This window comes from Paenibacillus sp. JSM ZJ436 (genome assembly GCF_044383795.1).
Classification (GTDB): Bacteria; Bacillota; Bacilli; order Paenibacillales; family Paenibacillaceae; genus Paenibacillus_AQ; species Paenibacillus_AQ algicola.
Window position 1 is genome coordinate 115344 of sequence record NZ_JBISEO010000009.1, and the last position, 49868, is coordinate 165211.

A 49868-nucleotide genomic window follows, 5' to 3' on the forward strand; every position below is an offset into this window, starting at 1 on the left:
CGACCAGGCATACATAGAAGAAATTCAGGAGCCCGGCCCATGCCAGAATCGGAATGCTCATGAGCAGTGCAGCCCGGCTGAAATCCGCAGCAATCAGCAGCGGCCGCTTCGGAAGCCGATCCACCCACACCCCGGCCACCAATCCGAACAGCAGAAAGGGCGCATATTCAACAGCATGTAAAATTCCCATTTGCAGCGGTGATGACTTCAGCGACAGTGCCGCAATCAGCGGAAGAGCCATCGCCGTAATCTGGGAGCCAAACATGGAGAGGGACTGCCCCGTCCACAGCTTCAAAAAATTACGATCTCCCCAAACCGTACGCGCCGGATGGATGCTGCTGTTTCCCTGCTGGATTTCTACTTCCATCCTCTCACCTTCTTTTTTTGTGAAATGCCTTGCTCTATACAGGAACCTGCAGCTTCGCCGGAGTAAACCAGGACCTCAACTCATTCAAATGCTCCAGTCCCTCCATCACCTGCTGAAATTCCAGCCCGAAGTCCAGCAGGCAGGCCACCTCATCGACTCCGATGCGGTGCAGCTTCTCGATCATGGCGGCACATTTCTCCTTGGAGCCCATTAATGAGCTGATCTGAAAATATTTCTCGAAGGCGAAGGTAATCAGCGCGTCCCGGCTGCTGCTCAGCATACTGCCGACCTCGGACTGCTCGTCCTTCAGTGGATTCAGCGTCTCATATTGATCTAAAAAGGTGTCTAAATAATCCCGGAGCGGGCCTCTGACCTGCTCCTTCACCTCCTGATCCTTTTCGCCGACACAGGTGTGGACCATCACCGAGACGATGCCGGCTTCGGGATCATGTCCATGCTTGGCGCGCTGCTCCCGGTACAGCTGAATCCGCTCCTTCAGCGCATCCAGTGTATGTGTTGCCATGGAGCAGAGCACATGAAAGCCCTGCTCTCCAGCCTTACTCCAGGTCGCCGGATTCCCCGAAGCCGTCAGGAAGACGGGAAGCTCTGGCTGCACCGGCTTCGGCAGCACCGCCACCTCTACCTGCTGGCCCGAAATATCCTTGCATTCCACCGACTCGCCTCTCCACAGCCGCCGGATAAGCTCCAGATGCTCATACATCACTTCCTTGCGGTTCTCGTAATATTCCGGCTTCAATATAAAGTCGGCGGGGTGCCAGCCCGTGGCTACCGATATGGCCGCCCGGCCCCGGGATAAATTGTCCACCAGCGACCACTCCTCCGCGACCCGCAGCGGATGGTGCAGAGGCAGCACGACGCTGCCTGCCCGCAGCTGGATGTTGTCTGTAATGGTAGCCAAGGCGGCACTCAGCACCGACGGATTGGGATACAGTCCGCCGACAGCCTGGAAGTGACGCTCCGGGGTCCAGATCGCCTGAAACCCGTTCTGATCCGCGAATTTGGCGCTTTCCAGTACCAGGCGATATTTGTCAGGACCGTCTGTCGAGCCGTCGCCGGAGAAGAAGATGAGCGAGAAGCCCATTCCCTTTTGGCGCAGGCTGTCACTGATAGAAATCCCCTTCTCCCCGGCGGCACCGGCGGCACCGGCCGCACCGGCTGTGTCCGGCGCAGCCGAGCGCTGCTTCAGGCGCGCCTCCAGCATGCTGCGCTGCTCGGGAGAAAGCGAGGAGAGCTTTTTTTCCAGATCGTTCATGAAATCAACCGCCTTTTCCACAGATTATGATCACGAGCCTTGCTTGTACACGGTCTCCTGGCTGCGTCTCCGCTGCTTCAGCTTCTTTTTGACGTGGCTGTCGTTGGTGCGGAACAGATAGTCCCATAAGGAAATGAAAAAGGAATAGTTGCATTTGTACAGCTTGTGGTGCTTCAGGTGAAACACGCCGACGGGAATAATGTTCGTGAATTTGCCGGTCAGATTCGGGTTATGGTCCAGGACGTTCCGGGACAGAAAAATTTCATAAATATAATGAAAGGCGAATAGGATGATGCCATACACCGGATCAAAGAACATCAGCACGACAATCGGCAGGGTAAAGGTCAGCCACACATCCAGACTTTCCTTCCACCCGCCAAACCAGAAAAAGAAATCATGCCATGGCGGCCACTTGGAATCTCCATAGTCGTATTTGTGGTGGGCCATGTGAATGTGATGCAGGAAGTTTTTTTTGTGCGGAATGTGGGCCAGAACGTGCATCGTGTAGGAGTACAGTGTCCACAGCAGGAAATACAGCACCAGCTTGCCTACGAATATCATCACGCTTCCCTCCTATCCCAGGGGTAACAGATTTTTTGGAATATCAATCCATCGGCCAAGATCCTCGTGATGAACAATAGAGAAATGATCGGCTTGCACCTGGTGTAATGTGAGATGGCTGACCAGGCGGCTCCATACGCCCTCCTGCTCTTGCGAATCCGCAGCGCGGAACAGCTGCACCTGCTCCACGTCAAGCTTCGGAGTAAGTCCGGGCTGATACGCCTGAAAGGCATGCACTGTGCCCAGATAGACGGCGAACAGACGGTTCAGCTCCTCCACGGGTGTTCCCGGCGGCAGCAGGTCCAGAGCCTGCAGCTCCGCGCATAATTCTTCCCGGTCCAGGCTCTGGGCCTGCCAGGAACGCAGCATATCATCAGAAATATGATGGCCCGGAACGGCAGCCAGCTGTTTGATGAAGTGATACATCACCATTTCCTCGGTGGCATCGCTTCTCTTGGACAGATCGCTGTCAATCAGGGCGAGCTGTACGACCTCCTCTCCGGCTGCCTTCAGCCTGCGTGCTGCCTCGTAGGCGATAAAGCCGCCCATGGACCATCCGCCGAGGCGGTAAGGACCTTTCGGCTGCACCGAGAGGATCTCGCTGACATAAGCCTCCGCCATCTCCTCAATGGTCTGTGGCACGTCTGATGACCCAATCATGCCATGGCTTTGGAAGGCATAGAAGGGCTGGGCCTTTCCCAGCTGACGCGAAAGTGTGAAGTAGCAGCTGATGCTGCCGCCGACCGGATGAAAGAAAAACAGCGGCGTTTTCTCGCCTTTTTGCTGGATTTTGACCAGACAGCCTTCCTCTTCCCTGCTCCCTGTCCCCTCCGAGGCCATATACCGGTCCAGCTGCTCTGCCCAATCGGCAAGCACCGGATATTCGAACAGAAGCCTTAGCGGAACCGAGCCGCCCCACTGTCCTTTCACCTGGGACATCACCTGGGTGGCCAGCAGTGAATTGCCCCCGATTTCAAAAAAGCTGTCGGTGATGCTCACTGCGGACATGCCCAGCACCCCGGCCCAGATGTCGGCTGCCCGCGCCTCGGCCGGCGTCCTCGGTGCCACGTAGTCCCGTTCCTCTCTGGCATGCCGCTCCGGCTTGGGCAGGGCTGCTGTGTCCACCTTGCCATGAACGGTCAGCGGAATCTCGCTCAGCACCACATAATAGGAGGGCACCATGTACTCCGGCAGCCTGTTCTGCAGAAAACGACGCAGCTCTCCGACGGTCACCGTCGGCTCGTTCAGCACAATGTAGGCTGCCAGGCTGTACTCCCCACCCGGTCCCATACGAGGCACGACCACATATTGCGACAGCTTGCCATACTGTGACAGCTGCGCCTCAATCTCTCCCGGCTCCACGCGGAATCCCCGTATCTTGATCTGATGGTCCCGGCGGCCCATAAATTCCACAAGTCCATCCGGCAGGAAGCGGGCGAGGTCCCCCGTCCGGAACAGGATCTCTCCGCTGCTTGCAGGGAATGGACTCGGGATGAACCGCTCCTTGCTCAGCTCCTCCTGATCCCAGTAGCCTTTTGCAATGCCGTCTCCGCCAATATAAAGCTCCCCGTACACGCCCGGCGGCACCGGCTCCATGCTGTCATTCAGGATATACATCGTCGTATTGCCCAGCGGCCGCCCTACTGGCATCAGCTCCGTGTCACTCGTCCAGCCCGCCGGCGGCTCAAACATCGCGGCCGTGATCGTCGTTTCCGTTAGGCCATAATCGTTAATCCAGCGCACCTTCCCCGCAGTGATCCGGCTCCACACCTGATAGGTGTCATAAGCCACCTTCTCCCCCCCGACGATGACCAGCTTCAGGCTGCCGGGAATGGTCGCCGCTCCGTTCTTGAGATCTGTCACGAGATTGCCCCAGTGGGCCGTTGTCACATTCAGAACACTGACTTTCTCCTTCTCCAGCCACGCCAGGAATTCTCCGCCCTCGGCAATATGCTTGTCCTTCCACAGCACGAGCGCAGCTCCTGACAGCAGCGCCGGGAATATTTCCTGCACCGCCACATCGAAGCCGACCGAAGTGAACTGGAGGACACGGTCTCCAGCCTGCAGCTGAAATTTCAACATAGCCTGGACGCAGTGGCTGGCCACATTCCGGTGGGTAACCATGACGCCCTTCGGCTTCCCGGTGGATCCCGAGGTGTACATGATGTACATCAGGTCCGAATTCGACGCAGGGCTGACAGGAGTCACGGGCTGCAGGCTCAGCTCATCCCATAGAGCGGAGAGCGGAATGACCCGGCAGCCCTGATCCGTAAGCCTCTCGGAGGCGGCAAGCAGTCCTTGATCTGCAATAAGAGCATCGGCCCTGGCATGCCGGAGCATATATTCCAGGCGTTCCGACGGATAGGAGGGATCCAGCGGAATATACGCACAGCCCGCCTTCATCACCCCGAGCAGCGTCACAATCCATTCGATGGACCGTTCCAGGCAGACGGCAACGCGTTCCAGGGGAGCTTCACCTCCGCCTGCTCTGTTCAGCAAAGCATGGGCCAGCTGGTTTGACCGCTCCTCCAGCTCGCGGTACGTTAGGGACTGATCCCGGTAGATCAGAGCTGTGGCGTCCGGCGTCAGCATAGCCTGGCGGGTAAACAGCTCCTGCACGGTACCCTCCGGAGGGGCCGTTCTGGCACTCGCCCCGCTCCATTTCTGAAGAATAGTGTGCCTTTCACGGTCTGACAGCATTGGCAGCTCGTTGATGCCCCGGCCGGGGTCCTCCACCGCAGCTTCCAGCAGCTGACGGAAATGCTCCAGCATCCGGCCGATGGTGTCTGCACGGAACAGATCACTGTTATAGTCCATGACCGCTTCCAGCACTCCATCATTCTCTGTAATGGTGAAGGAAAGCTCCAGCGCACTGGGCTTCTTCGTAAAATCAAACCGCCGGATGGTCAACCCGGGAAGTGCATGAACATCCAGAGGCGGCGCATGCAGAAAGGTAAGCATCGTCTGGAAAAATGGATTGCGGCTCCGGTCCCGCTCGCTCTGCAGCTCGTCGATCAGCTTTTCGTACGGAACATCCTGATGGGCAAAGGCAGCGAAGCACGTCTTGCGGGACAGCTTCAGGACGTCTGTGAAGGAAGGATTCCCGGATACATCCATCCGCAGCACCAGATTGTTCACCAGCATTCCGATCATATCCTGCAGCTCCGGCTGACTTCGGGTGCTGATCGATGTCCCGATGCACAAATCCTCCTGTCCGCTATAGCGGTACAGCAGCACATGATATGCAGCCAGCAGCGTATTGAAGAGCGTTACCCCGGAGCTGCGGCTCAGCTGTTTGACGCCTTCGGTCAGCTCCCGGGACAGCGTGATGCGCCTGCGTTCTCCATCGTGAGTCATGACTGGAGGACGGGGACGGTCCAGCGGCATATTGAGCACCGGAAGCTCTCCGCCCAGCTTGTCCCGCCAGTAGCTCAGCTGCCGGTCATAAGCGTTCTCCTTGACCCGCGCAGCCTGCCAGTAGGCGTAATCTGCAAAATGCAGCGGAAGCGGAGCCAGCTCCGGTGCCCGCCCTTCGATATAGGCGGTGTAAAACTGACACAGCTCCTGCACGATTTTGCCTAAAGAGCCAAAGTCGGCGACGATATGATGAATCGTAAACAACAGGATTCGTTCCTGCTCCGACAAACGGAACAGGGCAGCCCGCAGAAGCGGGCCGGTCTCCAGTGAGAAGGGCTTCTGAATCTCTTCATTCATAAGCTCCACCGCACGAGCCTCCTGCTCCTCCTTGGGCAGCATGGACAGATCAACCAAGTCTATCGGAATAAACACCCGTTCCCGAATGACTTGCTCCGGCACACTTTCCCGGACCTCGAAAACCGTGCGGAGCGATTCATGGCGGGCAACAATGCCGTTCAGGCTTTGCTCAAACAGCTCCTCAGCCAGCTCTCCCTGCATGCGGAAAGCCGCATTAATATTGAAATGAATGCTGGACGGTTCCAGCTGGCTGAGAAACCATAGTCTGTACTGCTCCACCGAGAGCGGCAGCGGCTGTTTCCGGGAGACGCGCTCTAGCACGATATCAGTTTTCAATGTTTCCACCCTTTCATAGGAGCTCCAGCGCCTAATTGGTTTTGGCATGGCTTTGTGGTTCACGGCAAAGGTTAATTCCTCGAAATTTCCTTGTAATAAAAGACCGTCGCGTCCAGGCTTCCATGACTGGACAATGCAAAGCGGGGAATCGTACCCGCCTCGATATAACCTTCCGACCGGTACAGCAGATTGGAAGGGTCTCCCTGCCGCGTGTCGAGCACGAGCAGGCTTCGCCCTTCTCTGACAGCACCGGCCTCGGCTGCCTTCATTAAAGCTCTTCCGATGCCTTTTTGCCGATGATCCGGATGCACCATCAGCTTCGCCACCTCGGCCCGGTGCAGTCCATTCTCCTTCATAGACAAATGCAGCTGGACCGTTCCGCACACGGCCTCCTGATCCATGGCCACCCATAGCAGGACGTCCTCACCCGGCACCTTCCTCCAATAAGATTCAGCACTTGCCAGGCTGAGCGGGGGCATAAAGCCTACGGAGGCTCCGTCCTCCACGACAGCTGCGAGCAGTTCACTCAGGCTCTGCAGCAGCGGGGCACTCAGCTCCTTGACCTCTACACATTGCAGGTTGCTGATCATGACTGCTTGACTCCTTCGGCCTTCAATTTGTCGAGTTCTCTCTGGATGTCGTCCAGAGACTGTCCTTCCAGCTCCTTCAGCAGCGCCTCCAGCTCTGCTGCTTCCTCCTCTTGACTCCCCTTTGTATCCGGCAGCGCCTCGATCACCTGTCTGGCCAAGCCGCGGATTGTCGGCTCATCGAACATATTTTCCAGCTGCAGCTCTATATCATAGGCATTGCGGATACGGGTCATCAGCTGAATCGCCAGCATGGAATTGCCGCCCAATGTAAAGAAATCATCATCCAGGCCGATCGGAGAAATGCCGAACAGGTCCTCCCAGATCCCCCGCACCTCTTCCAGCACACCCTCGGGGCTTTTATCAAGCGCCGCGGCAGCAGCCGGTGCCGACGGCTCCGTGACACCCGGTGCGCTGTCCACTTCGCCTTTGTCCGTCGGATAAGAGGACGCGGATGAGCCGGCTGCAGTTGCAGACGCGACCTCCTGCCCGGATTGCAAGAAGCTCAGGCTGCCCTGTCCAATCCAGTAGCGCTTACGCTGAAACGGATAGGTCGGAAGCGCAATCCGCCTTGCGATTCGATCCGGATGCACATCGCTCCACTTCACGGCAACACCCTCACACCACAGTCGGCCAAGTGCCTGCAGCAGAAATCCCCGGTCCTCCTGGCGATCCTTGGGATGGCGGATGAGCGGAACGGCGGACGGTGTCCGGGTCTGCGGCCCCTGCTGACTCATCAGGCCGCTGAGCACATGACCCGGTCCAATCTCTACCAGCAGCAGACCTGGGTCTGACATCAGGGCGCTTGCGCCTTCTGCAAACCGGACGCTCTGCCTTACATGCTCCCCCCAATAGCCGGGATCCATGACCTGTTCCGGCTGAATCCAGCTCCCCGTTACATTAGATATGTACGGGATCTGCGGAGCATGCAGGGTGATGCGTGAGACTGTCGCCGTAAAGGGCTCGATCACGGGGTCCATCATCGACGAGTGGAAGGCATGAGACGTATGGAGGAGATAGGCTTCAATGCCTTCCTGACGAAGCTCGTCACGAAGGCGCTCCATATCCTCTTTATTCCCGGCCACCACCGTAATCTCCGGTGCGTTCACGGCAGCGACCGACAAGGAGCCGAAGAGATGCTCCCGAGTCTTTGACTCTGGCAGATGTACTGACATCATGACCCCCGGCGGCATGCTCTGCATCAGCCTGCCCCGTTCAGCGACGAGCTCCAGTGCATCCTCCAGTGTGAAGACTCCGGCAAGACAAGCCGCGGTGTACTCGCCAATGCTGTGACCGAGCATGCATGCCGGGGTCAAGCCCCACGCCTCCAGCTGCTTGGCCATCGCATACTGAACAATGAACAGACTCGGCTGGGCCACCGATGTTTCCTGCAGCCGGGAGGCTGCATCGGCATCCTGTTCATTCCACCACAGCGTCCTCAGATCCAAGCCCAGCCTCGGCTGCAGCCGCTCACAGCAGGTGTCGACGGCTTCGCGGAAGACGGGCTCGCTCTCATACAGCCCGCGAACCATGCCAATATATTGCGAGCCCTGGCCCGGGAACAGAAATCCCAGCCGCTTCGGAGCAGCGGCATGACGCGCATGCAGCTTCCCGCTTCGCTGCTTCAACTGCTCAGCCGCCTCTGCCATAGAGCCGGCACTGAAGGCCATGCGGTAAGGAAACTCTTTTCGCCCTTCCTGCAGCGTAAATGCGACATCCGCCAGCGAAAGGTCAGGGTGCTGCTCCAGATGCTGCTGCAGCTGGTCCGCGGCCTGCTCCAGTGCATCTTCGCTCAGCGCGGACAACACCAGCAGCTCGGCAGCCGGAGCGACCCCGGCCGCTGCCTTGACTGCCGGGCTCTCCTCCAGCACGACATGGGCGTTCGTACCACCCATGCCGAAGCTGCTGACACCCGCGCGGCGAGGGAAGCCTTCTGGCTGCTCCCAAGTCCGCGCCTTCGTATTTACAACAAACGGGCTTTGCGCAAAATCAATATTCGGGTTCGGCTGCTCGAAATGCAGGCTCGGCGGAATCACCCCATGATGCAGTGAGAGCACCGTCTTGATCAGCCCTGCGACACCGGATGCGGCGCCCAGATGGCCGATGTTGGATTTGACAGAGCCAATGGCACAGAAGCCTTTCTGCTCCGTGTCCATACGGAATACGCGGCTCAGCGCCGCAATCTCGATGGGATCTCCCAGCGGCGTCCCGGTTCCATGGGCCTCGATCATTCCGATCGTGCTTGGAAGCACGCCGGCCATCGCCTGTGCGTCCAGAATGACCTCCGCCTGGCCATTGACGCTCGGCGCCGTGAAGCTGACCTTGTCAGAGCCGTCATTGTTGATCGCGCTGCCCTTAATGACCGCGTACACGGTATCCCCTTCCTGCAGGGCATCCTCCAGACGTTTCAGGACGACCACGCCGACACCGTTACCGAAGATCGTCCCGCTTGCCTTGGCATCAAAGGGACGGCAGTGTCCGTCCGAAGCCAGGACATCCCCTTCCTGGTGGAGGTAGCCTGTCTTTTGCTGGGCCACGATGGATACGCCGCCTGCCAAAGCCATGTCACATTCCCCGCCGAGCAGGCTCTGAACCGCGAAATGGACGGCCACGAGCGAGGTGGAGCAAGAGGTCTGTACACTGACGCTCGGTCCCTTCAGGTTGAGCTTGTAGGACATCCGGGTCGCCAAGTAATCCTTCTCATTACCGTGCCGGATGGCGAGCTCTCCCACCGAATCCACGAGACCGGGCTCCGAGTACAGCTGAAACAGGTAGCTGCTACTGAAGACGCCGGCGAAGACACCGATGCGTCCGCTGTATTTCTCCGGCGTATATCCGGCAAGCTCCAGCGCCTCCCAGCCCTTCTCCAGAAACAGCCGCTGCTGCGGGTCCAGAATTTCCGCCTCTCTAGGTGTCATGCCGAAGAATGCCGCATCAAACTGATCCGTATCCTCAATGATCGACCCCGCCCGAACATAATTGGGGCGCTTGTAGACGTCTTTTTTAACGCCTGCCTGCTCCAGCTCTTCATCACTGAAAAAAACAATGCTATCTGTTCCCTCCACCAGATTGCTCCAGAATGCTTCCACATTGGAAGCCCCCGGAAAACGGCAGTTCATGCCGACAACAGCAATTTCGGTTCCGTTCATTTCCTGCATGGACACACACCTCCACGTATTAGGTATTGCGATGACGGCCGCCTTTGAGCCTTGCCTGACGGCGCTGCTCCAGCGACTGCTGCCGCATGTCCGCCCGATGGCGGTGGACTTCGCCGGTTGCTGCAGCCGGCTCACTGTCTTGCTTCAGATGTGCTGCCAGCGAAGAAAGCGTTGGATATTGAAATAGCTCCACGACCGGGATATCTCTGCCCAGCGCGTCAGACAGCTGTGTCTTGGCCTGAAGCAGCAGCAGTGAATGGCCGCCAAGATCAAAAAAGTTATCATATCTTCCCACCCGCTCCACGCCCAGCAGCCGGCACCAGATGCCCTCCAGCATCTGCTCAAGACTATCTTGCGGCGCGCTATAGCTTAAGGCAGAGGCATTGCGGTCAAAAGCTTCAGCAGGATCAGGCAGCCGGGCGCGGTCGATCTTGCCGTTCGGCGTGAGCGGCAGCTCTTTCAGCGGAATGAAGGCGCCAGGCACCATATAGCCTGGCAGCCGGCTTCGGGCGTAGGAGCGCAGCTCTGCTAGCGATACGCCTTCCGGTGCGGATACGTAGTACGCTGCGAGCCTTTTGCCGCCGTCAGGAGCAGGGCACGCGGCGATCGCCACTTCCTGCACCCCTTCGTACCCGGCGAGGACGCTCTGGATCTCGCCGAGCTCCACGCGCATGCCCCGGATCTTCACCTGATCATCACGCCGGCCTGCAATCTGAAGGCTCCCATCCGGCAAATAATGTCCCAGATCTCCACTGAAATACAGCAGGTCCTGCTCCTCATGAGTGAACGGGCTGCTTGTGAACCGCCCTTGCTCCTGATCTTCCGCGCTCAGGTAGCCCAGCGTCCTGAATGGCGTGCGGATGACGAGCTCCCCCATTTCTCCAATGCCGCACAGCCTGCGGTCAGGACCTAGCACGAGCAGCTGCGTCTGAGGGAGCGGAGAGCCGACCGGCTGAACCGGCGGCAGACTGCCTTGTGCCGGAACGCGGTAAAAGCACTTCGCAAGTGTCGTTTCTGTCGGACCGTACAGGTTGATGATTTCGGCGGAGCTGCCGAAAGCGTCCCGCCAGTCCCGGATCAGAAAGCCCGGCAACGGCTCCCCGGCAAAAAACACAGCTCTGAGCGCAGTCAGCGGGCGAGACTGCCCTTGTCCCAGCCAGGATTGCGCCAAGGATGGGACGGTATGCAGAATCGTGATCCGGTTCTTGTCCATCCAGGGCAGGATGGCTGCCGCAGACACATCTCTCTCCTCATCCGGCAGGCAGAGCACTGCCCCTGAGATCAGCGGCGTGAGGATATCCCGCAGCACGACGTCAAAGGCAAGCCCGGTCAGCTGCGCGGCTCGGTCTCCGGGACCGATGCCAAACGTCCCCCGCTGCCAGGTCAGGAAATGAGACAGGCCTTTATGACAGCCGAGAATCCCTTTGGGACGGCCCGTCGTGCCTGAAGTGAAGAAGATGTAAGCCGGGTCGTCCGGCTGCAGCGTCGGCCAGACCTCTGGGGATGCTGCTCCCGGCGGTACAGATGCAGGGGCTCCTTCAGCCGCTGCCAGGATGCCGTTTTCTTGCAGGAGGTACAGATGGATCCATGCCTCCTCCCGAAGCCACCGCTCTTCACGGTTTTCGCTGCCGACATCTATCCATCGGCGTGCGCCCGCCAGAGCCAGCATGCCCTTGCCACGCTCCGGCAAAGTGCCGGGGCCGATGGTCAGCAGAACCCCTCCCGCCTTCATAACACCTAACATGGCTGCAACCAGTCCGAAGCTTCGCCGGCCGGTCAGAGCGACGGCTTCTCCCCGCTGCAGCCCTTCCTCCAGAAGCCTTGCGGCCAGCTGCTCCACCGCTTCTCCCAGCTCTCCGTAAGTCCACTGTTTCTGTCTGTGCGAGATGGCAGGTGATGCCGGCTGACGGGCGATGACCGCCTCCAGCAGCTCCGTAACTGCCGGAAATCTTGGCTCCTCCAAAGGCTCCGCGGGATTCGGCAGCAGCGAGAGGCTCCGCGGGGTAACCAGTGAACAAGAGGAGATGACCGCTTCCGGGTTCATGGACAGCTGGCTCAGCAGATGCACATACTGGGCGGCCAGCTCCTGCATTCGGGCAGCACTGTACAGGTCCTTCTGATACACGAATTCCAGCTCCAGCCCGTCATCACGTTCATGAATATAGAGGGTGAGTGCAAATTTGGCCTGCGGCTCACCGAGCTCCAGAGGTGATATCTGCATCTCCATCAATTCCGCCTCATACCCTGGCGTATTCACATGATTAATCATGACGTCAAAGATCGGGTTGCGGCTGATATGCCGCTCCGGCTGCACCAGCTCCACCAGCTTTTCAAACGGAATATCCTGATGGCTGTACGCGTCCAGACATACAGCCCTGGTTCGGCGAAGCAGCTGGGTGAAGGTTGGGTCGCCCGAAACGTCCAGCCGCAGCGCGAGCGTATTCAGGAAGCAGCCGATCAGCGGCTCGGTCTCGGCCTGGCTCCGTCCCGCAATCGGCGAGCCGATGACGAAATCCTCCTGCTGGCTCAGTCGCTTCAAGAGCACGGCAAAGGCAGACAGCAGTGCCATGAACAGCGTAGCCTGTCCCGTGCGGCACAGCTCCTGAAGCTGCTGCTGCACCTGCGGTGCAACCCGCTGCTTCACCCGCCCTCCGCGGTAGCCCGGCCGCTCCGGCCTTGGATAGTCTGCCGGCAGCTCCAGTACGGGTAACTCCCCGCCCAGCTGCCTCATCCAGTAGCTCTGCTGACGAGTCCATTCGTCCTGGCTGATCGCCTCATTTTGCCAAGCCGCATAATCGGCATACTGTACTTTCAGCTCGGACAGGCCCGGCGGCAGATGATATCGGGCTTCCCGGTACAGCTGGCCCAGCTCGCGAACGAAAATGCCAATCGACCAAGCGTCGGAAATGATGTGATGCATCGTGATGAGCAGATGATATTCCTGCTCCTTCAGCTGGAGCAGCAGCACGGATAACAGCGGTCCGCGCTCCAGATCAAAGGACTGATCCATTTCCTGTGCCGCCAGCCGCTCGGCTTCAGCTTGGCGCTGCTCCATAGACCCTGACTGCAAATCCTTTATTCGGAGCGTGAAGGAGGAGGCTGCCGATACGCGCTGAATCGGCTCACCTTCCAGATGAAAGGTTGTCCTTAAGGCTTCGTGACGCGCAATCAGCCGCTCCAGGGCACGGGCCAAGCAGGCTTTATCCAGTGGTCCGCTCATGCTGACAGCACCGAAAATGTTATATGCCGCGCTTCCCGGCGACAGCCGGTCCAGAAACCACAGGCGCTGCTGTGCAAAGGATAGCGGCACTCCTCCCTCCCGAGTTACTCTTGCTATTACAGGAGCGTCAGCAGCGTTTGCGGAGAAGATCGTTTCCGGCGCGATTTGCCGGGACTTCTCAAGCAATGTCGCAATGCCATAGACTGTAGGATGCTCAAACAGGGTGCGAAGCGAAAATTGAATCTCAAAGGCCGACCGGATCCGAGATGCCACTTGCGCTGCCAGAATTGAATGTCCCCCTATGTCGAAAAAATCATCATGAATTCCGATTGGAGCTGTTCTCAACACCTCCTGCCAAATCTCTGCGATTTCCTTCTCCGTGGACGTCCGGGGAGCCGGTGATTCCAGGGGATCCGCAGACTGCGGGCTAGAGCTGGACCGATCAGAGTCAATCTTTGCTGCAGAGAAAGCCGGCGCTGTCCCAAGGCTAGGCCCTGCAGGAGGATATCCCTTCCCCGAAGCGCATAGCTCATCCAGCTCCTGCAGGGTGAGCTGCGGCTGCCAGGCCAGGAGCTGCAGCCGCTGCAGCAGCTGCTCACCCATGTCTTCCACGGCTTCTGCGCTGAAGGCAGCAGTGTTGTACTCCATGTAGAGAGTGAATCCGTCCTTCACCTCTACGGCCTCTACCGTCAGATGAAATTTGGCGATGCCTTGCTCCAGTCTGCACTGTCGCAGCGGCTGTCCGTCCAGATGAAGCTCCTCAGATGCTGTGTTTTGCATGACGAACAAGGTATCAAACAGCGGATTTTGACCCGAACCTCGTTTAACGTTAAGCTTGCGGACCATCTCCTCAAAAGGATACGCCGCGTGCTTCAATGCCTCCATGGTCATGCAGCGAACCTGCTCCAGGTATTGAAGGGCGGTCAAACGCCGGTCTACCCTGCTGCGCAAAGGCAGCGTGTTGGCGAACATGCCGATGACGTTATTCGTGTCGGGGTGGTTTCGGTTTGCGGCAACCGTGCCCACTACGACCTCCTCCCGCGATGTACATGCAGACAGCCACGCAGTGCAGGCGCTCAGGAATACCATAAACAAGGTGCTGCGGGTGCGTGAAGCCAGCTCACGGAGACCTGCTGTGATTTCGGCAGACACATTTATACTCCGGACCTCTCCTGTGTGGGTATGTGAAGCTTTTATTAATGTTGTTAATGAATTGTTATTTGAATTATTAAGTTCGTTATTCGTTAATGAGTTTAACGATGCTGAGACGGTGTCGCTCCTCCCGCCTTGGCTGTAATCATACCCGCGAAGATGATCCAGCCAGAAGGCCTCACTGGCCTTCATTGCAGGGGTATCCAGCTGCTCCAGGTACCACATTGTGTAATCCTTATATTGCAAACGCAGCGGCGTAAGCGGCTGTTGTTCATAAGCTCTCATGAACTCATGAGTCAGCTGGGACACGGATACCCCGTCTGAGATGATGTGATGCATATCAAACAAAATGCGGCTTTGCCCGTGATCCAGCTCGATCGCCGATACCCGAAACAGCGGGGCACGCTGGATATCGAATGGCTGAATCCAGGAGGAGATCAGGCGCTTTGCTTCCATCTCTGTAACCCCCTGCAGCAGCTTTAGCTCCAGCTCTACGGTGGGCTCAATATGCTGAAACGGCTCATTGTTTACCATGCGGAAGGAGGTTCTCAGACTTTCATGACGTTCCGCCAGCTGCTCCCAGGCATGTGTAAAGCGGTCCAGATCCAGAGTCCCGGACAACTCCAGCATAAGAGGCATGTTATACCGCGTAGATTCCGGCTCCAGCTCATGGAGCACATACAATCTTTTCTGGGCGGGGGACAGCGGGTAGTACGCTCGCTCCGCTGCTGCCGGAATAGGCGCAAGGCTCGGTGCCGCTTCTTCTGTCTGCTGCGATGTCAATCCGGAAATGGTCGGCAGGTCAAACAGCTCAGCCAGTGTCCACTCACGCCCTAGCTTACTCTTCATGCGGCTTAGCAGGCTCATCGCGGATAACGAATGACCTCCCAATTCAAAAAAGTGATCGTGAACCCCGACCCGGTCCACCCCCAGCACCTCTGCCCACACTTCAGCCATACCCTGCTCCAGCGGGGTTCGTGGAGCGACATAGTCTGCACCCGGTGCCTTCCAGGCTCCCGGGTCCGGCAGTCCCCGGCGGTCCACCTTGCCGTTTGGAGACAGCGGCATTTCATCCAGCAGGATGAATGCTCCCGGCACCATGTACTCCGGCAGCCGCTGCTGCAATGCGGTCCGCCAGGCCCGCTGCAGCTCCGCTGGAGGTCTGTCAGCGGAAGCTGCAGCAGGTTGGGCTGCAGCCGTTTCTGCGGTCGCTTCTGTGGCCCTTTCTGCAGCCGCTTCGGTGATACCTCCCGTCTGCGCAGCTGCCGGATTTGCATCTCCCGGCACTACGTACGCAATCAGCCGGTTCTCCCCAGCTTCATCGGCTCGGGCCACGACCACTGCTTCCTTGACGCCGCTGCACTCCCGCAATGCGGCTTCAATCTCGCCCAGCTCAATCCGGTATCCTCTAATCTTCACCTGGTGGTCCATGCGTCCCAGATAGACCACCGTCCCGTCCGGCCTGTACTTCGCCAGATCGCCGGTCCGGTACAGCTTAGAAGAGTGCCCTTCGCCGTACGGATGGTCTACAAATTTCTCGGCGGTCTTCAGCTCGTCTCCTACATACCCGCCGCCGACCTGTCCCCCGGCGATGCATAGTTCACCCGGTACCCCGATGGGCACCAGCCCCAGTCCTTCATTCAGAATGTACAGCTGCGTACCCGGAGTTGGACGGCCAATTGGCACGGCCCCCGGCTCCAAGGAACGCAGATCCGGCAGCCGGGTGTACACCGTGACATCTGTGCATTCGGTCGGTCCGTAGGTATTTACGATCTCTGCCTGGCAGGCTCCGGACTCGCTCCACGGGAGCAGCCGGTCCGGGGCGATCGGCTCGCCGCCCAGAAATACATGCCGCAGGCTGCGCAGCTGAGCGTAGCCGCTCTCCGCCGCTTCGTCCAGCAGCGGGTAGAAGGCACTCGGCGTTCCATTCAGCAGCGTGATGCGGTGGCGCTCGAGAAGCTCATTCACCTCGCGCGGATCGTACAGCCCGGACGGCAGCAGCACCAGCTCCCCGCCGGTCATCAGCGGAGCGAACAGATTTTTTTGCGTCAGGTCAAAGCTTGGCGAGGTGATAAGCAGCACGTGATCGGCTGCGTTCATCTGAAACTCCTGTGTGTACCACTGCATCAGCCGGGCGAACCCGCTTCGGTACACACTCGCTCCCTTGGGCCGGCCGGTAGAGCCTGAGGTAAAGATGATATACATCAGCTGCTCCGGCTCCACCGGAAGCCCCAGGTTCCCGCTGTCCTGCGACTGCAGCTCTTCCTCCAGCCCATCCACACTTAGCAGCACAATGGGAGAGGCTACGCCCTGCTCGCTAGGCGTTTGGCTAGGCGTCTCGCTGCCGATCCCGCCAACCGCCTGTACCGCCTTCCCTGCCACTTCAATCAACGCCTGCTTCGTCAGCAGCACGCTCACGCCCGCCTGCTCCAGCATGTACGCCAGCCGCTCCTGCGGCAATACCGGATCGAGCGGCACATACACGCCGCCGGCCTTCAGCACGGCGAGCAGGCTGACCACCAGCTCGCGACTGCGGTCCAGGCATACCCCGATCCGGTCTCCGCGCCGGACCCCCTGCGCGATGAGCCTCCGGGCAAGGCGGTTGGCCTGTCCGTTCAGCTCTCCATAGCTCAGGCTGCCACCCCCGGACCTTACGGCAGTCTGCCCCGGTGTTGCTGCAGCCTGCTGCTCTATGCGGAGCAGCACCTCCTCAGGCTCGCCCTCGCCGCTCGCAGGGTTCCACTCCTCCAGCTGCCGGCGGCGCTCTTCCTCACTGAGCAGCTCCAGACGGGACACTGCCTGCTCCGGGTCCTGCACAGCGCTCTCCACTACCTTCAGAAGCAGCGCCGAGAAAGAATGGGCCGTCTCCCGCCGCAAGCGGGCGGTGTCGTACTCCATACAACCCAGCAGTTCTTCCCCTGCCTGTCCCATCACGATCGACAAATCGAACTGCGGATGACTAGGTGCCACATCCATCAGCTCCAGCTCCAGCCCGCCAAGCGTAAGCCTCGCTCCTGGAATTCCTACGGCAGCGGCAGCCAGCTCCTCCTGTCCCAGCACCGGAGCATGCAGCGTAAACATCACATTGAACAGCGGATTTCCCTGGGTCCGCCGGGTGTGCAGCCGCTCGACAATGTGCGAGAACGGATACTCCTGATGCTTCAGCGCCCCTGTAACGGTCTCATGCACCCGAAGCAGGAGGCTTCGGAACGACTCCTGTGGCACAAATGAATTTCGGAGCACGACCGGATTGACAAAATAACCAACCGTTTCGCGATCCTGATGCTGCAGCCGTCCCGAGGTGGGACTGCCAATCGCTGCCTCCTCCTGGGATAATCCCCGGTGAAGCATCGTGAACATGGCCGCGAGCAGGCAGGTATAGAGCGTCACTCCGTTATCCTTCGCCAGCTGCCGCAGCCTGGTCGTTAACTCAGCCGGAAGCGCAAAATAGATTTTCTCTCCCTTGCCGTTCTTCGCCGGCTCCGATGCTTCTGGCGGCGAATGCTCTAGCAGCATCGGCTCCAGTCCCGCCAGATGATCATGCCAGTACGCATTCAGCAGCTCGCCTTTATCTTGCAGCCGCTGCTGCTGCCGCAGCCAGAAGCTGCCGTAAGAGTTCCCGGCTTCTCCTAATGCGACTGGTGCACCAGTGCTCATGGCGGCGTACAGCTGTCCCAGCTCTTTTGCAATCATCGCAAACGACCAGAAATCGCTGATCAGGTGATGAAAGGTGAAGGTTAACAGGGTTTCTCCCGGCTCTCCAAGGAGTAGCCCTATACGAAATAAAGGCTCCTGGTCCAGAAGGAATGGCTTCGCGGCTTGACCCGTGACCCACTCCAGACGCTGCTTCTCACTCCAGCCGCGGGTATCGTGCCTTGACAGTGGAAGCTCTATCTGCTCCCTTATCTTCAGCAACGGATCGCCGTTACTTTCCACAATGACAGCCCGGAGGAGAGAATGGCGCTGCTGCATCACCTTCATCGCTTGGAAGAAAGCTCTCTCTTCAAACTGCCCTGGCAGACGAAAGGTTCGGGTAATGAAATACATGCGGCTGCCGGGTTGCAGTTTTTGCAGAAACCATAAGGCGCGCTGTCCCGAAGATAGCGGAAACTCTGTAAGATGCCCTCCTTCTTCAGTGCGTTTCTCCAGCGATGGCCTTCCGCCAGCCGCCTCCTGCCGGATCAACGCCGCCAGCTTCTTCACTGTCGGCCCTTCCAGCAGTCGGTCCAGTTCCAGCTCCAGCTGAAATGCGTCTTCAATGCGAGCTTTGAGCTCCAGCACATGGATGGAGTCCAGCCCGAGCGCCGGAAGCGGAAGCTCCAGCGGAGGGGCCGTCCCTTTGAGCAATTGGGTGATCTGCTCCACTAAAAACCCCGTGACCTCGTCCTCTTCTCCATCACTTCTCCAGCGTAGTCCAGCCTCCTCAGCTTGGTCCCAGCTGGCATTCATATCGGGTCCGGACGCAGCTTGAGGCTTTAGATAAGCCGCCGCAATATCCAGGCTCTGATTCAGATAAGCTTGCTTGCACAGGCTGCGCTGAATTTTACCACTGGAGGTTTTATGGATGGATGCCGGCTTGACCAGCACCATATCATAGACCTGCAGCTCGAAGCCGGTCGAGACCGCTTGCCGGATCGCCATAAACACCTCATCGGGGTCACTTCTGCGCTGAGCCCGCTCCAGCTCGCATACGACGACCAGCCTTTCTTCTCCCTCTATCTCTACCGGGAACGCGGCTGCATTGCCAGAGCTTACCGCCGGATGACTGTCAGCTATAGCATATTCAATATCCTGAGGGTAATAATTGCGGCCCCTTATAATAATCAGATCCTTCATACGGCCTGTAATGTAGAGCTCTCCGGCATCTACAAAGCCCAGATCGCCTGTACGAAGGAACGGGCCTTCCCCCGTGTCTGAAAGGTACGCATTAAAGGTTGCTGCCGTCTGCTCCTGCCGCCTCCAATATCCCTGGGCCACGCTCTGCCCGGATACCCAGATCTCACCGATCTTTCCCGGGGCTTGTCTGGCCGCAGACTCCGGGTGGACAATGACTACAGACGGGTCTTTACTTAAGACCGTTCCGGAGCTGATCAAGCTGCGCTGACCGGCAGATAAGGGCGTTGCCGTCTCTATGACGCCTTCTTCGAGCGCATTGCGTTCCACCTGCTTCTTCACCGGACCTTTGCCGCGCGCTGCTCCGGACACGAACAGTGTGGACTCTGCCAGGCCGTAGCACGGGTAGAAGGAGGAATAGGCAAAGCCGCTCATTTGAAATCCATCCGCAAAACGCCGCAGCGTCTCCTCCTGAATCGGCTCTGACCCTGTGAAGGCACAGACCCAGCGGCTTAAATCAAGCTGCTCCCGGGCTTGTGGAGCAATCTTTTTGAGGCAATGCTCAAAGGCAAAGTTGGAGCCCCCGCTAACCGTAGCTTGACGGTCGGATATAGCTTGCAGCCAGTGCAAGGGACGCTGGATAAAGTGAGCAGGCGTCATCAGGGTTACCGGAAAGCCGGTATACAGCGGCTGCAAAATGCCGCCAATCAGACCCATATCATGATAGGGTGGAAGCCAGATCACACTTCGGTCGTCTTCATTTAACTGGAAGGCTTCTTGAATCAGTTGAAGGTTGTGCAAAATGTTGAGGTGGCTCAGCATAACACCCTTCGGTGCTGCAGTAGAGCCGGATGTGTACTGGAGAAAAGCAAGCTGCGGCTTATTCTTTAATACGAGCTGAGGAGATTCTGCTCCGTTCTCACCTGCCCAGTCCTCTGTCACCGACCATGTCAGGCGCTGAAGGACAGGATGTTCTGGCAGCTTGGTTTGAAGACGGGATAAGGTAGGGGTGTCGGTCAGCGCAAAGCTGGCATCACAATCATCAATAATCGAGGTTACACGAAGGAGGTGGGCATTCAGACGCGGCGGATACGCAGGTACAGCGACAACGCCTGCATACATACAGCCAAAAAAAGCAGCAATATAGTCCAGTCCCGGCGGATACAGCAGGAGTGCGCGCTGACCTTCGGCACCGTGAAGAGCAAACCAGCCTGCCAGTGCACGGGCGCGGGCATCCAGCTCGCTGTACGTCATTACCGTATCCTCACCATGCTCGGTCATCATGCGGTAAGCCTCCCGGCTTCCCTGATGGACCGCGCGCCAGGACAACAGGTCTGTTAACGTGTTCATCTCTTTCATCGTATGAAGCATATTCATTCTCCTCCCGCCTGAGAAAAGAAAAAGCATCCTGCTCTCTTCTCAGCGTAATCCCTCTCATGAAGGGTTCACTCTCTTGAACATACCTGATTATTCATTCGCATCAGCAGCAGGCAGTGGGGTCATTGGGAATTCGAATAAAATCATACATTATGTACAAATAATTGACCTGTCATGTAAGTATTGAAAAATAAGCTTGTTTTCTGAATCATAATACACATTCTTCCTTATTTCAACTACTTATTAGCCGATATTACAAAACATGTAATATATTTTTTCATTGTAAACGCTCAGTAAAGCGTTTTTTTGGTAAACCTGACAAGTGAATTTATAGCGCGAAGGCCCTTGAAATAAACCTAACTATATAAAAAAAACACAAACAATAATCCGCCCCCTCAAGGGAGCGGATTACCGTCAACTCAAGCATTTACCGCTTTTTATAGCAGGTATGGTTACTAGATTGCAGAATTTCAAATCTTGCAGCTTACCGGGTAAATGTCAATGCACTCAGCATCCGGTGCAGGATCGCGGAGCTTTGCGCTCTGGTAGCTGTCCCCTTCGGAGCGAACTGATTGCCACCCACGCCGTTAATCATGTCCATGTAAGCCAGAAGTGAAACCGACTCTGTCGCCCAGCTTCCAATGTCAGCGCGATCGCTAAAGATCATTGCAGTGCTGGAATCACGGATCGAGTCATACCCGGCAAATTCCATCGCCCGGTGGATCATCACGGCCATTTCCTGCCGGGTAATGCTCTGGTTCGGCTGAAACGTACCATCCCGGTATCCGTTAACTAGTCCATTTGCTGCCGCAGCCTTCACCGCATCATGATACCAGTGCTTTGTGCTGACATCACGGAACGCAATCCCGGGGTTTGATGACGCTGAGGACAAGCCCAGTGTTCGGGTCAGCAGAGCGGCGAATTCCGCTCGGGTGACCGGCTGATCCGGCCGGAATTCCTGTTCAGTCACACCCAGTACAATCCGTCTGGCAGCCATACCCTCGATCTCTTCCTGCGCCCAATGACGCTTGATATCGGTATAGGTTACATCGTTCTCCAGGATCAAATACGTACTGTTGCTTCTGCTGAACAATATAATTCCGCGCTCCTGAACCTGATAAGGAACCGGTGTGTAGCTCAGCTTTCCATTGGGGTTCCGTTCGGCTCGAACGACCGCCGTTTTCCGATCATCCAGCTGCTGATCCGTTACGATCGTGCGGGAAACATAGTGCGGGAACGAGGTCATCTCAACGGAAGCTCCGTCCTGCTGCACAATATACACCTTAAAGTCCACCGCAGCCGTGACCTTCCAGCCTTCAGCCTTTGCAAGATCCCCTGTGGCAGAATCCTTCGAGATGAGCACCGCCAGCTTCCCTGAGGACGGGAGCTGCTGCAGCAAAGCTGCAGTCAGCGGCAGGAGGTAGCTGCCGTCCTTGCCTTCTACAGCCAGTTCTTTGGCCTTTCCGCCTTCCACAGCCAGACGCAGGGCAGCTGCATCGACAGACACCTGAATGCCGCTTGTCTTCGCGTCAGCATCCACCTTAAAGGCAATCCGCCGATTGACGGCACGCTGAACCGCTTCCTCCACCGCCTTGCTGTCCGCCTGCGCCTGCGCAATGCTCCGTCCGTTCAGCAAGGCGGTCTTCGCCGGCAGAATCATGCTGTTGCCTGGCGGAACGAGAACCGGATTCCCCTGCGGAGGAGCCGGAGTTACAGGAGCCGGAGCTCCCCCTTCGAATTCACCTGATGCCGGCGGCACTGAAGGTCCCGGGTCTTCCCCGCCTTCTTCCGGAGACGCAGGGCCTTCAGGAGCAGCTGCGCCTGTCTTAAGCAGCGGCCGAAGCTGAAGATGTGGATGATCTGAGGCATATAGCTCCATAGGAACCCCTTGGCCTTTTGTATCTGCAACCAGGAGTACAGCCTCGCCGCCGTCTCTGCTGCTCAGATACTGCTTTAACGCTTCGGTAGAAATCGAATAGGAATCCACGTTGTATGGCAGGTTGTACGTTTGATCCTTGAAGCCCTTCATTGTGAATGCTCCGAGATACACACCTTCTCCTGCTGCTGCAGCTGATGGATGTCCGCTCGTTGCTGCATTCATTCCAAACACCTGAAGCGTGATTTCCTCGCTCCCAGGGTTGAGATCTGTCAGCCTGCCGCTAAGCTGCAGGGAGGCTTCATCAAGTGCGGTCACCTCCGCCAGGTCAAAGGTAAACATCGCCGCATACGGCTCACCTTGTGCAGACCAGGCATCCCCGGTAGCATAGTGCACAGCACGGTATACCGGATTGCCGGAGGTATTAGACAGCTTCAGCCCGTCCGGAGATACCACATGCCCTTGGCCCCTGCGAATTTCAATGCCACCGGCACTCTTCTCAATGCGGTTGCCGATCAATTGAATATCGCGCGGATCACCGCTTCCCACCTGGGCGGCATTAGAATCACCATTATCGTAGTCCAGCAGGATCGGAATATCTCCTGCTTCAAAATTAGAAATGGTGTTGCCGGAAGCGATGGTTCGCGGCGCGTTCAGCAGCCGCAGCCCGATCACGGACTGCTGATACGGTCCTCTGACGAATGCCGAAGGATCGATTTCAATGACATTGTTCTCAATGATCGTATCCGGCGATCCCAGCACGACCGTAATGCCTTCTGCATTATTTTTGAGCAGATTGCTGTGGATGTAGTTGTATGGACCGGCTTCGCTATGGTTGCTCGGATAACCGCCGCCAGTATTGCCCAGCGCAATGCCCGCACCGCGGCGGGTCCCGATAATGGTATTATCCTTCACCTCGTTCAGATACTCATCCTCACCGTGCAAATCAATGGCGTCATAGGTGTTGTTAATCAAGGTATTGTTCTGAACCAGGTTATTGTGGGTGTATGCCTGCACAATGATGCCGTGACGCATCGCGTTGGTGCCGTCAAATACGTTGTTCTCGATCAGGTTATACTGAGAGTCCTCCTCCTCACCGAAGCGGTCCAGCTTGAACTCCCCTTGAAGCGATATTCCGTAGCCTGCACCGCCGCCGCCGATATCCGTTGCATTACGGAAAATGGAATTGCGGACGACCAGGTGCTGTCCCTTGGCCATGCGTACCCCGGTTTTTTCAAATTTTTCGATGAGGACATTGTCTACAACAATATTATAAGGCGCCTTAGCTGAGCTGCCGCTGGATGATTTATCAATGTAGATCCCATGCTTGTAGCCCCCTCGCAGCGGGTGGTTAATGGCCGGGTCTGTTGGATATTCCTGATCCCATGTGGACGTGATCGTCAGGCTGGAGATCATAATGCTATTCTGGTTCATCGCGGACAAGACCCGGCTGCTGGCATTGGATAAGCCGGTATTCGTCAAATCCGGACCAAGACGGTTATCGAAATCAGACAATAGAATCGCGCCCTCCCGGCTTTCTCCGGTAAGGTTCACCCCCGTCTTCAGCACAATTTGTGTATCAGAGGCATAGGCACTCAGCAGCTTATACGTTCCGTTCGGCAAAAACACCTCGTCACCCGGCTGTGCGTCATCAATAGCACGCTGTATCGCTGGACGGTCGTCCGTTATGCCATCGCCCTTGGCCCCATAAGGAGCCGCCGTCACATCGATCTTCCGACCGGTAAAGGCATTAGGAGCCGGCAGCGGATGCGGCGTTCCGTCCACATTGTACAGCCCTGCCTTGGTCGGACGCACCTCTCTGCTCACAGTCGGCGGCGGCAGTGCCGGCAAGATTGGATCGTTATCCACCCCGCTGTCACTCGGGGAGTACATATGGACAACCGTGTAGCCGTTATACTCGGTGGAGCTGTTCCCCTGGCCTACAAGGCGAATGTATCGGGCATCTGTATCTGGAACGTCAAAGTTCTCCATATCCAGCTGCATTCCGCGGCTCTCCCCGCTATAGATCGTATCCCAGGATACACCATCCATGGAGCTCTGAATGTCGAAGAAGTAGGATCTCTCATCTCCTTTATAAAAAGCAATCCCCACATCCCCAACCGTCGCAACGCTCCCCAGATCATATTGAATCCATGCCCCGGCTCCGTTCGCGCCCCATCGGGTATTCGGATTGTCATCAAGCGTATTGGCTGCTTTGTTGCCCCAGTTCAAGTCCCCGTTATAAACCTTGTCGTAATGACTCGCGGTAACCTGGGTTTCTGTAAAGGTGTAGCGCTTTTGCGGCATGGCTGAAGCTTCATTGGAGTCCAGACTGCTGCTTTTATTGTCACTGACCGCCTGCACAGTATAAAAATAGGTTTGCCCGTTCTGAAGTCCCCCGTCCACGTATTCCGTGGCTGTCCAGTTTGGCTCAATAACGGTATAGGAGCCGCCGGCAGAGCTTGCCCGCTTGACTGTATAGTGGGCGGCATCCGGGACCGGCTGCCACTGCAGCTTGATTTCGGAGTGACCCGGTATAGCCGTCAGGCCTTGCGGAGCCTCTGGCGGATAAGCCGTAACTGCATGGTATTCCGGCGAAGGTGTACTTTCACCGCTCTGGTTAAACGCAGTAACTGTGTAATAATAATCCTGCTGTACGGTCAAGCCCTGATCCAGGTAACTGGTGACGACTCCATACACAGCATCCAGCACCGTATAAGGTCCGCCGGGCGTCGAGCTGCGCTTGACGCTATAGCCCACCGCACCTGGAACCTCATTCCAGGATATCCCCACCTCGGTATCCCGAATTGAAGCGTACAGCGGACCCAGTGCTGGCGGGGCTTCTGTAGATGCCTGCGGCGAAGCTTGTACAGCTGTTGATAGACTGCTGTCCACATTCGTTCCATCCATAGCTTTTGCCACAGAGCTGACAGCGTAATAATAGGTATTGCCATTCATCGCTGTCCGGTCCTGATAGCTGCCGGAAGCTACTGTAGCTATGGTTGTAAATGGACCGCCCGGTGCTTCTCCCCGCTTGACATGATACTGCTCAGCACCAACAGCGCCAGACCACTTCAGGCTCACCTGGTTGTCGACATCCGATATCACGGTCACTCCGGTTGGCATACCTGGAAACGTCTTTAGAACATGAACATGATCTGCGTACATTTGCATATTTGCATTTCCAAAAAAGCCTACGCTGGATCCTGTTGGAACACCCGTTGAATCTGTAACCAGCGCTGTGACGGTTGGGCCCCCCTCGATCGAGCCAGTCAACACCGTGTTCCCCGTTGTTCCGGTAACCTGAAAGGTCATCCGGTAGTATTGACCGGCCACAAAACCAGGAATTGGGGCAGACTGCGACAACTCTGTACTCGTGCCGCTGACTCGCTTCAACAACACCAGGCTATACTGGGATGCTGACATTTTTCGGATGGCTAGCGCATACATGCTGTTATTATCTGTCACCCGGGTTCCTAAGCCGAAGTAAGAAGGGCTGCTCGGTACACTATCCGGTGTGCTTGGGTGCAGCTTTACATCCGCCGAGAGAAGCACATCACTCGCAGAATAATCAATAAGCCATGCCGTTGATGTACCGTTTCCATTGAAGTACATTGCAACATTACTGCCATCATCGGAGGCCATGCTCCAGATGCCGGCGCTGGCATTGGATCTCCAGTTGTTCAGCGTTCTCGCCGTGTTGTTGCTGGAGTTAATAGGCTGTCCTGTCGTAGGCGGGTTCGCCGTATGGTTGCCGATTGCGATGCTTGAATCCAGATTCTGAAAATCATCAAAACGCTCATGATCGCTATAATACGCGGCCGCCGAAGCCAAGCCCGGCGGTGGAAGCAGCGATGCCAATAAGGCGATGCACAGCATCAAGGCAGCACTTTTTTTCAGGAGAACAACATTCATAGACACAACCCCTTTTCGCTCATTTTGTTAGCGCTTACAATTATGATCTGATCATATCCAAGAGCGCCGCCGGAATCTTGTGTTTACCTCATGTGCGGTAGTGTTTTTCAAGGGGCAGTCGGATCATGCGCGTATTAGCCAAACGAGTGCGATAGTCCGAACTCGATTCAGCCGCTGGCCTCCCACGCGCGGGGCAGCCATTCAGCGTAAACGGGCATTATTCGCATCCAAAATACGGTATAATGACGCTATTCATACTCTTACATAAAGGTGGACTGCACATCATGGTGACTATACTGCTATTTATCCTCGCCGGTATTGCCGAAATCGGCGGCGGGTACCTCATTTGGCTGTGGCTAAGAGAAGGCAAGCCCTGGTATTGGGGTGGTGTCGGAGGCGTTTCTCTAGCGCTGTACGGTGTCATTGCCACTCTACAGCAATTCCCCTCTTTCGGACGAGTATATGCCGCATATGGGGGAGTGTTCATCGTTCTCTCCGTACTTTGGGGATGGGGGGTTGATAAAAAAACACCCGACCTCTATGACTGGGTCGGGGCAGGCATCTGTATCATCGGTGTCTCGGTGATGCTCCTGGCCCCTCGCTCATAAGGGCGCACGGGGTCAGGCAGGTGGAGGCAACTGCTTCTGATGCATGACGCCTCCTACATGATACTTCGGTTCAATTGCTCCGATATTCATTCGTTAATCCAGTTGCTAACTATATCAGAACGCTGTCCCCCAAACACATTGTAAACCATCAGTGTTCTATAGATAAATAGAGTTTATCTCCCAGATATCTATTGACCGGATGACAGAATCCTGACTACCTTCCAATAGAAGACCGTTAGCGTCCAATCGGCTTGGATACACTCGTGTTGTAAGGCTCTTCAAATTGTTGGCATAGGCTTCTACCATCGATTTATCCAGGTAAATATGAAGCTTAAGCACATCTTCATTCAAATCGAGTTTGCCGGATTGAACTCCTCTTGTACGCTCTTCTTTCGACAAAGTAGTTTTCTCACGATTAACGCCAAATTCACCTGCTAACCTGTCATAGTAGATTAATGTCTCTTCCGCACGATTCGGAGATTGTCTGATCCATATGCCAAGCATAGCACTCAGGGCAGGTATCTCAAATTCAATCTGAATTTCGAGCATATCCCCTTTTATATGGGCAAGCTCCTGGTTCGCTTCCTTGAGAGTCAGTCCACGCAGTGAACACAACTGACGACCTCGCAACGACGTAAGCTCATTTATCGGTTCAATCCCGAGTTTTCCATCGGACCTTAAGAAAACACTAATTGGTAAACCGGCGTTATGAGCCCACCCTGAATCATAATCCAACTGCGGAGTCCTTTCGCCCTGCGCAATAGTAAAGATGATCTTACGACCTGTCTTGGGATCCACCATGCCGCTTGGACCGGTAAAGTGAAAATCTCCAACGTCAATGAGTTGAGGCTCAACATGGTCGGGAGAAAAACGCATCTGCTCGCTATTATATTCCCCCACCCAATAAAACACTTCTACATCAGCACCAGGACCTAGCGGACTAATCAGGAACAAATGCTTATCCCGTCCGTCCCTACCTTTGCCGAGCGGCAGTAAAACCGGTAACTCCCACATGTCTCCAAGGTAGGGAAAAAGCTCGGGGTCACTCACATAGAACGGCCCATGATAAGTCCAATGAATCATGTCGGCCGATGTATAAGCAAGCGCTGTCCCGCCCTGTCCATCGCTTGTACCGGAACCAATTAATAAACGCCACAATCCGTCTTCTTTCCATACGAACGGATCGCGGAAGTCGCCGAACTTCCCCTGTCCCTGCGCTTGAACAATTAATGGCTCCGGATGCTTCTCCCATAGTGTCAGATCACTGTCGCCGTTCTTTTGAAACTGGCTGCGCGCAAGCCCCACACGTTGATTCGGTGACGCACTGTCATCGCCTGCAGTGATAAATAACGCTGGAACGCCGAATTCATCTAAGCAGGCACTTCCCGACCATACACCATCGGGGTCGACGGCATCCTTCTCCGGCGCAAGCGCAATCGGAAGATCCCGCCAATGAACCATATCTTCGCTCACCCAATGTCCCCAGTGAATCTGCGCCCAATAAGGTCCTTGCGGGTTATGCTGGTAAAACAGATGATATTTGCCTTCAAAATAAATGGGAGCGTGCGGTTCATTCATCCAATGGACCGGCGGACTTGCATGATATTGCGGCCGATGCAGATCGCTAAGAACTGGCGTGCGGTCCAGCCGTATATCCTCATACGGAATCTCAGGAGCCGCACCGCCGTGAGAAGAAAGCGACTCCCTATGGAGGGCAGCAACTTCGGCACTGGACAAAGCTTGACCGTAGATTCGAAGATCGTCCATCAGACCGTCGAACATATTATGTCGGAAAGCTTCTGCGAGTTCGACAGCATGATTGTTCTTACCGATTAGCAGATCTTCCCCGCACAAGGTCATACCTGATTCATCCGGCAAAGACATTTCGGCAGTCTGCTTGCCGTTCAAATATAGTCGCATTGCCGCTTCTTCCTTACAATAAGTTGCGGCAACATGCGACCATCTCCCCTTCTCCAGAGGCTGGTGCCGACACCAAAGCTCATGCCAGCGTCCGTTCGAGCCTAACTGCAGCGACCAGGCGCCATGCCGGAATATTCCAAACACGAAGCCTTCGGTCGCCTCCCGGTTATGCTGATTCACAATGGCGGATAACCTATTTTCTTCCCCCCGCTCATAAGATCGAGGAGCGACCCAAGCGGTTATCGTAAACGCATCTTCCAGTCTAGGCGCCTTGGCAGCCTGCCGCGTAATCCAGGTCGAATATCCGTCAAACAAAAGCGCACCTCCACAGACTCCAGGCCGCCAGGCCGGATCCGAAGCATGTGAAAATCTGCCCTTCAACAGGGAGTAAGACACTTGGTCCTTGCTTCCGCTTGAAGAATCGAGCGCAGTGCTGCCCTTTGATTCATCCAAGCGCCAGTGTGCCAGTAAACTATCAGAACCTGCTCCGTTGTTCATTCACGTATTCCCTCCTTTCCTTGTTAACGGCTTACCGCTTGTGCGGCAACCGAAGTATAGACCGACCGAAGCGGATACACCCGTAGTGTCCGCAACATAGCTTCGCCTCCTACCGCGTACAATTCGACGCCATCCGTCTCGCTGACAGGGAACAACTGATCCGTCACGACGAGTCCGCCTTCGTCAGCAAACACTTCAATCGATGAACGATCCAGCCATATATGCATCTTAACTCTTCCTTCCTTCGCTTCCAGCGGAGCTGAATGCCTGCATGCGAAATCCTCGTGAAAATCGGTATGGCCAGAATCTGTACGGTCGATGAACAGCTCAGCCGATGCTACGTCATAACCGACAACCGTTTTCTTATCTCCTGATGTAAACCTAAGACCAATTTCAGCCGCCAGCATTAAATCAAATTCAGCTTCGATCTCCAGAAGCCCACTCATGCCAGTAAACTGTATGCCTTCCGCACTCAGCGTTTCTCCAGAACTTTCAATACCTTGCAGCCTAAGCTGCTGGTAGCCGTCCAGCTCCTTTTGTATAAGACGAACTCCTTGCGTTTCCTTCTTTAAGGATAGTTTGCGCACAAGGGTCATCGCTCCTCGCCAATCACCGGTCGGGATCAAGTTCGCGTATTTCCAATTGTTCATCCAGCCGATAAACAACCTCTCTGATTTGTTGCCTGGTGCATCAGACCAGGTTACACCTGCGTAATTATCGCGACCGTAGTCCAGCCATAGGACGGTGTCCGGCGTATTCTCGTTCGTAAACGTCGTCCCGTCAAAGCTACCGACAAAATACTGTGTGCGGGACCCTTCCGAACAAGCAGGATCATCGCCAATGCTTACAATGGTTACCCAGCGAGAAGCTCCGTTTTCACCTTCCACTGAGAGCTCGAACAGATCCGGGCACTCCCAGACTCCGTCATGAGAACCTTCCTGCGCTCCGAATTCGCTCGCGAATGTCCAGGATTTCAGATCAGGCGAACGGTACAAGAACAGCCGATTCCCCGCAGCCAGCACCATTACCCAGCTGTTTGATGATTCATGCCAAAACACTTTTGGATCACGAAAATCCGGGAACCGCTCATCGATAAGCACCGGATTGCCTGTATAGGGAATCCAAGTACGCCCACTGTCCTTGCTGTAAGCGATGCTCTGCCTCTGACCTGCCGAATCCGCTTGCGTATAGATCGCGACAAGACCTGAACCACCGTTAAAAAAACCGCTTGTATCGTTCCAGTCCACAACAGCGCTGCCTGAGAAGATAGCACCGTTCTGGTCAGGGAACAGCGCGATCGGCAAATGCTCCCAATGAACAAGATCCCGGCTCACTGCATGCCCCCAATGCATCGGTCCCCACACGGTGCTGTCCGGGTGATACTGATAAAACAGATGGTACTCTCCTTCAAAATAGACCATTCCATTGGGATCGTTCATCCAATTGGCAGGCGGGGTAAAATGATACTGCGGCCGCAGAGGGTGCTCAGTATGATGCTTCATAGGTTTCTCTCTCCTCTAATCTCTAATCTCTAAAACAACCGGCCGGAAGCAACCGAGATCATCATAGGCTTCGTCCGGTCCGGTTGCTAAACTGCTCTTTATTTCAGTGCTGTGTTGTAACGGTCTAGAGCAGTCTGATAAATTTCCATCAGTTTATCCAGCCCCATGTCCTGTACCGTTTTTACATACGCATCCCATGCTTTGTCATCCATGCCATCTACGATAAATTTAGCGCGCTGCGTATTTACAAATTTGATAAGATCTGGTTCGATTTGGTTGATTTGATCTAATTCCTCAGGCTCAAAGAAAATGGTCGGATAATTCTCCTTCTCCATGTAAGGCTCATAGTATTTCTCCAGATCCATTTTCCGTTGCTTTGCACGCGGCTCCATGTCTACAATGGTTTTGAAGTGCTCCGCCGTGATGACGCCAGCTCCATTCGGAGCGACCTTTTGACGAAATTCACCCATCGATACCCCATCCTCAAGCGGAAGGTTTACAAGCTTGCCGTTTGCATCCTTCTCATAGATGATACCAATCGGGCCCCAGTGGATTTGCGCGGCCATATAAGGCTCATACTGCTGGTCGATCCAGCGCATGGTTGCTTCCGGGTGCTCGTTCTCGCTCGTAATGACAAATGCATTTCTTCCCGGTCCTCCACCGTTGCCTCGACCGATCGTTTTCTCGCCGGTTGGACCCGTCAGAGGCGGCACAAGTGCATAATTATCGGCTCGGTCTGACCCAACAACCTCCTCAACCTCCCACCAAACATAGGAACCAAGGATAGGCTCTGGCGTCTTGCCTTTTGCAAGGTACTGCGGTGCATCCTGCGTGAACGATTCCGGATCGATCAGCCCCTGCTTATACCACTTCTCATTAAAATACTGCAATGCTTCCTTATATTCCGGCTGGGTAGCTGTGAATATAACCTTCCCGTCGCGCACAATACGATGCTCAAGATTGTCCGGCATACCAAATGCACCGAACAGGCCTGCGATGTCCATACACCACTGCATATGCATAAAGCTAAACGGAATTTCGTCCGCCTTACCGTTGCCATTCGGGTCCTGCGTCTTAAACGCAAGCAGCGCCTCTGTATATTCGTCCAGCGTCTCTGGAAATTTCAGTCCCAGCTTTTCAAGCCATGTCGTATTAATAGCGTGGAAGAATGGATTGGTGCCCAGTTCGTTCTCTTCCCATGTAGGCAAACCGTAAATATGTCCGTCGGGCGCAGTGATCGCCGCTTTGATGTCAGGGCGCTCCTCAAGCAGTTTCTTTAGATTCGGTGCATATTCATTGATCAGATCCTCAAGTGGAACAATAGTGCCGTCCTGGCCGTAAGTAATTAATTCATAATCGGAAAATTGCGAGCCATAGAAAGCATCCGGCAAATCGCCGCTGGCTAGAAGCAAATTTTTCTTCTCGGCATAGTCCGTGTCTGGAATGTTGTCCCATTCAACATGAATATTTGTATCGGTTTCAAGACGCTTGAAAATTTCCATCTCATTATATTCCGGTGCAAGCGGAGCTTTCGGTGACACCATCGTCAGCGTCAATTTCTCGTCTACGATCGGCAGCCCATCCTTTCGGATGCCTGCGTCCTCAGTCGCCGTATTATTCGATCCCGTATTCTCGTTCCCTTGCTTGTTCCCGGTATTCGATTCATTTCCCCCGCTGCAGGCGGACAACATCATGCTTCCCGCCAAAAGAACGCTGAGTGCAACAGAACCCCTCTTTTTCATTGAAATGAGCCTCCCTATATTTTCATGTTTGTATCTATCATCATCCAGGTTCGTCTTCCGCGGTTTCAACGAATCCCGGCGATAACCGCAAATTTAACCTTTAATAGAACCAATCATGGCTCCTTTGACAAAATAGCGCTGCAGGAATGGATAGAGAATGAGCAGCGGTAAACTTGCGATAATAATGACACCATATTTGATAAGCTCGGTTACCCGGAGCTTCGCGGCGTACGATTCAACGTCGATCATCATGCTGGAATTAACCTCGTTCTGGACCAAAATGTTCCGGAGCACAAGCTGCAGCGGATATTTCGACTCGTCGTTCAAGTAAATCATGGCATCGAAGAATCCATTCCAGAAGCCTACGACGTGGTAAAGTACCATAACCGCAATAATCGGCTTCGACAAAGGCAGTACCATTCGTAAAAAAAACCGTGTGTTTGAACAACCGTCGATGAAGGCAGCTTCACGCATTTCGTCGGGAATTGTGCTCTGAAAGAAGGTGCGTACGATGATAATATTAAATACACTGCCTGCTCCTGGCACTACAAGCGCCCAAATCGTGTTGATCATATTCAGATCTTTAATCAGCAGATAAGTCGGGATCAGCCCGCCGCCGAAAAACATGGTGAACATAAAGAACCACATAACCGCGTTCCGGCCGACCAGATCCTTGCGTGCAAGCGGATATGCAGCCATCAGTGTGATGGTTACACTGATGGCGGTGCCCACAATAGCATAGAGAAGTGAATTGCCGTAGCCTAGCCAGATATGCCGATCCGCAAATATACGTTCATAGCCGTCCAGAGTGAACCCTTTGGGCAGCAGCCATACTGAACCGGAATAAATAAGATTCGGATCGCTGAACGAGGCGATAAGTACGAAATACAGAGGGTAAAGAATAAGCAGCATACCGATTGTCAGAAAGGTATAGTTCACAACGTCAAACAAAATGTCTCCTTTTGTTTTGCGAGATAACAGCGTGTTCATCAAATCTCACTCCCTTACCATAGACTTGTTTCCGTCAGCTTCTTGGCAACCCGGTTTACGGTAACCAGCAGCACAACGTTAATGATGGAATTGAACAATCCGATTGCAGCGGAAAAGCTGTATTGAGCCTTCTGTATACCGAGCTCGTAAACATAAGTCGGTATAATATTCGATACCGCATAGTTCAAATCAGATTGCATTAAATACGCTTTCTCAAAGCCCACGCTCATGATATTTCCCATCGCTAGCACCAATAATATAATGATTGTCGGCAAGATACTTGGGATATCCACATGCTTAATTCGCTTCCATTTATTAGCACCGTCCATAACGGCCGCCTCATGAAGCTCGGGATTGACTCCGGACAATGCAGCCAAATAGATGATCGTGGCAAAGCCCGTCTCCTGCCAGATGCCGGACAATATATACAGTGGACGGAACCAGCCTTCATCAGCCATGAATAGAACCGGATCTCCTCCGAAATAGGTGATAATATGATTTACAATGCCGCTGTTTGGTGAGAGGAATACGCCCAGCATACCGACCAGCACAACGGTTGATATAAAATGCGGAGCATAAATCACCGTCTGTACGAATTTTTTATACCGCTTCGCCAGCATTTGATTCAGCATCAGTGCCACTATAATGGGTACTGGGAAGCTGCATACGAGCGAATACAAGCTGAGAAGAATCGTATTCTCCATAATCGACCAGAAGTTGTAAGCTTCAAAAAATCGGATAAAATGCTCGAATCCGACCCATTCGCTCCCCCATATCCCTTTGCTCGCCCGGAACTCTTTGAATGCAATCTGCACTCCATACATTGGGTAATACTTGAATACCAGGTAGATCGCTACGGCTGGCAGCAGGAACAGGTACAGCTCGTAATTTTGCCGGATCTTTACCCAAGTGCGATTACCTTTGGCAGCCTTTGCGTCCCTTTTTTCCTTTTGGGCATAACGTTCTGACGCTTCCATGTGTGACTCCACCTTCCACCTTACGTAATCGTTTACGTAATCTCGACATTTAGATTGCATTCTGAGTAAACTTTTCATACTCCTTCAGTAAAACGATTACGTAATCGTTTATACAGAGAATTATAAGCGCTTCCATAAAGGGTAGTCAAGATATTTTTCTAATGATAAAACTGATAGTTAGCACGATTGCCTAACGATCAGTTTTCCTGATAATCGATGCTGTGATACAGGAGCATTGGCATTGTCGATCCGCTCCAGCATGACCTCGGCTGCTCTCACGCCAAGATCAAAAGCTGGCTGCTCGATTACGGTCAACGGTGGTGTCGTTACCCTGGTCCATTGAAACTCATCGTATGCGACAACCGCAATTTGATCCGGAACTTTAATCTGATTCTCCTGCATGTAAAACATAACACCCATAGCCATAACATTATCTGTCGCAAATATAGCAGTAGGCTCATGTGCAAGCAGCGATTCGGTCAGCCTGTAGCCGCTCTCAAGTGACACTTCCCCAGTGCAGACGAGCCCTGATTCCTGAGACAGACCTGCTTCTGCTAAGGCTTCCAGGTATCCTCCAAGCCGTTCCTCTGTCGTTGTAAGCGTATTGGGACCTGACAAATAAGCTATCCGCTTATGACCATGGCCGATCAGCATTTCCACAGCATCTCTTGAGACGCTTCTATTGTCGACGACGACACTATCTCTTTCATTGTTATCCGGCACTCTGTCCACATACACAACAGGATAATCGCCGAATAATTGCTCGTAATCCGTTTCTCTGCTTGAAGGGGCCATGATCAGGCCGTCAATCATTTGCGAACCGAGCATGCGGATCTCTTCCTTCTCGAATTCAACCTCTTCATGCGAGTCGCTGAGCATAAGATGGTACTGATTCTGCTTTAATACACTTTGAATGCCTGCTGCGACAGACATAAAAAAATGATTTGACGTTTCGCTGGCAAGAATGGGAGCCAGAAACGCGATAACATATGACTTCCGGCTCCTTAAGGAGCGTGCGACCACATTAACCCGGTAATTAAGCTCATCCATTGCACGATGTACCTTCCTTTTTGTATCCTCGGATACAAACCTGGTACCGTTAATGACATGGGACACGGTGGCGGTTGAGACATTAGCATGCTTGGCTACGTCTTTTATACTGATGTTCTTGGTTTCGTTCATATTAGTTCACACACCTATACTATAACGTAATAAGAAGAGCTTACAAATGCTAAAACAGCACCGCGTAAACGTTTACTTAGTTTACTGTATGAGAACCGCCTCATTTTGTCAAGAATGATTTAATATACCTCTGCTAAAGTAACTGCTTGACTAAAAATGATGTGTTCAGCAAGAGCAACACGTTCTTCTCACTTAAACACTACTTTATCTAGTCATGGCATGAATCTATGTAAAATATTCACTTCTATCTACACCGTAATGTAGAAATCTGATTATGATCCGCCACAGCGCCGGACTACACTTTAATCAATATAAATCAGCGAAATCTCCGCTCTCGAATCATGAGAGATTTTGCATCAAAAAAAAACACCCCTTCATCCAGAAAGCGAGTGCCTCAAAGCACTCACGATCTTGTTGAAGAGGTATTCTTATCTGCTCTAGCGAGCTGAATTAATGATGGCCTGTTGCTAAACGCAGTCGATACACTTCTCTGGTTTCCACTAGCTCTTCTGCGTGTTGACGATAGTGCCCATAATGGTCCGAATGAATGTGAGCGTTCAACGCTGCTTCATTCGCCCATCTTTCGTAGAATACAAATACACTTGGATCATCCGTAGACTGATGCAGATCATACTGGATGCAGCCCTCTTCTTCACGGGAAGGCTGAAGTACAGCTAGCAAGGCTTGCTCCAGCTCTTTTTCATGCCCTGATTTTGCCTTCAATACGGCAGTAATGACAATAGGCTCCATCGTTTGTTCCTCCTATCCCAACAGCTTGACAACTTCACGCGCAGCAGATTCCGTGGATTGTGGGTTCTGCCCGGTTACGAGCCGCCCATCCACGACCACATGATCCGCCCAATTGTCCTTCACGATGACGTTGGCACCCAGCTCACGAAGACGGGTTTCCAGAAGGAACGGCATGTAACGGTCCAATGTGGTCTCACGCTCTTCCTCGTCTGTGAATGCAGCTATCGTTTTTCCGTCGACGAGGGGTTTTCCATTGGATAGGGTTACGCCCACCAATCCTGCCGGGCCATGACATACAGCCGCCACGACTTTGTCTGCCTCGTATAGCTCACGGATCATAGCATGCAGGGTGGTATTGTCAGGAAGATCGAACATGGTTCCATGACCGCCAGGCATAAAAATCCCATCGAATTTCGAAATATCTCCCACTTCCTCGAGCTTTAGGGTGTCCTCCAGAAGCTTGGCCGTTTCAAGAATTTCTGGCGCGACGCCGTCTGCGAGACTGCGGTCATCGACAGGTGCTTTTCCGCCTTTAGGACTTGCAACAGTGACATCGTATCCTTGCTTTTTAAACTCCACATAGGCTTCGCCAAATTCAGATAACCACAAGCCTGTCTTATGTCCTTCTTTCATCTCGTCTGCTGTCGTAACCACCATTAATATATGCTTAGTCATGTTGTATTCCTCCAATGCAGGTCATATTTCATACCGATATATATTTTCCTTCCAGGGAAGCTTCTATTCCTGCAGCGTCTTCAGCGTCTTCAGCGTCACCGACATCCAGCCCGTTCCCGGTACTCCATGTTATAACCACCTCGGCCAAACTTGAAGCGAACCCCACCGTAATCTTTTCCTTAGCCACGAACAGCTTTTCAGTCCCATGTAGAATATTGCGGTTTCATCAAGTAAGCTTCCATTTGTTTTTGGTACAGCATTACGTTATCATCACAATAAAAAAGATGGTACTTCCACTAAGTTAGGTGGTCATAACCATACGTTATGGAGAGAACACGATGAGGATCGAATGGATTGACGCTTTTTTGGCCACCGTCGAAACAGCCAGCTTGACAAAAGCCAGCGAGCAGTTGAACCTGACACAGCCTGCCCTTAGCAAGCAAATCAGAACTTTAGAGGGGGATGTCGGGGCTGAATTGTTTGTCCGATCTACAACCGGGGTGACTCTAACAAAGGCCGGAGAACAGCTTTTGCCTGCGGCAAAGACGATCCGCAATGAATGGAACGAGGTCAAAAAAGCCATTGCGATGGAGCAGGGATTAAAAGGTATCGCCATCGGGGCCTGGCCCAGTGTAGCCACCTCCTACTTGCCGAAAAAACTCGCCTTTACGAACCGCTCAGACTACAGCCTCAGAATCTCCCACAGCTATGTGGAATTGCTGAGCTTTTTGAAGGAGGGCAAGATTGATGTCGCGCTGTTTGATAACACGGGAATCGATCATCCGTTCTTCTCGACCTTCCTTTTTGCTGAAGGCTTCCGACTTTACGTCCATAAGGACCACCCTATTTATGGGACACGGGAAAACGTTTATTTCGAAGATATCAAAGATGAAGAATTTCTGATGCTCCTTGAAACCTGCGACGCCCGGCGACTCATTGAAAAAGAATTTGAAAATCTCGGAGCCACGCTGAACATCTCCTCCGAAATTGAATTCGGACATAGCATTCTTGGCTTTATTGAAGCCCGTATTGGCATCTCGATCCTGCCAGATATTTTTACTGAACGACTTTCTGCTGATTTACGGGCCATTCCGATTGAGAATTTTGATGTAAAACGCAAGGTGTCCATTATGGCCCGAGATGAAAAGGTAGGAAGAAAGGTCTTGGCTATGATTCGATAGTGGGATTCACTCCGTCAGCAGCACAAGGCCGCCTCACAAAGATCCATGATCTCTAATAAGACAGCCCCATATTTATATGTGCAGCAGTAACTCCTGTGGTACGCGCCCTATCAAAAGGAACCCGACTTTATAAGTCCGGTCTTGACCAGCAGTCTCTCTGTCATGACAGCAGCCTCCGCCCGGGTCAAGACACCTGTCGGACGAAGCTCCTGGCTTGAGCCTTGAATCACGCCATGTTGAATGAATAATGCTGCGGCCCGCTCTGCCCACGAAGAAAGTGTGCTCTTGTCTGTATACCCCGACAACACCGATTCGTCCAGAGTGAGCGTAAGCCTTCCCCCTGCTATTTCAGACAGCCTCATCATCAGGACCATCGCTTCCTGGCGAGTAACAGGGCTTGATGGTCTCAAGGCCCCATCCCCATATCCCTGAACGATACCATACTCATAGGCAGCACCCACAGTGTCATAAAACCAGTCACTGACCTTTACATCTGTAAATGGAGAAGCCTTGGGTCCTTTATCACGGTAAGTATCAGCCTGCAGACCAAGGGCTCGAACCATTATGGCGAGCAGCTCTGCACGTGTAATCGGTGCATTTGGTGCATAACTTACTGAATTCGGACCTCCATGACCCTGAACAATCATTTTGGATGCCAGGCTCTTTACCGCAGGCTCAGACCAGTGTCCGCGAAGATCCTCGAAGAAGGGAGAAGAGATCTCCTGAAGCAGTACAAATGTACCGGGTGCCAATGTGCTCAGCACTACCTCAGGGAGAGCTTTACCATCCTGCAGCTTCATGCTTGCAGGAACATGCCGCAGCGGATTTCCCGCCTGCCATACAGCAGCTGTTGTGACCTCACTTCCACGCTCTTCTTCTGCTTCTGATCTTGGAATTCTCAATTCTACCATCCGGCTAAAGCTCGCTACAGACTTCAAGCTATCACCAGAAGGAACCGATATTTTCAGTTCTACCGGCACGCCGAGCAACCGGTATCCCTGCGCGAAGGCCGCTCTGGAAATGCTCTCTTGAGCTTCCCGTTCCGCCATCGACAATTGGACCGATACTGCCGCTCCTCCTTGGGCTTGACTCACTGCCGGCTCCGGGATTCCTCGTACAGGGAATGTCAGCAGACCGACTGAGGTTTGAAGCTTAATCACCCCCTGACGGCTTCGCAGAAGCTCCATTGCCACCCTATCAACATCCAGCTTGATCTGCTTCACATCTGCAGGAACCGTAATGAATACCTCAACCTCATTCTTGCTCTGTGCCAAAGATGATGACAGTAAGCCACCCTTCAGGATTAAATCTGCGATAAGGTCATCCTTTTCCTGTTTCACGGTTGCCTTAACCACACCTGATAACGCACGATTATTCACCAATGCCGTTATTTCAAGGCGCTCGGCGCTGGACGAAGAATGACCATGGACCGGAGCAGTCGGTTCGCCTGAACCCGACTGTCCTGAACCTCCCGTTATTGGTGCTACAGGAGGCTCAGCCGGAGGACCTTCACCCTGACCTGGAGAACCACCCTCATCGTCTTCTGGATCTTCCTCACCGGATTTATGATCCCTGACTAACGTAACGGTGTAGATCTGTTGCACCCCTGCCGCCGCTGAAACCTCCAGTTCAATCCTGCTGTTACCGCTTGGCAGTGGAAGAGCACGGCTTTCGAGTCCGGAGCTGAGTACCTGCGGACCGGAAATGAGATCTCCCGCCTGACCGTATACACTGACTGTAACCCGGGCTTTACTGCCATATACATCTGCAGTAACTGAAATATTACCACTGTCATGCTTAATCGCTGCCTCATAATTATAAACCGTTCTGGTGAAGCCTGGTGACAACAACACCGGACCTGCATCAGATTTGAGTCCCACCTGCTGAAGATATACATCTAGCGCTGGACCTGGATCAGGCAGGTCTACCGAAGCAATCCTCCAGTGCGCATAAAGCGTAACATGATGATCAGCGATCCGAAGGAAATCTCCCGGGGCATAGGTATTCCCGCTGCCGTCTGCTGCCGTGCTCCATCCTATGAATTCATATCCGTCTCGTGACAACCCTCCGATGTTGCCAGGTACCTTCACAACATCATCTTCTGCATAGATGGCTGGATCTGTCGGCTCACTTCCTGCCGTGCTTCCATTTCCGTCATATGTCACCGTAAATCGTTTGGGTTTAGCCATGGCCAACGGCTTTACCGTGTATGCCGCCTTATATCCCGCCTTATCCCTTACAATGACGTTAAAGTAATAGGTTTTGCCCGGCTCCAGATTGGATACCGTCTGCTGCAGCAATGCCGGCGTATAAAAGCCAAGCGGAGTTCCATACTGTTCAATGCGCGCCACGGTGTCGATCACCGCACTGGTTGAGACGTATGGCAGATACTCCAGCCGGTCTGAGGAGATCAGGTTGTCGCTGGCTGCGTTCCAATCCAGTACTACGGTTCCAGCCTCTGTTTCCACAGCATGTATCAGGCCTGTGTCTGGCACCGGTGCCGTCGTGTCTAGAACCGCCCTAGTGACAGCGGGCATCGTCCGGCTGTTCGACGTATTATCTCCCATCTCTCCGTTCCTTCCATATCCCCATGCCCATACTATGCCGCTGTCCTTCAGCGCCAAACTGAAATAACCGCCCGCTGCAATATCAATGACACGATCCATACTTGCAGCTTGAAGAGGTACATTGGTCAAAAGTACGTGTCCCTGCCCCAGCTGTCCGCTGTTGTTATCCCCCCAGCCCCATACGTACCCAGCGGCATCAAGGGCCAGACTGTGGTGTGCTCCCGCACTTATTTTTGTAATATTCTGAAGATTTTGGACCTGTACAGGCAAGGAACGGTCACTTCTGCTTCCGTCGCCCAGCGTGGCATAGAGGTTGCGCCCCCAAGCCCAGACGGTACCATCTTTCTTAAGTGCAATGCTGAAAAAAGTGCCTGCCGAGACGGCCAACACATCGCTCAAACCACTTACCTGTACTGGAATCGATCTACTGGTTTTCGTACCGTCTCCGATTTCGCCATAGTCGTTATGACCCCAGGCCCAGACGGTACCATCGCTTTTTAACGCAAGACTGTTATATTCCCCAGCAGCAATCTGAATAACATCCTTTAATCCCTGAACCTTCACGGGTGAGGTTCTTTTGATAAAAGTGCCATCTCCGACCTGCCCCCCCTCATTTCTGCCCCAGCCCCATACTTCACCTTCTTCATCCAGTGCCAGCTTGTGGTATCCGACACCCCCAGCAATGGCCTGTATGGTTGGCAGGCCCTGCACCTGAACCGGAACACTCACATTCTCTTCGGAGCCAATGCCAAGCTCTCCTTGTTCGTTCGCTCCCCAGCTCCATACTGTACCGTCTCTTTTCAGCGCCATGGAGCTTCGGGCCCCCGTGGCAATCTCAATGACATCGCCTATATTTGTTGTTTTAACCGGAATACTCCGGGGAACCGTAGTTCCATTCCCTAACTGACCATTCGTATTCTGTCCCCAGGTATAAACATCACCGCTGCTAACCAGCGAAACCGCATGATAAAAACCTGCAGCCAGCTTAGGATCTACCGGAGAACTCCCCGGATTTCCATAAACCGTCTCTTCGCCTGTCCAGCCGCTCAGCGGTCCCAGCAGCAGACACACACTCAGCAAAATCCTGCCTAACCTCCTCAACCTTGATCCCTCCCGCTTCATTTTAAAGCCTTCCTTCTCGGTTTAGACCCCATGGTAGCAAAGGAATTCAGGGAGAAACATTGACAAATGTTAACTTTTTATCTTTTTTCCCCTATAATCAAAATAGTTCGACCTATAACGTCACAAACGGCGAGGAACGAAGTCAATGCCCATTAAGATACCGATGATACAGGCAAAAATCTCACCGCCTGTTTTAAAAGATAATATAATACACAGGCAGCAGTTAATAGAACAAATTACATTGGGAAGCCAGGGGAAGGTCACCTCGATCATTGCGCCAGCCGGATACGGCAAGTCTACTCTGCTGGCTCAATGGAGAACTGCATCCGCGCATGAACGGAAAGTACATGCCTGGCTGACGCTGGATGACAGAGATAATGATCCCGTCCGTTTCTGGCGTTACGTCGTGGGCTCCCTGTACACCTCTCTGCCCACAGATCTGAAGAGCCGCTTTCTGAACCTTGCAGATATACTGCCTGGAGCTTCATCAGGCATGTTTCTGGATACACTGCTCTATGAGCTGTCCGAGCTTCACAGCGAAAGCTATATTATCCTGGATGATCTTCACGTCATAGATCATCCAACAATTCATGATAATCTGAGTTATCTGATCGACTATCTGCCGCAGCACATTCACATCCTTCTCTCTTCCCGAACCGAGTTGCCGTTCTCTACCATCCGTTGGAGAGTCCAGAAGCAGGCTGCCGATATTTCCATGGAGCAGCTCCAATTTAACGAAGAAGAAACCCGAGAGTACCTCCATTCCTTATACGGACATACCTCTATGTTTATTACAGATCAGCAGATTCGGGACCTAACGAAACAGACTGAAGGTTGGGTAACCGCACTTCAGCTCGCCTCCTTGTCCCTACAAAGTTCAAGCCCGGATGAGCTGTTTATGCACGTCATCGGAGGAGATCACCGCCATTTGGGAGAGTATCTTGTCAGCGAAGTGATGTCCAAGCTTTCGGAGGAAACACAGGACTTCTTGTTAAAAACATCCGTTCTCTCCCGTTTGGATACAGCTTCATGCAATGCCGTGACAAACCTGAGTAACGGCCAGCTCATGCTAAATCAGCTGCAAAAGCTGAATTTATTTCTGGTTCCGCTGGATGAGCAGGACCGATGGTTCCGATATCATCATCTGTTCGCCGAGTTTTTGCAGCATCGGCTGTTGCTCGAACATCCTTCAGTCTACAGGCAGCTTCATGTGCTGGCAGGACAGCATTTCGCGGAGAATGGCTGGATGGATGAAGCGCTGGAGCACGCCATACAGGCGGAGAATTATGATCTTGCTGAATTGTATCTGTCATCTCATCTTCAGCATGTCCTGCGCCGCGGGGAGCTGACGACACTCCGCAAGTGGCTGGATCATATATCTTCCCATCACACACTTTCGCACGAGTTGTCCTTGTTTCATGCCTTTGTGCTAGTGCTAACGGGAGACATGAAGCAGGCCGAAGAGATTTTGACGAAGCTGGAACAGATCTGTGCCAATATGTCATCTTCGGAACGGCGGAACCAATTGCAAAGCAGCATGCTGTTCGTACGCTCCAACCTGGTGTTTCGAAACGGAGATTTCGAGAAATGGTTTGTGTTCAGTCAAGGTATTCTGGATAACATTATCCCGGACAATCCGATATATCTTCACTTTGACTACAATCTTCGCGAGCCGCTGGTAAGGCGCACCTCAATGGGCTTGAACGGTGTCTTATCACGCGATACCGAGAAAATCGGGCTCATGTTTACCGACGTACTTGCTGCCCACGGGTGGAAAGAATCACTGATACATCTCTATGTCAAGCAGTCGCTATGCGAGGGATATTATGAGTGGAACCGGCTGGAAGACAGCCGGCGTCTGGCTGGAGAAATTGCGAAGTCCAGGAGCAGTGTGGATACCCTGGGGCTGCTGATCCCTCTTCGGATCACCGAGGCTCGCCTGGCAGCAGCGGAGGGGCAGTACACACTGGCCCATCATATTATTGACGAGACCCAGCAATCTGTGCTGTCTAGAAATGAACATGCATGGGTGCTGGAGCTCCGTGCATTTCGGGCCAGACTATTACTACAGGAGCGAAACATAACGCAAGCCAGAAAAGAAGTCGCAGCCTTAGGCATCCGGCCCAAGGATAAACCCATTTATAGCCGAGAGTTTCAAATCTTGACCCTTGTCCGCCTCTTGGGTAGACAGCGCAAAGAGCCTGAAGGTCTTCGGCTGCTGGAGCTGTTAAAACTTCAAGCCGCACGGGAACAGCAAATTGCGAGTCTCGTGGAAATCTCTATTTTGCAGGCGCTGCTAGAAACGCAGAGAGGTCAGGTTGCGCGGGGAATGACTTTTCTTTCTGAGGCCTTGACTTTAGGAAGTCAACATGGATATATCCGAAGTTTTCTGGATGAGGGGCCGGAAATGCAGCATTTGCTGAAACAGTACGCTGAGCGCTCGGAAGTTCGGCATGACGCTGAAGCAGATGGGAAGCTGCTCGACTATGTCCGCATGCTGGGCAAACAGTTTCCGCAACCCCATGAAGTCGAACTCGCTGCTGCCGCGGAATTGACACCTTCCCTCCCCGAAGCCTTAAGCCGAACTGAGCTTGATCTGCTGAACCAGATCCGGCAAGGGGCATCCAATAAGGAGATCGCAGCAAATTTGTCTCTTTCCCAGGGCACCATCCGCGTATATCTCTCACGGCTGTATGACAAGTTGGTGGTGTCCACCCGTACTCAGGCACTCGTTAAAGCACAAGCGTTGGGAATTTGGGAAGGAGATAATTAATGGGGCTTTAACCGGGCTCGAGCTAACTCGTGTAGTTTTGTAATTCGGTATAGAGATTAAACCAATCTTTCTTTGTTATAAAATCTCTTGAATGTTCCTGTATATATTGTTCTGGTAACGGTGCTGCGCTTATTCCCAAAGCCTTATATATTACTTCTTTCCACGAGGATATATCCTTCTGTATCAGTTTGAGTTCCTCAATATCCTTATCCTTTAATTCCAAAATCGCATCGTTTTGCAATAAATTCAACTCATATATGGGTTGATGGATGATCTGTTTATTAATAAACATATGATGCTCTACCGCCGCCGAACTTATTAAGTGATTTGGATCTTCATTTTTTATATCTTGCGCTAGTTTGTTTAAAGCGTTAACCTCATGACTGATTTCTAAAAGGTTAGAACTAAGAAAATTTGCTTCATATACACTTAAGCTTCTATTTGTGATTGCTTCGTTCAATGATAGATCCGAATTGGAAACTCGAGTAACCAACTCAGAAATATTAGTGATAAGATGGGACGAAATATAATGTTGGTACCCTTTAATTTCCTTCGTTTTAACGCTAATAATAACCGCCAAAATAATCATAACGAGTACCATAAACGATATTACGACGACAAGAGATTTCCAACTTACTTTCCTTATCATTGATAGGTCTCCTTTTTTTATCATTCTAGGGCGTGTCTTCAAACCTAGGCAAGCCGAACTAAGCTAGATGCCAAGGATAAAAAGGCCGCAAAGGTACAGGGCAGCTTCTCATAGCGAGTAGCCTAACGTCGATATTTCTTCAGTTTATTGAAAAAGCATTCGACTAAGTGGCGTTCTTTGTACAACCACCAGTCACATTTTCGTTGCTTTACACGGTTCTTCTTAGGTTGAATAACCGATGTAGCTTGCTGTTCCTTCAGTAGATCGAGAATTTGATTAGTGTCATACCCTCGATCTGCAATGACTTGCTTATTGGTTAAATCCAGATTCTGAAGCATCTCATATCCAATCACACCATCATGTGTGTTGCCAGGAGAAAGAACGATGCTCAGCGGGCATCCTAACGCATCAACGACCGCATGAATTTTCGTAGTTAAGCCTCCTCGGGATCTCCCGATTGCTTGCTTGTCTGGTCCCCTTTTGCGCCAGCACCATGCTGATCTACACGGACGATCGAGGCATCAATCATTAAGCTTTCCAAATCGGGTTCCGATGCGAGGCACTCTAAAACTTGATGGAATACACCTGCTTTCTCCCACCGTCGAAATCGAGTGTAGACCGACTTCCATGGTCCGTAATATTTCGGTACATCGCGCCATGGCGCTCCGCTTCGAGCAATCCACAGCATCGCATTGATCATAGTTCGGTTGTCTTTGGCAGGCCGGCCGCCCTGAGCTTTCCGCTCCGCAGGCAGCAAGTCTTTCATCTTATCCCACTGGTCGTCACGTAACTCTTATCGTTGTCTCATACTTTTATTTTACCAGATTAAGTCAACCCGAGTGGTTTGAAGACACGCCCTAATAAGAGCCTTTTTTAATTTAAGATTTAAGCACTAAAAAGTCACTTTATTTTCATTCATTGAACAACTATATTGATCTTAGATTTATTTTCACTCATATAAACTCAATTATTTCGTTTTTGTCATAATCATCAAGATTTCTAAAAACTTCAATCAACCTTTTCTCCAACTCATCTTCATATGTCGCCCCATCTTCTGCAGCGTTACCAACTAATAACCAGTTCAAATTCACGTTATACTGTGTTCAGATTGATATAAGCGTTTCCGCAGAGGGATTACTATTTCCCATTTCAATTTCGCTCAAGTTTCCTTGAGAAATTCCTATACTCTTTGCAAATTGAGTTTGATTTTAATTATTCTCTTTTCGGATACATTTAGTTCTATATCCAATCCCGCTCATCAGGTTCACCACCAAATCATGAAGTCGTATGAAAGTTAAATTCTACAAAGATTAAAAGGGAGCCCAAATCATTCCCCGGGCTCCCTTCTAGATGTCCAATCATCTTGCTTATCGGTTCCACACATCTTTTACTGGTTCCATAGATCTTTTACTAGTTCCAGACATCTTTATTACCGGACATAATTTGTCAGGTGTAAAAAATCTTTGGAACCAATTTTGTTGATTTTATTGGGTTTGCCGCGGCACGTGATAAACATGAAAAGAAGAAAGTTGGTAACCACTAGAAATTACCATGTAAAGAATGTTGGAAACCGCTTGCTTTACTATTACTTTAAATATGATTATGCACTGAACCCACCTCTAATATATTCAACAATGCACGAGAATAACTTCCATATTTACTTCAAACTTAAGTTATTTTTTATATAAATTATTGATCATAAAGGACGGATAATCCCAGCTTTAATACCTGCATTCATATTCCCATATAAACTTCTCACCATATTTTCGTTTGATTCTGCCGTATCCCATTTGGAAAACATAGCTTTGGCTGAATAAATAAAATGTTCGTCTACATGCGTTTCTATTTGTATATTATAATCGTGAAAAGATTCATAAGAGCTTATATATCTAAAATAAGCTTCAAATTGAAGGGCATCATCAAAATATGTATCAACTATAAAACAATAGGTTGAATCATTAGCGAAAAAATATTTATTCATCTTTTTCAATAAATCAAATTGCTTTTCATCTAATTGAAACCAATCATTAGATAAGCGTTTTTTTATTTCTGGATTGTTTTTATCGTACCTGAGATCATTCGCTAATTTAGACATATATTTTCCAGCAATTACGACCAAAACATCAGAAATTCGAAGTCCAACATGAGTAGTGGATTTTTCATTTTCTTTTATTGATGGAAACTTTAATTTTTTGAACGGTTCTATTGGTATCCCTTCATCAAGAATCAGTTCAGTGGACTGCATATTAAATTTATTGGCAAGGCTCATTTCTGTGATCCACAAATCAATGTCAAATGACACCTTGTTCCAATCAAATGAGCCTTCCTCAAAAGGGGTGTCTTTAATTAAATGCTTTGTTTTTCTGACTACTTTAATAATCTCCCTATAATTCTGTATTTGTCTCTCCATTCTCTTAATAGAATTGTTTTTTTCAACAAAATCTACCATGTGTTTCTGAATTTCTGTGAGAACCTCTCTATTTCCCATATTTGGATCAAAGATAGATTGAATTACACGTTCACTAGCTTCAATCTCCAAATATTTTACAAAAGAATATTTTAAAGTCCGTGCTGACGGTATATAGCCTTTTTCTTCTATATCAAGAATCCAACTTGTCAATCTATTGTCTACAACTAGAGACATTTTGTTTAACGAAAATAATAGATTATCAACTTCATTTTCAAGGAGTAAGTCGAACAAGGAACTATAAAAATCTAGTTCGCGTTTTTTAAGACTAGCGATACCATAATTGAAATTCTTGTTCAAAATATCTTTTCCTTTTAATTCTCTACCGTCAGGAAAATTTCTAGAAGACATGTATCTTCCTTCTAACATTTTATATTTATCTTCAATGTTAAGTAGGTTTTTCTCATTTATCTTAATTATGTCAGCAACATAAACAAACATGTTATCATTACCTAACTTAATTTTCTTCTCTTCATCATAGGGTGTCGTAATCCTAATTGTTTCTTGCGGACCTTTTTCATCAATATATAAGTAATCCAATTTTTTCATCCTTCTTTCACTTTATCCATACACAGGTCAATCAACGCAATTAAGCGATAGAATAAATAGTCAATTTGTTTCATAGACATGATTTGTATTTTGTTGGTTTCAAAGTGTCGTATTTGATACTTATTTCCGATATCTGTAAGGGTTTTGAACTCATATTCTAGTAGTTTATCAAACTCTGCAGTTCCCTCCGCTATATTTAAAACCAAAGTTCTTGCTGAGGCTTTTTTCTTTGGGTCATAAAACGTTTTTATCCTTTCGAAAGCATCCCAAAGCTTTTCAATCGCGATTTGGCGATCTATCTCCTTTGGCTTACGAATATTCTCTATTGCTAAATTCACCAATTCATTCAAACGGTTATCTTTCGATTTTACACTTAGATTCTGAAGCACTGCATCTAGTTGAGTAGGTAAATTTCGCTTGATCATACCATCATTATCTAGATAGAAAACTATCCCGTTCCGTGCAAAGATTTGATTTATTTCAACTCGAAATTTTTCTTTTTCGATTTCTGTGTCTGGATAGAATATGTGAAAATGCTTGAAGTAACTATGATAGTCGCTTTCGTTTATATCATTTATTTTTGAGTAGCAGAATTCAATAAAGTCAAGTAAGGAGTACTTATCAATCTCGTCCTCATCCCATTTTACGTCTACAGGAATCTCTATATCAGGAATCTGAGCTCTGATAGCGGCATTAAGAAGTTGAATATCTGTGCCACAAACCATTTCATTATCTGGACAGGTAACAGGAAAATCGTATGAAAAGTTTTTCTGAAACCTTTTATACGTCCCAACTACTCCGTTATAAACAGAAGTGGTTATTTTTTCAGAACTCAACTCCTTTTTTCCAAGTTCTCTGTTACTAAAAAACTCATGTGTCATGTCTCAACCTCACTTCCATTCATATTGTTAGTAACTCTATGACTCTTGGATCACATTATATTACCAAAAAAAGATGGCTCAACTTCATTTTTGATTAGGCTCTCATTCAACAAATTAAAATGAAAACCTCGAATCATGTTGTTATTCTTCCTCAAATCATCAAGCATTTGTTGAAGCGTACGACCTTTACTATCCCTTGAGATAATTGTATTTATTGCTTTGATTTGTCCAGGTAGTGGCTCGCGATTTTTATTTTTCTCAATTTCATTCTTTATTTTTTGCAAAACACCTCCTGGAACCTGTCCCCAGCATATAACCATCAGATTGATTGCATTGAACCAGGCTTGTTGATTAACCAATATATGTAATTAACTCAGCCTGAAAAAACACGACATTAAACGTTGTATTCGAATCAGCCACTCTGCGGACAAGTCGTTCAAGAGCAGCAAGCGAGCGAACCGAACGA

General features: G+C 52.1%; 25 protein-coding genes and 2 pseudogenes (1 of these 27 only partly in view). 3 read left to right on the forward strand and 24 right to left on the reverse strand.

The features are described 5' to 3' along the window. The 8 genes from ACH6EH_RS13250 to ACH6EH_RS13285 all read right to left on the reverse strand — a co-directional run. On the reverse strand, positions 1–367 hold the beginning of the coding sequence (locus ACH6EH_RS13250; RefSeq protein WP_397332659.1) for an MFS transporter. It extends 932 nt beyond the left edge of the window; the window shows 367 of its 1299 coding nt (coding positions 1–367); the start codon lies at positions 365–367; the stop codon falls past the left edge of the window. A gap of 34 nt (positions 368–401) precedes the next feature. Then, positions 402–1640, reverse strand: coding sequence for an LLM class flavin-dependent oxidoreductase (locus ACH6EH_RS13255; protein WP_208204356.1), 1239 nt, complete (start codon positions 1638–1640; stop codon positions 402–404). A 30-nt stretch (positions 1641–1670) separates the two neighbouring features. Next, positions 1671–2201 carry a sterol desaturase family protein gene (locus ACH6EH_RS13260; RefSeq protein ID WP_208204366.1) on the reverse strand — a complete coding sequence of 177 codons (531 nt, stop codon included), beginning with the start codon at positions 2199–2201 and terminating at the stop codon, positions 1671–1673. Positions 2202–2213: 12 nt separating this feature from the next. After that, positions 2214–6251, reverse strand: coding sequence for a non-ribosomal peptide synthetase (locus ACH6EH_RS13265; protein ID WP_397332661.1), 4038 nt, complete (start codon positions 6249–6251; stop codon positions 2214–2216). Between the two features lie 71 nt (positions 6252–6322). Beyond that, positions 6323–6838, reverse strand: coding sequence for a GNAT family N-acetyltransferase (locus ACH6EH_RS13270; protein ID WP_397332687.1), 516 nt, complete (start codon positions 6836–6838; stop codon positions 6323–6325). Further along, entirely contained in the window at positions 6838–9996 is a 3159-nt protein-coding gene (locus ACH6EH_RS13275) for a type I polyketide synthase (protein WP_397332662.1), read from the reverse strand. Before ACH6EH_RS13275 ends, ACH6EH_RS13270 begins: the two co-directional genes overlap by 1 nt. A 19-nt stretch (positions 9997–10015) precedes the next feature. After that, a complete protein-coding gene (locus ACH6EH_RS13280; protein ID WP_397332663.1) occupies positions 10016–20572 on the reverse strand; it encodes an amino acid adenylation domain-containing protein in 10557 nt (3518 codons plus the stop codon). Positions 20573–21062: 490 nt separating this feature from the next. Then, entirely contained in the window at positions 21063–26369 is a 5307-nt protein-coding gene (locus tag ACH6EH_RS13285) for an S-layer homology domain-containing protein (RefSeq protein ID WP_397332664.1), read from the reverse strand. Positions 26370–26653: 284 nt separating this feature from the next. Here ACH6EH_RS13285 and ACH6EH_RS13290 point away from each other — a divergent pair, with 284 nt between their 5' ends. Continuing rightward, positions 26654–26977, forward strand: coding sequence for a YnfA family protein (locus tag ACH6EH_RS13290; RefSeq protein WP_397332666.1), 324 nt, complete (start codon positions 26654–26656; stop codon positions 26975–26977). A 156-nt stretch (positions 26978–27133) separates the two neighbouring features. On the opposite strand, the gene ACH6EH_RS13295 is transcribed toward ACH6EH_RS13290, so the two are convergent. The 8 genes from ACH6EH_RS13295 to ACH6EH_RS13330 all read right to left on the reverse strand — a co-directional run bounded on the left by ACH6EH_RS13295 (position 27134) and on the right by ACH6EH_RS13330 (position 37213). Continuing rightward, a complete protein-coding gene (locus tag ACH6EH_RS13295) occupies positions 27134–29395 on the reverse strand; it encodes a GH32 C-terminal domain-containing protein (protein ID WP_397332668.1) in 2262 nt (753 codons plus the stop codon). 23 nt (positions 29396–29418) lie between these two features. After that, positions 29419–30897, reverse strand: coding sequence for a glycoside hydrolase family 32 protein (locus ACH6EH_RS13300; protein WP_397332669.1), 1479 nt, complete (start codon positions 30895–30897; stop codon positions 29419–29421). Positions 30898–30995: 98 nt separating this feature from the next. Beyond that, positions 30996–32639, reverse strand: coding sequence for an ABC transporter substrate-binding protein (locus ACH6EH_RS13305; protein WP_397332671.1), 1644 nt, complete (start codon positions 32637–32639; stop codon positions 30996–30998). A 93-nt stretch (positions 32640–32732) separates the two neighbouring features. Further along, the gene (locus tag ACH6EH_RS13310; protein WP_397332672.1) at positions 32733–33629 is read right to left on the reverse strand and encodes a carbohydrate ABC transporter permease; all 897 of its coding nucleotides are present in this window, start codon (positions 33627–33629) and stop codon (positions 32733–32735) included. A gap of 14 nt (positions 33630–33643) precedes the next feature. Next, the gene (locus ACH6EH_RS13315) at positions 33644–34606 is read right to left on the reverse strand and encodes an ABC transporter permease (protein ID WP_397332673.1); all 963 of its coding nucleotides are present in this window, start codon (positions 34604–34606) and stop codon (positions 33644–33646) included. Between the two features lie 177 nt (positions 34607–34783). Further along, positions 34784–35788 carry a LacI family DNA-binding transcriptional regulator gene (locus ACH6EH_RS13320; RefSeq protein ID WP_397332675.1) on the reverse strand — a complete coding sequence of 335 codons (1005 nt, stop codon included), beginning with the start codon at positions 35786–35788 and terminating at the stop codon, positions 34784–34786. 450 nt (positions 35789–36238) lie between these two features. Next, entirely contained in the window at positions 36239–36538 is a 300-nt protein-coding gene (locus ACH6EH_RS13325; protein WP_397332676.1) for a putative quinol monooxygenase, read from the reverse strand. Positions 36539–36550: 12 nt separating this feature from the next. Further along, positions 36551–37213 (reverse strand): type 1 glutamine amidotransferase domain-containing protein, encoded by a 663-nt coding sequence (locus ACH6EH_RS13330; protein ID WP_138227066.1) that lies wholly within the window; start codon positions 37211–37213, stop codon positions 36551–36553. Positions 37214–37551: 338 nt separating this feature from the next. Between ACH6EH_RS13330 and ACH6EH_RS13335 the strand changes: the two genes are divergently transcribed. Continuing rightward, positions 37552–38394 (forward strand): LysR family transcriptional regulator, encoded by an 843-nt coding sequence (locus tag ACH6EH_RS13335; protein WP_397332677.1) that lies wholly within the window; start codon positions 37552–37554, stop codon positions 38392–38394. A 110-nt stretch (positions 38395–38504) separates the two neighbouring features. On the opposite strand, the gene ACH6EH_RS13340 is transcribed toward ACH6EH_RS13335, so the two are convergent. Continuing rightward, positions 38505–42032, reverse strand: a complete 3528-nt coding sequence (locus tag ACH6EH_RS13340) for an RCC1 domain-containing protein (protein WP_397332688.1) — start codon at positions 42030–42032, stop codon at positions 38505–38507. 292 nt (positions 42033–42324) lie between these two features. Here ACH6EH_RS13340 and ACH6EH_RS13345 point away from each other — a divergent pair, with 292 nt between their 5' ends. After that, positions 42325–44856, forward strand: coding sequence for a winged helix-turn-helix domain-containing protein (locus tag ACH6EH_RS13345; RefSeq protein ID WP_397332678.1), 2532 nt, complete (start codon positions 42325–42327; stop codon positions 44854–44856). Positions 44857–44878: 22 nt separating this feature from the next. Here ACH6EH_RS13345 and ACH6EH_RS13350 read toward each other — a convergent pair whose 3' ends face one another. The 7 genes and pseudogenes from ACH6EH_RS13350 to ACH6EH_RS13380 form a co-directional block, all read right to left on the reverse strand. Beyond that, positions 44879–45505 carry a hypothetical protein gene (locus ACH6EH_RS13350; protein ID WP_397332679.1) on the reverse strand — a complete coding sequence of 209 codons (627 nt, stop codon included), beginning with the start codon at positions 45503–45505 and terminating at the stop codon, positions 44879–44881. Between the two features lie 122 nt (positions 45506–45627). Beyond that, positions 45628–46283 (reverse strand): annotated as a pseudogene (locus ACH6EH_RS13355) (IS5 family transposase); the annotation flags it as partial. A gap of 175 nt (positions 46284–46458) precedes the next feature. Then, positions 46459–46596 carry a hypothetical protein gene (locus tag ACH6EH_RS13360; RefSeq protein WP_397332680.1) on the reverse strand — a complete coding sequence of 46 codons (138 nt, stop codon included), beginning with the start codon at positions 46594–46596 and terminating at the stop codon, positions 46459–46461. Positions 46597–46608: 12 nt separating this feature from the next. Next, positions 46609–46698 (reverse strand): annotated as a pseudogene (locus tag ACH6EH_RS13365) (helix-turn-helix domain-containing protein); the annotation flags it as partial. A gap of 503 nt (positions 46699–47201) precedes the next feature. Then, positions 47202–48521 (reverse strand): hypothetical protein, encoded by a 1320-nt coding sequence (locus tag ACH6EH_RS13370; protein ID WP_397332681.1) that lies wholly within the window; start codon positions 48519–48521, stop codon positions 47202–47204. Beyond that, a complete protein-coding gene (locus ACH6EH_RS13375) occupies positions 48518–49402 on the reverse strand; it encodes an AbiJ-NTD4 domain-containing protein (protein ID WP_397332682.1) in 885 nt (294 codons plus the stop codon). Before ACH6EH_RS13375 ends, ACH6EH_RS13370 begins: the two co-directional genes overlap by 4 nt. A 50-nt stretch (positions 49403–49452) precedes the next feature. Next, positions 49453–49761, reverse strand: a complete 309-nt coding sequence (locus tag ACH6EH_RS13380; RefSeq protein WP_397332683.1) for a hypothetical protein — start codon at positions 49759–49761, stop codon at positions 49453–49455. Between the last annotated feature and the right edge of the window lie 107 nt (positions 49762–49868).

Coding starts and splice junctions, on each gene's coding strand:
- ACH6EH_RS13325 (WP_397332676.1), bottom strand. CDS start 36,538: ATGGAGCCTATTGTCATTACTGCCGTATTGAAGGCAAAATCAGGGCAT.
- ACH6EH_RS13370 (WP_397332681.1), bottom strand. CDS start 48,521: ATGAAAAAATTGGATTACTTATATATTGATGAAAAAGGTCCGCAAGAA.
- ACH6EH_RS13375 (WP_397332682.1), bottom strand. CDS start 49,402: ATGACACATGAGTTTTTTAGTAACAGAGAACTTGGAAAAAAGGAGTTG.
- ACH6EH_RS13335 (WP_397332677.1), top strand. CDS start 37,552: ATGAGGATCGAATGGATTGACGCTTTTTTGGCCACCGTCGAAACAGCC.
- ACH6EH_RS13290 (WP_397332666.1), top strand. CDS start 26,654: ATGGTGACTATACTGCTATTTATCCTCGCCGGTATTGCCGAAATCGGC.
- ACH6EH_RS13295 (WP_397332668.1), bottom strand. CDS start 29,395: ATGAACAACGGAGCAGGTTCTGATAGTTTACTGGCACACTGGCGCTTG.
- ACH6EH_RS13285 (WP_397332664.1), bottom strand. CDS start 26,369: ATGAATGTTGTTCTCCTGAAAAAAAGTGCTGCCTTGATGCTGTGCATC.
- ACH6EH_RS13310 (WP_397332672.1), bottom strand. CDS start 33,629: ATGAACACGCTGTTATCTCGCAAAACAAAAGGAGACATTTTGTTTGAC.
- ACH6EH_RS13260 (WP_208204366.1), bottom strand. CDS start 2,201: ATGATATTCGTAGGCAAGCTGGTGCTGTATTTCCTGCTGTGGACACTG.
- ACH6EH_RS13275 (WP_397332662.1), bottom strand. CDS start 9,996: ATGCAGGAAATGAACGGAACCGAAATTGCTGTTGTCGGCATGAACTGC.
- ACH6EH_RS13350 (WP_397332679.1), bottom strand. CDS start 45,505: ATGATAAGGAAAGTAAGTTGGAAATCTCTTGTCGTCGTAATATCGTTT.
- ACH6EH_RS13280 (WP_397332663.1), bottom strand. CDS start 20,572: ATGCTTCATACGATGAAAGAGATGAACACGTTAACAGACCTGTTGTCC.
- ACH6EH_RS13255 (WP_208204356.1), bottom strand. CDS start 1,640: ATGAACGATCTGGAAAAAAAGCTCTCCTCGCTTTCTCCCGAGCAGCGC.
- ACH6EH_RS13315 (WP_397332673.1), bottom strand. CDS start 34,606: ATGGAAGCGTCAGAACGTTATGCCCAAAAGGAAAAAAGGGACGCAAAG.
- ACH6EH_RS13300 (WP_397332669.1), bottom strand. CDS start 30,897: ATGAAGCATCATACTGAGCACCCTCTGCGGCCGCAGTATCATTTTACC.
- ACH6EH_RS13305 (WP_397332671.1), bottom strand. CDS start 32,639: ATGAAAAAGAGGGGTTCTGTTGCACTCAGCGTTCTTTTGGCGGGAAGC.
- ACH6EH_RS13330 (WP_138227066.1), bottom strand. CDS start 37,213: ATGACTAAGCATATATTAATGGTGGTTACGACAGCAGACGAGATGAAA.
- ACH6EH_RS13320 (WP_397332675.1), bottom strand. CDS start 35,788: ATGAACGAAACCAAGAACATCAGTATAAAAGACGTAGCCAAGCATGCT.